Source organism: Halorutilus salinus, assembly GCF_026242195.1.
GTDB classification, from domain to species: Archaea; Halobacteriota; Halobacteria; order Halobacteriales; family Halorutilaceae; genus Halorutilus; species Halorutilus salinus.
Map to the genome: position 1 here is coordinate 1 of NZ_RKLV01000003.1, position 55,916 is coordinate 55,916.

The following is a 55,916-nucleotide window of genomic DNA, read 5'->3' on the forward strand; positions in this document are numbered from 1 at the left end:
TAACGCTGTGTTCGGGTGTTAATCCGGAGCCGACCCGTTATGCGAAGGTCGAGGGGAATTAAATTCGCCTGCGACGGCACGACCCGGTTTGGGACGTGCGGTCAAAACGGTGAAGCCTCGGGGCTTGCCCCCGAGGTACTTCACTCGTTGCTACTCGCGGGCGCACCGCTTGAGTTCATATACGCCCCCGTCTTCCCCGCCGTGCTTCTCTTCTTCGCACTCTCGCTCCTAGTAACGACGATCGCGTACGCCACACGGTCGCCTTCGACCGACTCAGACGAACTCCACCACAGGCTCGTCTCCGTCGTCCGTGGTCTCGAAGATATAGACGATGAGAACCGCGAGAAGCTTGGTGAGCACGTCCGTGCCGTCGCACAGGCGCTTACGGGAGTCGCGGTTCCAAGCCGGGTTACGTTGGACGACGGCTCCGTCCCCGTCGTTCTGCCCGCAACCGAACCCCCTATCTACGAGTCTGACGGTGCCGACGACCTGACCGGGCGTATCAGGGAGACGGGTCTAACCGGCTACGCCGTAGACGGCGGAGACGTGATGCTCGTTAAGAACGGAACGCCGACCGTCTACTACCTCGCCGAGGAGGATCGTTTCGGACACGCCGACGTACTACCCGACGGAAGGTTCGAGAACGCACGTCTGTACGCCGACGCATACGTCTTCGTCGACGCCGTTGAGTCCGTCGTCCCCGAACCCGGTAGCTCGAGCTCGGTAGAAGGCGACGAATGGGCTGAGGACGCCGTCGACGCCGTTGAGGACGTACAGGACGACGTCGACGCGTTGCTCGCCGTCGATGAGAAGAGGGACGAGAAGACTGTTACGTCCTCGGACGGTGCCGAGGAAGACGACGGGTCGGACGAAGAGGACGACACGGACGACCAAACCGGGAGGATAGATGTCGGCGGCGACGAACTCGACCTCGACGAGATGTTCGACAAGGCGGACGAGATGTTCGATTAGAGACCGACGACCCTCTCTGTGAGACGCACGGCGTCCTCACGCGTTTCGAGCGACGTATCCGTCTCCACGACGCGACAGTCGGCTTCCACCTCCTCGCCGTCGACGACGAGCACGTCGAGAAAGTCGGAGTACGCCTCGTAGACACCGCGCGACGACGGTGGGAGACCGACGGATTCCATGAGACGCGCCGCGGGACCGCTCACGACCTCGCCGCCGACGAACGGAGAGACGGCGACGACGTGCGTCCCGCGTAAGGCTTCGCGCACACCGTCGACGCCGAGAACCGGACCGAGACTCGTGACGGGGTTCGAGGGTCCTATAACAACCTCCTCGCCGAGGGCGTCGCGTACCTCGGCGGTCGCCTCGGCGTCGTCCGTGCCGCGGAACTCGACACCGCGTGGTTCGGGTTCGCCGTCGCGCGCCACCCACCAGACCTGAAACGCCATCTCACCCTCGTCGGTCTCGACGTAAGTCGCCACGCGGTCGTCGGTCGCGGGCAGGACGCGTTCATCTTCAGGCACGCCGAGCCTGTCGGCGACCCTTTCTGTCGCTTCGGTCAGTGTCTCACCCTCGTCGAGCGCCGACGATCGGAGTATATGCGTCGCACGGTCGCGGTCGCCTATGAGCATGAACTCGCCGTCGCCTGAGAAGGCGCGCCCTTCGCCGAGTTCGCGCGCCGCCTCGACGCGTTCGGTACGTACGCCTTCGCCCGTAAGCGCCTCGTGTGTCGCGTACGTGTCGTCTTCGACCCCCCACCATCTGTCGCGGTCGATACGGTCGGAGAGGGTGTAGAGAACCGTATCGATGTCAGGACAGACGAGGTTACCGGCTATCTCGACATCGTCCCCCGTGTTGACGACGACGTTAAAGCCGTCGAGTACGTCGCGCGCGCCGTCGATCACCTTCGGCGTGCCTGTCCCGCCCGACAGGAATGTCGTCATGTAAAGCTACCCAGGCCCTGCTGGCGTTGCCCGTTGACGACCTCGCTCCAAGACCACCCGAGAGCTTCGAGTATACGTTCTATGGGGTTACGTACGGTCTTTTCGAGCATCTTGTCGCGGTCGACCTCGAACTCCTCAGGAACCTGTTCGGGGTACTCGAAGCAGACGACATCCGTCGGCGGATAGTCACCCTTGACGCGTTTTATATACAGACGTTTGGGCTTGCTACCGCTCGTAAAGTTGGTGCCTAAGTTCCTGTTTGCGTACTTCGCACCCGTTACCTGCGCCGTATCAGTGTCGTACGAGTCGAGCTTCTGACCGATTCCGCCCGGTATCCCCATATCGTCGTAGCCGTAGTCGCCGTCCTTGAAACGGTCGACGACATCGCGTACGTACCTCGAAACCTCGTCGAAGCCTGCGCCGTCAAGTATCATCTCTATGACCTCCTGCTGAACCTCCTTCGTCACGGGTGCAACGTCGCTTCTCTTGTACTCGAACCCCGTGATGTCGAGGTCGGGCGTACCGAGCGCCTTACCGTCCTTCCAGACGAGCTTTCCCGCGTAACGTTTCTTCCGTCCCGCCTGAAAGAACCTCTCGTACAGCTTTTCGAACTCTATCTCCCACATATGCGTCTCCGCGTTGAAGCTTTCGAGGGCGAACGAGTCGTAGCTCTCGTTGACGACGGATTCGAGCGCCTCGCCCCTCTCCACGAGTTCGTCAGGGCTACCGTCGCCGAGTTCAACGAGCGTAGAGTCGGTGTTGTGGAGTACGATTCCCCCGACAGCGTCTACGAAGTTCTGGTTGTCCGCAACGGATATATCGTAGACGTAGCCGTCGTGTTCGGATTCCTCAACTACGGGTGCCCGACCCTCCCGGTAGTAGTCGCATGTGCGTACCGTGTAGCTCTCCTTCTCCTCTCTGTACTTCAGCGAGTGCTTCTTTCCGCGCTGTGTCAGGAGTACTGAGAGTCCGCCCGCGAGTTCCCTGCTCGTCGTCTCAAAGTCGAAGTTACGTTCGGCGTACCCGCTTGAATACCGTGGGAACTCGCGCGAACCGTCGCCGCGTACGAGCGCGTTGAGGAAGACGTTCTGTTCCTCCCTCGGTAGGTGGTAGACGAACCCCGGGACACGCTTCCTGTGCGACCTCTGACCTGCGAACTCGCGGAAGAAGACCGCCGAGAGTTCGTTCATCATCTGGAGCTTCTTCGTGGTGTCGTTGTAACTGACGCTTGTCTCCCCGTCCTGTGTACCGTAAGCGACGGTGCGCTCGTCGCCCGAGTCGGAAGCCGTTACACTCACAACAGCGTTCTCAAAGAGGCGGTCGTAGTCGCGCTTGAGCCTGTCGAGCTTCTCGCCGTTCCCCGACGCGATGCTCGCACCGAACTTTTCCGCCGACGTTTCCTCGGTGGAGGAACTCCCGTCGGCGACGAACCTCGCGAGTAGCCGGAGCAGTCCCCGAAACTCCTCGGAACCTACCTCGACCTTTCTCTGAACCTTGATAGTAGAGTCCCTGCCGCCGTCTCCTTCGTGACTGAACCAGACGTACTCGCCGTCCGTACGGACGCGCTTCGTCTTCTCTTTCGTCGCCCCACCGCGTCTGTCGACGTAGTCGCGCTCGTACCCGCGGAGCACCTCGTACACGTCTACCTCCTCAACGGTTTCAACCTCAGGGATCGACGGTACCCTGAGGGGTGCGTCCACATTCTCGGGCTCGCTCTCGGTGAGTTCTCCGTCCTTCTCCACAATGTACGAGTGGTCGCGTGTCGTTACCGACTCGCCGAACTTGTGCTGTAGGCGAACGACGTCCTTCTCCGTCGGGTGACGCATAACACCCTTGACACTTTTCCACTCGGCTTCCGCCTCATCGTTCACCGAGAGCGCCTCCCAGCCTTCGAGTGCGCGGTACTCCTTGCCCCCGTCTGCCGTGACTCTCCGTTTCGCAGTCTTCGCCTTCTCGAAAGCCTCCCGAATCGGGAGTACGCGTACGCGACCGTCCGAGTCGCGTAAGACCACAGGACGCTCTCCCGTCACGCTGTCACCGTACACCACCTCGTACCCCTCGTCCTCTACCATGTCGCGCGTATGCTCGATGACGGCGCGTCCTGTCGCGGTGACGGCGCTACCCATCTCGCGGTCGTACAGACGGAAACGCGGATACCCCGCTACGCCGTAGTACGACTGACCTACCCACTGGAAACTGCCGTTGCGCCCCGCGAGAACCGTATGGTTGTCCTCGACTGTGACGCAGTAGACGCGCCCGTCGTTCTCGCTCATCCCGCCGTTGCGGTGCATACGGAACGCGCCCTCGTTGTCGCTGAAACGTACACGCCAGACGCCTGAGTCACGGTTCACGAGCGGCTTGTAGCCGAGATGGACGGCGAGACGTACGACACCGTCCTTGAGGTCGTCGCTCTTAGTGGAGTAACGTATACCTGAATACGTATCACCGTCGCCGCGTATGAGCGCGTCGAAGAGATGCTCGAGCAACGATGCGTCGAGTTCAAAGACGAACCCCGGCAGACGTTTCTCCTCGCTCCCCGCGCCGCAGTTCTCGACGAGCCAGTCGGCGATTACGGCGTTACAGAAGCTTATCTGCCGCGCCTCCTCCAACGGGTTCAGACCCATACGCTCCAGAAGAGAGACGATGCGTTCACGTCCTTCTTCGTCCAACTGACCCAACTGTACCTTCTTCGACCGTCCGCGTTTCGTGTCCTCGTACCCCTTCGGCTCTATCTCGTAGACGCTCCCTTCGGCGACGTACCATCCGACGAGACGGAGCCAGTCACGGATGTCGTACTCCGCGGGGACGGACGAATGTTTCGCACCACGTTGGACGAGTACCTCGTCAGCCTCGTCCGCGACGACCGGGTTTTCGGAGACGTAACCCGGCGAGCATCTGTACGCCTTCCTGTTTGAGTCGTATTCGAGCGCTTCGCCCGCATCACCGACGGCTTTCTTGTAGCCCGCACCGCCCCCGTCGGTGTACAGGTACGCTGTTTCGGCGTCCCCTTCCTCGAGCAGACTGAACGTCTCAGGTTTACGCCCTTCGATAGCTTCGCCGTCGGGTATCTGATAGCCGGTGTAGTCGTTGAGTTTGCCCGCCTCCACGAAACGCGTCTCGCCGTCCGTCTCAACCAACATACGGTGGTTCGGGGTCACGGAGAAGTCGACGTACCGTGTCTCTATGTCGACCATCTCACCGTCGTACGCGTACTCCTGTGTTTCGACCACGCGTTTCGTCTCCACCTCCTGAGTGTCGGGGTCGATGGTGTACAGCGACTCGCCAACCTCCACCTCGTCGATGTCTTTGACGCCGTCCTCGCCAACTACCTCCGTCTCACCGTCGAAGCAGTTCATGACGACCTTTATTGCGTTTTGCTGGTCGTCGTACTTTTCGTACTTCTCGCTCCCCATATCGTGCTCGTCGCGCGCCGCCTTCTTCTTGTCGCGCTCCTCCAACAGCTCGGTCACGATGCTCTTCGTCAGACCCTCAGGCTCCTTACGGAAACGTACCTCGTCGCCGTCCGGCATATCTACCTCGTACGTCTCGCCGTCGTAGTCCTCACCGACCTTTGTTTCGGGACTTGCGTTTACCGAAATCATTGACATCGGGTAGAGCGACTGACCTACCCACTGGAACTTGCCACCCCGTCCCGCGAGAACGACGTGGTTGTCCTCCGCCGTCAGACAGTAGACGCTCCCTTCGTGATCCTCAACCGACGCGTTCACGCTCTTGTTGAACGAACCCCTCTTACCGAACGACACATACCATGTACCGTCGTCCTGTTTCTTCACTGTGGGCTTCTCGCCGCACCGTACCCCCAAGCGGATGATACCGTCCTTGAGAGCGTCGCTCTTTGTCCAGAACTTGTCGACCTTACCTGTGCGTTCTGAAGGTGTACCGTCGCCAGAAGCGGTGCTTCTGGCTGGCTCGTCAGACTTGGTCTGACGAACGTCGCCTTTGACCAGCGTCTCCAGAAGTACCTTCAGATGGCTCGCGTCGAGTCTGAAGACGAACTCAGGCAGACGTTTCTCTCCGCTCCCCGCGCCGCAGTTCTCGACCAACCAGTTGAGGAGGAGACGGTTCGAGAGGTTGATTCCGCGCGCGTCCGTCGAATAGTTAAGATCCATACGTTCCAGAAGGTCACGTATCTCGTCGCGTTCGTCGCCCTGCTGGTGTATGGTGATTTTATGATCGCCCGTCCCACCGTCGTATACGCTACCTTCCGTGACGTACCACCCGACGAGACGGAGCCAGTCGTCCATCCCAAAGCTCGTCGGCGTCGCACGGTGCTGTCTACCGGATTTTAGTACCACGTCGTCCGCCACGTCCTCGACAGCCTCGTGGTGCCGCCTGTACGCCTCGATCGGAACGAGGTACTTGCCCGTCTTCTCCAGCTTCAACGAACCCGACAAGCCGTGTGCTAACTCCATCTCGTCACATACGGCGTCGGGTAGGTCGTGCCTGACAGAACGTAGGTCACGGTCGGCGTAGACGACGGCGTAACCTTGATCTACCTCGCGCCAGAACTCGAACGTTCCTTGACCCTCACCGTCCATCGGTTCGTGGTTGGGAAAAGCGAAACGATCCGTGCCCGGTACGTCACGGTACTCGATAAACTCGAAGTCGTCCGGCGTCTGGCTGTCCCAACGACGTTTGTTCGAGACCAGAAAACGGTGGTTCTCGGTAACCTTGAGATCGTGCGTGTTGCCGCTGACGTGGTGTAGCTCGCCGTACTCGTTTCCGTACTCGTGCGTTTCAGCGACCTCGTCCACCTCAACCTCAAACGTGTCGGGGTTAAGAGTGTATACTTTGTCACCTACCGAAACCGTCTTGATGTTCGTCACACCGTCGGGGGTTACGACCTCCGTGTCGCCGCTGAAACACGCAAGGTCTAGAACCGCGACGTTCTCACGTATACCGGTTATAGGCTCGAAGACCTCGCCGCCCTCGTACTCCTCGCCACCGCCGCCTCCGCGTTTCGACGGAAGCACGAACTTACCGTGCGCCTTACGCAGTACGTAGATATCGACCACGTCGCTCGGCGTCGTCGCGTCTTCGAGCGAGCAACCGACGAAACGCGCGAGTTCGCGGAAGAAGTCTATGACACCGACCTTGTCGTCTATACGGACGCATAGCTCCACATCCATCTTGTTGTATTCGAGGAGGCGGTCGGGGTCTTCCTCCCACAGGTCGCCTATCTTTCCCGTGTAAGTCACCTTCGACTCGCCGAGTTCCTCCTCTGCGATCGCGTCGAGCCTGTACGATTCGAGTTCGGTGAAGTTCATACGCTGGTAGGCGTACAGGAGGTCGAACGTCGCGCGTCCCTTTACGGTCGGTCCGCCCCAGTCGTCGTGCCAGACGTTACCGACACGTGCGAGACGGTCGGCGTCCATACCGAGTTCGTCAAGCCGGTCTATTATGTACGGGAAGTCGAAGTCGTTACAGTTGTGAACCAGACAGTCCTCCGCGAAGAAGTTGCTCGTCGTCGTCTCTATGTCGTACGTCGCCTCCACCCCGGCTTCGTTCACCTCCTCCACCTCCACGAACACGAACCCCTCCCAGCCGTCCGCGGACGTGTCGTGCCGTTTGAGCGATACACCGCGCCTGTGTCTGTCCCGCCCGACGCGTCTCTCGTAACTACCTGTCTCGGCTTCGAAGAGGGCAGACGGCACGTCCTCGGTTCTACCGCTCTTACCGCCTTCAACCCCTTCCAGACGCTCCTTCTTCTCCGTGTGACGCATGTGGGGCAGAACCTTCTCCTTGAGGACATCCAACTCACGCTCCGAGTCGGGGATACGAACCACATCGCCACACTCCTCGGCGTAGACGCCGACGCGCCGGAAGAGACGCGCGTACCAGTCACGCGCCGACTGATTAGCCGCCGAGACTGTTACGTCCGACGTTACACAGCCGTCGCCGTCTATCACCCCGGCGAGGAAGCGCGCAACGTATTCTTCGGGCATCTGAAACACGGCGGAAAGGTCGACATCGGCTTCGTTCTTGTCGCCGAAAGGAACACCAAGTCCGCCGAACGCACGCATCCTCGCGTAGTCAAGCACGCTCTGGGCGTAGCACCCTTTCCCATCGGGACGGAGGCTGTTATCGCCCGGGAACGCGTCGTGTAGCTCCTTCCGTGTGTTGTAGAACCTCACACCGTCTTCCTCCGACATCGTGCCGTCGGTCATCACGAGTCCCGCGAGGTATACCTCGTCCTCGGTGAGTTCCCTGTCGAGTTCTCTGTCGGTTCCCTTGTATCTCCACCCTCCGTCGGGAACCGCTACCCCGTACCGACGTTTTGCCTTTCTCATACGCTCCTTGTCCCATACCGTCGGACACGGATGGTAGAGCGTCTCCTTCGAAACACCGAACTCCCCGGCGAGTTCCGAGACGCCGCCCCGTGGAAGACCTTTCTTAAACGACCTGACGCCGTCCGGCTTCGCCTGCTTCTGCCTGTGGTCGGGGACGAGTTCGGACAGCGTCGGAACGTGGGTCTCTTCAACGTTGAGGCTCCTCGGTTTCAGCACGTAGTCCCCTTCCTCTATCTCCTCGCCTTTCTTCCAGCTGACGCTGTCCTCGTCGCCTACCATGACACGGTGTTCTCCTGAGGCACGTAACGTACCGCTGTCTGCGAGTTCGAACTCGTACACACGTCTCTCGCTTACCCATCTGTTACTGACTTCCGCGACGGTCGTCTCGCCGTCCTCCTCGCCGAACACCGTATCGCCTTCCTCCACGTCGCGTATCTGCTTACGGCTACCGTCCGCCATGCTCACCTCCGTGTCCCCCGGAAGGCAGTTCCAGCCCGTCATAACGTCAGGGTCACGGTCGTTCAGGTAGCCCAGGAAGCCGTCGAGCATGACCTCCTCTTCCTCGTACGCGTGCAGAACGTAGCCGTCGGCGTCCACGTCGTCCTCGTCTACGTTCCAGACGAAGACATGGTACTCGTCGTCGAACGAGTCCCATGCTGTCAGACAGATAACCGGCTCCTCGCCGTCCTCAGGGAAGCCGTTTCTGTCGTCGACCTCTATGTCGATCACACAGGTACGTGCGGGCGTGTCTGCGTCACACGGTACGACGTCGTCCGCGTCTATCTCGACGGTTTCACCGTCCTCATCTAGACGCATACCCGACTTTACGTCCTTGTCGATACGGAACCTGTCGGGGAACAGTATGTCCGCCTCGTAGTCCGTGTACGGTTCGCGTACCTCGCCCACGTCCGGCGGTATACGTGCGTACAGACGCGTCAGATCGTCGCCCTCTATCGACTCGTACCCCGTCTCCGTACCCGTGATACGTTCGTCTTCCTCGTCGTCGACCTCGTCGGTCGGTGCGTAGAAGTAAGGACGGAACCCCGTCACGCGGACGTGCCGCGGTTCGCCTTCGCGCGTCCGTCCGAATACGTGTACGACGGGGTACGGTCCATCGTCGCCGGTTTCGACCGTGTAGTTGACCTTGAGGACGCCTACCTCCTCACCCTCTGCGTCCCCTTCGTCGCCCCCGCCGTCGAACGTCCCAAGATTCGACTGTTCCATGCGCGTCGTACGCCGTTACCTCACTAAAGTTGTCGGGATACGGTCGCTCGCCCCTGCCCCCTGTTTCTGCGCTTCGACGTTCTCCGCCTCCGGCTTCTGTTCCCCGACTCTTACCCCCGGCTTCTACCCTCTGTCTCCTACCCCGACTTCTACCCCTTTCGGCTCCTACTCTCTCCGCCTCCTACCCCTCCGGATTCTGTGGCTTCTGACCCAATGTAATCTTCATGATAGATTGACCGTGACAACTATTCACAAGGTCTATATATCCCCCTCTCTAAGATAGATGATGGAGGCAAAAAGCTATGTCCACAGCCGAACGCGCGGACGAGCCGGAACCGAACCTTGAGTCGTACGATACGGACGACGGGACGGTGATCTATGACTCGGCAAACCCGTTGGCGTGGATAAAGGCTGGGGACAAAGCGACGCGTTCGCTGAAGGAGAACCTCTAACGAACCGAACGCGCTACAGATACGAACCTTACTATCACGGTACTGCTGTGAGGACGCGGTAGCTACTCGTAAACCCAGCCCTCGTCGTTCCGCTCGTACGTCTCTATCTCGTCGGCGTCGAAGTAGATGGATATCTCGCGTTCCGCCGTATCGGGCGCGTCGGCGGCGTGGACGCAGTTACGTCCTATGTCGAGCGCGAGGTCGCCGCGTACGGTACCGGGTTCCGCCTCCGCGGGGTCTGTCGCGCCTATCATGTCGCGGACGAGGCTGATGGCGTTCTCGCCCTCTACGACCATCGGCACCGCGGGACCGCTCGTTATGAACCCAACGAGATCGTCGTAGAAAGGCTCGTCCTCGTGTTCAGCGTAATGCTCCTCGCCCTGCTCGCGCGACGGTGTCAGAAGCTTCATACCCACGAGCTTCAGACCACGTTCCTCGATACGCGAGACGATCTCGCCGACCAAGCCGCGCTGGAACGCGTCGGGCTTGACCATGACGAACGTGCGCTCGCGGCTCATCCGTCTTCCTCGGACTCCGGCTCTACCTCCGTCCACTCGACATCGCGTGCCGGACGTCCGAGATCGGCGTTCTTCTGACACTTCGACGAGCAGAAGCGGACGCGCTCGCCGTCGTTGCGTACGAGGAGTACGCCGCTACCCGGCTCTATCTCGCTCCCGCAGTATGTGCAGTCGTGGGTCTCCATCTTACCGTAGGCTCTCGACCTTCTCTACGATGTCCTCAACCTGCTCGTCGGCGTTGCCCGCGTCCGTCACCACTGCGGCGGCGCTTCCAACGTCGAGACCGACGGCGTGGCCGATACCGTCCTGCTCGCCCACGTAGACGAACGGCACGTCCTTCTCGTCACATAGCGACGGCAGATGGAGAACGATCTCCTCGGGCTGTACGTCCTCGGCGATTACGACAAGCTCCGCCTCGCCGCGCTCTATAGACTTCGTTACCTCGTTCGTTCCCTTCTTGACACGCCCCGTGTCGCGTGCAATTTCAACAGCTTCGAGAACGCTCTCTTCCAACTCATCCGGTACGTCGAACTTTACGTATACTGGCATTCTTGTTCACCTCGTTCCGCGCTCCCGCGCGTCATTACGCAGTGAGCGTAACCGGGGTAGCCGTCTGCGTCGGTTATATCTTCTGGAACTACCCGAAGTCGCGAGGTACGTTCCGTCTTCGTTTTCGACCAAACCATCCAAGTATGCTAAACTATGTTAATTTATTTCGTTAACGACTAAATTAATGATGCGTCTCCACAAGCCGAGAACCGATGGACAGCTTTGAGGAGTTTGTCGAGCGTCTAAGCGAAATCAAACGAAAAGGGTACGTGGAGACCCACCGCGCCGGAAACACAGGTATCGGAAAGACGCTCGAAGACCTGCTCGGAATAGAGGAGAACAACGTCCCCGGACCCGACGCTGTCGGCGTCGAACTTAAGTCCACACGTCGAAGCTCGAACAACCTAACCACGCTGTTCACCAAGGAACCACCGCGCGACGAACGTCGCCTGTGGAACCAAGAACTGGTGCGCGAACTCGGATACGTCGACGGTAAGGACAGGGGGACACTCAAAGTAACCGTCGAACCCGATTCACTAAATACTGTATGCCGACCGGATCGTAGTAGTTGTTTCGCACTATTTAGATTTAATTAATTAACAAAATAAAGCAACGGTATTGATGTAGCTACGCGAGTATCCTCGTCCGTGTCTGATATCCGGCTGAACGACGCCGACGAAGCCATACTGAAAGAACTGGAGCATGGGCGCGTGACAGCCGTATACCTTGACCGACGGATAGACTGGTCACGCGAGTACATTACGCAGAGACTCCGACGTATGGAGGAACACGGTATCGTCGAAAATCTGGAGAGTACGGGGCTGTACGAACTGAACCGGTCTCCGAGTATATAGGAAAGCTAACCACGGTGCCATTCTTGATTCCTTGCTCGCCGGCTACGCCTTCCTTGTCCTCACCGTCGTCGCTCTCTACCGCCTTTTTTCGTCGCCGTCCGCGTACGCAGACGCCGGCGCGGGATTCTACGACCCTACGCGAAGCCGGTGTCTATGACGAGATGAAGCCCGAGGATGTCTAGGACGTGGTGGTTTTGGCGAGTTTGCGGCGCTCCTAAGCGAGAAACGTCGAGAAACCGAGAGATAATCTCCACCCGAAACAAAGGGGTGTCAGACGTAAGTCTGACGCTCTAACGAGCCGCGGCGGCGACGCGCTCGACCTCTTCCTTCTTACGTATGGCGCTACACTCAACGTCGTAGCTTGCGGCGCTGATGAGTTCGTCGGCGACAACGTCGGATATGTCGCGCGGTGTCTTGTACGAACCCGACTCGACGGCGCCGGCGAGGAACTTGACCGACTGGTCGACGCGCCTCTGTGGCGCTACGTCGACAGCCTTGGGCACGCTGATACCGCCGTACTTGAGCGTCACCGTCTCCTCGCGCGGTCCTGCGTTCTCGACGGCGTTTACGAGAACCTGAACGGGGTTGTCGCCCGTACGTTCGTGTATCTCCTCGAACCCGTCGCGGACGATACCGAGCGTCTTCTCCTTCTTCCCCGTGTTCTCACCCGTCTGCATAAGACGGTTGACGAGGCGCTCGACGATGCTTATCTCGCTCTTCTCGAACTGCTTGTCGGCGTGCCGCCCCATCGTATGCGCGACGGGCGACAGGGTGATGTAACGTTTGGTCGAACGGTCGTCGAACTCGATCTCCTCAACGTCCCATCTGCTGAACAACTGGGCGCTCGCGCTCATCGTACGGGCTTCTCCTTGTTACCGCGCACCATCTCCTTCAGTGCCACGCCGTTGACCTTGACGACCTTGTAGTTGACACCCGGAAGGTCACCCATCGAACCACCGCGCGCACCGCCGATGCCCGAAATCGTAACCTCGTCGTGTTCGTCTATGAACGAGATAGCGCCGTCGCCGGGGCAGAACGCCGAAACCTGATTGCCGTTCTTGATCAGCTGGACACGTACGCATTTCCGTATCGCGGAGTTGGGCTGTTTCGCCTCTATACCGACCTTTTCGAGAACGATACCCTTTGCCTGAGGCGCGCCGCCGAGCGGATCGGTCTTCTCCTGAAGACCGCGCGCACGTCTCGCGTAGTTCCTGTCCTTCCATCTGTCCTCCTGCCTGTCCTTCTTGAGCTTTCTCGCCGCGTACTTGCCGTTACCCATTCTTGCGAGGTTTAGCCCGTCGTCCGATATAAACGGAACGGTTCGCGGTCGTCAGTCTCCGACGGCGTCCGAGAAGTCGTAGCTGAACGGGTTGTCCTCCTCGTCCTCGATGCTCGTGAACTCATCGGGAGTCTCCTCCAGTAGATATCTCTCACCCTCCTCGGTAGTGACGACGTCACCTCGGATGGCGAATATTTCGAGGTTTCCTGACTCGGCTATCTCGCCGTCCTCAACGGACAGTGTCAAGCTGTCGCCCTCGGATATGTTCTCCATCACTATCGCACCGGAGAAACTGTGGTCACCGTCGACAGCGGCGTGGTCGGAGTTCATAGGGTCGTCGACGGTTATTTCGATAGCTCCAGCTCCGGCGTCACGTACTACCGTGAACTGCCCTTGTGGCTCGTTATCCACCTGTTGTTCGTCATCTCCTCCGCCCCCGAGACACCCGGTTAGCGCTACGGTCGCTCCTGCAGTCGTTCTAAGGAAGACGCGCCTGTTCATGCTAACTAACTTCGGTTTCGGAGATATAACTCTTTGTGACATATCGTACTTCGACTCAGGTTCGGTAGCGTTCAGATAAGCTGTTTTCGCAGGACATGGATGGAATGGTTCTGACACAGATTAGCCACTCAAACATCCGGACACGGAACACGGTTTCGAAGAAGAACATCTCACAACGTCTCAATATCGCCTTCGATTCTTATCTGAACACCGCCTCAGGTTCGCCCACAAGACTTATATTTTTGGTCTTGGATAGTTAGCAACGATGAGCCGTATGAATAGGGACGCGAGGTATATCGCGATAGTCATCCTGGTGGCTGTCGCTCTGTCTCTTACAGGATGTCTCGACATTGTAAACTGGGGCGACCCTGCGGAAGCACAGCCGGGTGGCGAGGACAGCACGGCGGGCGAGGTTATAGTGAAGGACGCCGAGAACGTGACGCGCACACTGTCGCATAACGTCTCCTCCTCCGCGATCCGGACGCGGTACGACCCCCGACTTGAACGTGTCGAGGTCGCTCTGACTCAGTCTATCGATGCCGACTACATGCGCGTCGACTTCGCGGGCGATACGACCGCACGCGCACGTCTCAACGAGGAGGGCGACCGCGCCGTTCTGGGTTCGTCCGACCTCTGGCTGGGCGGCGAAGCCGAGGACTTGACGCGTGAACTCTACCGCCAGGGTGCATTCGAGGGCGGACCCGGCGGCTTCGCGGGTGCCTCGTACGGCGACACCGTTAACATCACCGTCAGCGCCGTCGACGGCGGCGTCGGCGAGGTCGTCTTCCAGGAGACGGAGACGATCGGACACGGCGAGGTCAACGCGCAGGTCGACTACCTGTTCGACTCGTCTCAGAATCAGGTTCGTGTCGTCTACGCGAGCAACGTCAACGCCGACTACGTCGATGTGACCTTTAGGCTCGGCGGTGACAATATCTCCAAGGTACGTCTCCACAACCCCGGCGACGAGGCGCGTATCTCTTCCGACTACGGTAAGACGGATACCCTCGGAACCGCGGAGAACCGGATGTACGAGGAGATCAAGGACGCCGTACAGCAGTACGACAGATACAGGAACGAGGACACCAACTTCTCCGAAATCGCCGACGACGCCGGGGGTGCTCTCAGCGGTATAGGCGGATACGACGGTATAATCGACGAGCTGGACGGTCTGAGGGCGGGGTCGATGTCGAAGGAGGAGCAGAAACGTTTCGACGCCCTCCTAGATGCACGCCGTGACCTTCGTGTTACGGAGTCCGGGGATCTTTCGTTGGAGGAGATAACGCGGACGTACCTCGAATACACGGGTCAGGTTCAGGAGACCGACGATATCGACGACTTCGACAGCGTGCTTGACGACAGCGTCTTCGACGACGACCTGCTCAGTAACGCGGGCACCTTCCTAACCGACGGCAACGGTGGGGATGACGATGATGACAACGGCAACAACGACATACCTGAGATAAGCCAGATGTACGACAGACCCGAGAGAGGCGAACTCCTCAGCATACAGGCTGTCGCCAAGGTCGCGGCGAGGACCTCGCCTTCGGGATACCGCCAGCGCGGCGGTAGCTCGACCGAGGTTCTCGACGTCAGCGGCGAAATAAGCGACGACGGCTATACGGAGATAGGCGGCGTAGCAGGCGGTGACCCTATAACACTGCCTTCCGAGTCGACCGGCTTCGTGGGTGAAAACGGGGTTAGCTCAGCCGTCGGGTCGCTTGATACGGAGACGGTCGCAAGACGTGTTGCGACGGCGGCTAACCGTCTGCGTGAAGACGAGTCGGGGTACACGCCACAGCTTGAATCCACGCATGGGATAGAGAAGGCGGCACAGGAACACGCCGACAGGATGGAGAACAACATCAACGAGCAGGAGGAACTCAACTCCATAAGGTCGGGCGGCGTACCTGCACAGACGGACAGACGTAACCGGATACAGAGGTACGTACGTAACGCCGCGACCGTATGCTACTCAGGCACAGAGACCCACTCACTCTACACGCCCGGCTCGTACGTCACGCTCACCAACAACGCCGAGGGTGTCGTCGAACGCGCGGGCGTATCGACGACGACAGTGAACGCCGAAGGTATGGCTCCCGTTACCGTCCCCAACTACGCACTACCCCTGTACGAGGCTTACATATACAACGAATGGAGCCACGGCGGCGAGAACACCGCGGCGTACGTCTACTCCGACCTCGTCAACGGTACTGCGTCGACATCGGAGGTCGCTGACGCCGTCGTGGAACGTATGACGGACAAGAACTCGTTCGTCAACGAGATGACAGACTCGTCGTACCGTCATCAGGGCGTCGGTGTCTCCGTTGCGGAGGACACGGGCGTCATATACGTCACGCAGTCGTTCTGCTGAGGTCTACCCTTCCTCTCCGTCGCTAACCTTTTGTCCCACCGCCCTCTACGCCCCCTATGCCGCTTGACCCCGTCCATGTAGACGGGATAGACTCGCTCGCGCGACGTATACGCGACGACTACGACGACCCAGACGAGTCGGGCGACGTAGACCAACTCTGGTCTTTCCTCGACCCTCTACGTGACGACGGACGCGCCGTCCTCGAACCCGTCGGCGACCTGCGCAGACGCGCCGTTTCGCTCCAAGACATCGCGCTCATCGACGACGAGTTCCCGTCCCAACACGGCGTCGACGCGGGGACGCTCAACCCGCGGTCGTTTACCAACGGTCTGACGGTCGACGTTGCACACGCCGCCGCGGCGTCTGTTCCGAGCGATCTTGACCTCCACCGTAGGCGCACCATCGTCACGGCGGCGCAGTCTCCCAACCACCGTGTCGAACTCCCCGACGACTGGCTCTCTTTCGACGACGACGCCACCGACGGACGCGTCGTACAAGCGCCGCGCGACACCGACAACCCACGCGAGGCTGTCCATGTCTTCGCGCTCTACCTCTCCGAGTCGACGCATCTCGGAAAGACCCTCGACGCCGCCGAGGACCTCGTCTACATCGACGGACCCCTCTACCCCCTCGCCCTCCTCCGGTGGCTCGGCGTCGACCCCGCCTTCGGACGCACGGATCTGACGGGCGAAATACTGTCGAACTACTTCGGAACGTACGACGACGCCCTCGAAGACTCGACGCCCGTCGTCGGCTTCGTCAAGAACCCTTCGTCGTCGCGCGTCGTAAGCCGTCTCCGCGAAACCGACGCACCGCCCGTCCCTTGGTCGGACGACGCGGGCTTCTTCCGTTACTTCCTATCGACCGACGCGAACGACCTGACGTTCACAAACTGGTTCGTCTCGCGTCTCTACACCGACCAGCTTTTCGATGTCGCGCCCCCCGAAGCGCCCGACGACGACTACCTCCCCGCTGTCATGTACGTCCACGATCCGCGCCACGGAACCGTCCACCGCGCCGAGGCACCGTACGGCTTCGTCCGCGACGACGCGACACGCGAGGCTCTCACGAGACAGACGCTAAAGGAGGTCGCCGTCTCACGCGTGCCCCGTGCGGTCGCACGCGCCGACTCCCTCGCACGCGTCACCCCCGACCAGCGCGAGGGTATCGTCAGACGTTTCGAGGAGGCTTTCGATGCCGTCGAGGAGACCAACTACAACCGCGACCGGTGGGGCTACGTCAGGTCGTCGACGGGGTTGACGCTGTAGCTTATCGACAGAACGCCGTCGGTCGAACGCAGTGATCCCACGAAGTCACGTACGTCGTCGAGCGACCCTTCGATAACGAAAAGCTCCATACAGTACTCGTCGCCACCGATACACGAATGGACGTTGCTCCTCACAGTATCCTCATTCTCGTGGCGCATCCGTATCATCTCGCCCTCAACGTCGCTGTTCTCGAACTCGAAGATGACAGTAACCGTCGCCACGAGATGCCGCCCTTCGAGCTTCGAGTCCTCAAACTCACCCATCAACGACCGCGCCGACTCACGCAGTAGCTCACTCCTGCCCGAGTACCCGTGTTCGTCGGCGAAGTCGTCCATCTGTTCGAGAAGCTCCTCCGGAACCGATATGCTGACAACAGCCATGTTATTAATCCTCGTCTCCTACGATAAAAACAGTTGTTAACTCCGCTTCGGTCAACCGACTGCGGTCTTGTCCCCCACGGTAACTCTTACCGTAGGTTAGGGGAGGTTTTATATGTTTGGGATACGTAAGTATAAGCGTGATGGTTAAGGAGAATACCAAGACAAAGGAATCGGTCAAGGAGTACGAGCAGGAGGTGGAAGAAGAGGAGGAGACGGAGGAGGATCAGGAACTCGTATGCCCCGAATGCGGCTCCGAGGATCTCGTAGAGGACGCCGAGCGCGCCGAGGTCGTCTGTAACGACTGCGGTCTCGTCGTCGAGGAGGATCAGGTCGACCGTGGACCCGAATGGCGCGCGTTCGACTCCGACGAGCGTGACGACAAGTCGCGTGTGGGCGCGCCGATGACCAAGAGGATGCACGACAAGGGGCTGACGACCAACATCGACTGGCGCGACAAGGACGCCTTCGGGCAGTCGCTCTCGGCGGATCGTCGCGCACAGATGAAACGGCTGAGGAAGTGGCAGAACCGTATACGTACATCGGGTTCGAAGGAACGTAACCTCCAGTTCGCGCTCGGTGAGATCGACCGTATGGCTTCGTCGCTCAACATCCCCGAGTCGACGCGCGAAATCGCATCGATGATCTACCGTCGCGCGCTCGACGAGAACCTGCTCCCGGGGCGTTCCATCGAGGCGGTTTCGGCTTCGGCGCTCTACGCGGCGTGCAGGCAGGAGAACATACCCCGTTCACTCGACGAGATCTCGGACGTTTCGCGCGTCGAGAAGCAGGAGGTCGCGCGCACATACCGTTACATCGCGCGTCAGCTTGAGCTTGAGATCGGTCCGACCGACCCCGCCGAGTTCGTGCCGCGGTTCGCGTCCGAACTCGGTCTTAGCGAGGAGGTTCAGCAGAAGGCGATAGAGATAATCGAGGACACCGCAGAGGAGGGTCTGCTTTCGGGTAAGTCGCCGACGGGTTACGCCGCGGCGGCTATCTACCTCGCCTCGATACTCTGTAACGATAAGAGGACTCAGAAGGAGGTCGCGGAGGCGGCGAACGTCACCGAGGTCACGATACGTAACCGGTACCACGAGCAGGCTGAGGCTATCGGCGCGGGTGTGTGATGGCTGAAAACCCTGTTTTAGCCTAACGAAGCCTTTTGTGGCGCGGGTCCGAAGGTGTGTTTATGCGTAGAAGGGAGTTCGTCGCGTCGTCGGCGCTCGCCTCTTCCCTGCCTGTGTCGGGTTGCATAGGCGCGTTCGGAGACGCCGGGAACGAGGGTACGACCGACGGCGGAGGCGAGGACGACACCGCCTCCTACGCTCTCTCCGTCTCCGTCGAACACCCTCGGTACGTCGTCACCGTGTCCTCGACGTTCTCGAACGAGATGAACACCGCGGAGACGGTCGAAGCCTTCGATGAACCCGCGCGTGGTTACGTGCGCGAGGCGGTTGAGGAGGGACGCGTCTCCGTCGAAGAAGCCGACGACGCTCTCTTGGAAGCCCTCCGCGGTGTCGAGCACGTACGTGACGGCGACGACGTTTACGCGGTTGGGTACAGCCTTCCCGAATACGTCGTTTCGGGTACGGTCGCCGACGTTTCCGAGGATGAGGTTGACGACGACCGTGTGGTGCATGCCACCGACGACGTACTCCGCGCGCTCGGACCCGACAACCGCCAGATACTGATGATGCGAACCTCGGTTATCGGGGGCGGACGCGGCGAACTCGAAACGTGTGAGTACCGCACGACTTCGCTCACCGAGGAACTCGAAAGCTTCCTCGAAGAGACCGACTACATCGGCGTTTCGACGAGCAAGAACCCGACCGTTACGGACGAGTACGTCGAACTCGAACTTTCGCGCCGAGACCCCGAAGAGTACTACGTCGAAGCCGAAAGGCTGACCCACGAGGAACTCTTCGGCGTCGAAGAGGTGCGCGAACCCGGCTCGCTACCCGACGATGTCGCCGACGTTGTCCGCTCTGCCGTCGATGACGGCTACCGCGGCGACAGAATCCCCGACGGCTTCGAGGACGCGACGGGTGACGCCTACTTCCTTATATACGACGAGGCGTACCGTCCCGAACTACGTGAACCCGAGTACCAGGACGCGCCCGTCAAGGTACGCGCAGAGGTCACCGACGCGGGGTACGAAGAGGTGAACGAAATCCCCGACGAGGAGGAGCTTGAGGGGTACCGTGAGGAGTACGAGAATTCGACGCGTAACGGCGACGAAGAAACAGCCGAGGAGATAAGGGACAGGCTCCGCGACGGGTACAGCCCCGACGACGCCGGCGTGTTCACTCTGTCGTTGACCAACACGTCCGACGCGCCCGTTGAACTGTTCAGCGGCGCGCCCGCACCGTTCGGCGTCCTGACGGCTGAGAAGGTCGATGACGAAGACGACGAAACGCGCGGGCGTATCGTCTGGTCGGAGGCGTACGCCGAGAGCCAACACGTCAGCTTCGGACCGCGTGGTGTAGCTGTAAACGCAATCGGTCTCACCACACGGCTCGACGCGGACGGCACCGAAACTGAGACGTACGAAGTCGGCTTCCCGCCGGGCAAGTACCGCGTCGAGGAGGAGCTTGACGTCTCGCGTTCAGTCGGTGAGGGCTACGGCGACGGCGAGACGTACCCTTACACGGTCGTTATCGATGTGAACGACACCGAAGCCTAAGACCTAAGACGCGTCCGCGCGTAGCCGCGGGTATGCCTGACGAAGAGTACGACTCTCTTTCGCTCTCCGAAATCTACTCAGAACTCGACCTTGAGATAGACGAGGACGAGTTCCGCGAACGCGTCGACGACAAGGTCGAACAGATGGGGGGTCTGTGCGACGAACCCACGGCGGCGAAGCTCGTTGCGCATGAACTCGAAGAGGATCGCGTCTACGATATCGCCGATGTCACAGCCGAGAAGGACGAGGTGCGTTTCGTCGGTAAGGTCACGTCCGTCGGCGAACCCAAGGAGTTCGAACGTGACGAGGGCGAAGACGGTATGGTGGCGAACGTACGTGTACGTGACGAAACGGGTGAGATACGTGTCGCTCTCTGGGACGAGTACGCCGCGAGCGTCGGTGAACTCGAAAAAGGAGACGTTCTCAAGGTCAAGGGCGCGCCCAAGGATGGCTGGAACGGCGGCGTCGAGATAAACGCGCGCGAGATCGAGGTCGATGACGACGACGAGTTCGATGTTGACGTCGACACGTCCGAAGGTGCTGTCGGTGCGGGCGACGTTTCCGCGGGCGCGTCGGACGTGACGGTCGTAGGACGCGTACTCGAAACCTCCGAACCGCGTACCTTCGACCGCGACGACGGCGAGGGGAAGGTCGCAAACATCGCCGTCGGCGATGAGACGGGCTGGGTACGTGTCGCTCTCTGGGACGACCGCGCCGACGACGTTTCTTCGCTCGGTTCGGGCGATGTTGTCCGTGTACGTGACGGCTACGCGCGTGAACGTGACGGCGGCGTGGAGGTAAACGTCGGTTCGCGCGGAAGCGTCGAACGCGTCGCCGAGGACGAACTCGAAGACGAAGTCGAGTTCCATCCGGATCCCACACCAGTCGTAGAACTCGAAATCGACGAGACGTACGACGTCGCGGGCGTCGTGACCGACACGGGTGAGACACGCACCTTCGACCGCGACGACGGCTCTCAGGGCAAGGTTCGTAACGTACGTCTCCGCGACGACACGGGCGAGGTACGTGTCGCTCTCTGGGGCGACAAGGCGGATCTGTCGTTCGCACCCGGCGACGAGGTCGCTATACTCAACATGGAGGCACAGGAGGGATGGAACGACGGTGTCGAAGGAAGCGTAAACTGGGCTTCGACCGTCTACGTCCGTAGCAGGGGTTCGCTCGAAGGAGAGGAGGACGGCGAACGCTCCGAGGCGGGTCTCGACTCGTTTACGTGACTACGCGACCACCCGACTACGCCGAACGTATCTTCTCGGCGACGAGTTCGGCGAACGTGCTCGTCGACACCTTCTCTCCGCCCTCTATCTGTCTGTGTATGTCGTAAGTGACGGTGCGATCCTGTATCGTCGCCTCGACGGCGTCCTTGACGTGCTCCGCGGCGTCGAACCAGCCGAACTCCTCGAACATGATACGTCCCGTGAGTATCATCGCCGTCGGGTTGACCTTGTCCTGTCCGGCGTACTTGGGCGCGCTTCCGTGCACGGGTTCGAAGACGCCGCGTACGTCGCCTATGTTCGAACCCGGCGCGATTCCTAAGCCGCCGACCTGACCCGCGGCGGCGTCGCTCAGGTAGTCGCCGTTGAGGTTAGGCATCGCAAGAACGCCGTACTCATCCGTCCGTGTCAGCAACTGCTGGAGCATGTTGTCGGCGATACGATCCTTGATAACGACCTTTCCTTCGGGACGTTCGCCGTCGTACTCCTCCCAGAGTTCGTCCTCGGAGATCGTCCTTTCGGGGAACTCCTCCTCTGCGAGTTCGTAGCCCCAGTCGCGGAACGCACCCTCGGTGTACTTCATGATGTTGCCCTTGTGGACGAGCGTCACCGTCTCGCGCCCGCGGTCGATCGCGTACCGTATCGCCTTACGTACGAGACGTTTGGTCTTGCGCTCGCTGATAGGCTTGACTCCTATACCCGCGTCGTCGGGTACGTCCTCGCCCATCTCCTCGTTGAGGAAGCCGCGTATCTTCTCGGCGTCGTCGCTCTCAGCCTCGTACTCGATACCTGAGTAGACGTCCTCGGTCGCCTCGCGGAAGACGATCATGTCCATGTCCTCGGGCGAGTTGACGGGCGAAGGGACGCCCTGTAGGTAGTAGACGGGACGTATGTTGGCGTAAAGATCGAGGTTCTTCCTTATGGCGACGTTGAGCGAACGGAACCCCGCGCCGACGGGTGTCGTCAGAGGACCCTTGAGCGCGACGTTGAACTGACGTATCGCTTCCAACGTCTCGTCGGGCAGGAGTTCGTCGTACTCTTCCTCCGCGCGGTCGCCCGCGTAGACCTCAGTCCAGTGTATCTCGCGCCCCGTCTCATCCGCCGCGGCGTCGAGAACCCTCTGCGCCGCCGGCGTAACGTCCTGACCTATGCCGTCACCCGTGATATACGGTACTATCGGTTCTTCGGGGACGACGAGTTCGCCGTCCTCGGCTTCTACGCGTTCGCCCTCTTCCGGAATCTCTACCCTATCAAACTCCATGTCCTCACCTACCACCGAGCATAAGTTTACTCTTGTGTTTCATTCGTCATCTTTTTTGACGAACGAACGCCTCAAGATGTCGAGATGAGGTAGACGGATACGAGGGCGAGCGTGATACCGACGACCTTCCGTGTCGTCACCGTCTCCTCGAAGAAGACGACGCCCAAGACGGACGACGCCGCGAGGAAGAGACCGAAGATAGGTACCACGACGCTCACGGGTCCTTCGGCAAGCGCACGGTAGTACGCGAGTATACCGACGGCGAGACAGACACCCGCGGCGTAGATGTAGACGGCGCTCCGACCCGTTAGATACGACGTGTCCCACTCGCCCGTGTACGCAACCACGCCTGCGGCGACGACGACGAGGACGGTGTTCGACATAAGCGCCGCGGTCGAACTCGGTATCTCGCGCGTGGCGAGGTCGACGAGCGGAGGTACGAGGCTATAAGCCAGTAGTGCGATAACTGCGTAGACGACGTAGTTCATACGCGACCTTCTCGCTCGACGCGTTTATACGGTACGAGTCCGCGTCTCCGGTATGAACGCTCAGTCCGACGCCGGAGACGAAGAAGGTGACGTTGTCGCCGACTGCCCCGCGTGTTCGTCGCGGGTACCTCACGAGGTTCTCAAGACGAACGGCAACGCGACGGTACGGTGCCTCGCGTGCGACCACGTACATAAGGAACATATACACGAACCCAGTACGGTCGAACTCCGTGTCGTCGTCTCTCAGGGCGACGAGTCTTTTTCGACCCATACGACGATCCGCGGCGACGAGACGGTGCGTGTCGGCGACGAGTTCGTTCTTGAGGCGGACGAAGGCGCCTTCGGCGTCGAGGTCACGAGCATCGAGGTTCCCGAGGACGGCGACAACCGACGTGTCGACGAAGCGACAGCCGATGACACTGCGACGGTCTGGACGCGCGTCGTGGACAACGTTTCCGTACCCGTCACCCTACACACCGACGACGAAACCGTCTCGCGGCGTATCGACGTACCCGGCGACTACAGCTTTGTTGTAGGCGAACGCGAGGAGGTCGACGGCGACGCCTTCGTGGTCACCGCCTTCGTCGACAGACGCACCGACGATAGTCTGAGCGTCGAGGGTGACGACGTGGATGCGAAGAACGCCAAACGCGTCTACGGTGAAGCCGTATGACCGACGGCGGGTACGCCGAGGAGCGCGACGCCCTTGTCGACTCGCTTGTCGAACGCGGGTACGTAGAGACCGATGCAGTCGAACGCGCTATGCGTGCCGTGCCGCGCGAGGTGTTTCTTCCCGAGGACGCACGCGGGCGCGTCTACAAGGACTCGCCTCTTCCCATCGGCGAGGGACAGACGGTAAGCGCGCCCCATATGGTGGCGATGATTACGGAGCGCCTCGACCTGAGCGAGGGCGACAGGACGCTCGAAGTCGGGACGGGACGCGGCTACCACGCCGCCGTCGTCGCGCGTACCGTCGGCGCTGAGAACCTGTACACGGTCGAACGTCAGGAGAAGCTCGCCGTCGAGGCGCGCCAGAACCTACCCGAAGAGGTCACAGTCGTCGTCGGTGACGGCTCCAAAGGGCTTGCCGAGGAAGCACCGTTCGACCGTATCTACCTCACATGCGCCGCGCCCGACGTACCCGGCTTCATCGACGACCAGCTACGCGAAGGCGGACGCTGTGTCCTACCCGCCGAAACCGGCGGTGCACAGAGGCTCGTTACCGTCGAGAAACGTGACGGCGAAACCGTCGTTAACGAGGGTGAACCCGTCCGTTTCGTACGTATGTACGGCGAGGAAGGGTTCTGACGGTGGACAGGAGAGCCTTCATCTCGGCTTCCGCGGTGGCTCTCTCAGGCTGTCTGATCGACGACACCGGTGGTTCGGACGGTGCGCCGAACGTCTCCGACGGGTGGAGCGCGCGCGACCTGAACCGTACCGGGGAGACGCCGTACGAGTCCGAAGACGAGGACGGGAACATACTGTCCCGGACAGGACGCGACTTGGCTATCGAAGGCGGTGCGGAGAGCCACGAGCTACGCGTCGAAGTACGTGACGACGGGGAGACGTTCTACTCGGTCGAGGGCGTCGTCGCCGCGGGCGCGATGTTCTCGGAGCAGAACGTAGTACGGAAACGCGGCGTCCACGAGGTGCGCGTCTACATAGACGGCGACCTCGTCGAGACGTTCGGCTGGCGCGTGGACGACGGACATTCGACGGCTCTCGTGAGGTTAGAGAACGGCGTCACGACGCGTGTAGGGGAGGTTTCGGGAGCTCTAAACCTCGTGCAGGCGGACGGATACGAGGGCGCATCCTCGCTAAACGAAACCGATCTTCTCGAACACGACGCGATCGCAGAAGCGTTCGACAGGGCGGAGGACTGCGCCGACGATCCCGGACGAGAAGGCTGTAACAGCTTCGCCGACGAGGATACGATCGGCGTAGAGGTGACGGGCGTCAAAGGCGAAGAACTCGACGCAGTCTACAGGAGGTTAGGCTCTGTCGGCGAACGCGACACGGGCGCTTACGTCGAAAAGGACGGCGTCGTGTACGAGCTATCCGTCTCGACGCCTCTCTGACTAACTGCTTTCGCCGCGTTTCCTCTCGACACGGTACTCGGTGATAAGCTCGTCAACCGTCTCCTCGGCGCGGCGCAGACGGCGCTCCTCGGCGCGTTCGTCCCACCGTTCGACTGCGTCGCGTACGTCCTCCTCGCGCATTATACCGAACTCGTCGATACGCCGCATATCGATACCGTCCGCCTCTGCGACGGGTACGCCGGCGTCGAAAAGCACCCGATCCGCTTCGGTCGACATACCCCCGTTCTTGAGAACGAGACGCGGCGACGTACCGGCGAGACGTTCGGCGGTCGCGCGCCCCGCGCCGCTCGCGTCTTCGAGAAGGACGATATCGCCCTCTGCGAGACCGAAGGAGTTCTCGGCGTCTTCGAGAGCCGTCTTTGTGAACTCCTCGACCGCCTTGACCACGGCGTAGTCGTCGCCGAGTTCGTCCGCAAAGTCGGGGTGTTCGACACGCCAGAGCTTCTTGAGTCTGTCGAGCTTCCCGCGCGTTTTCTTACGCGCCTTCCTCTCCTTCTTGAGCTTTCTACGTAGCTCGTCGTTCTTGCGTTCGAGACGTTTTACCTCACGTCTCTCACGCACGTCGCGCGCCTTGTCGCTCCTCGCCATCGTTAGCTCGTCCTCAAGTTCGTCTATCTCGTCGTTCTTACGGTCGACGCGATCCTCCAACTCCTCGACGTGCTCCTTGAGACGCCCGACCTGCTTTTCGAGACGACGTATCTGTTTCTCCTCCTCAGTGGGTTCGCGCTGGTCGTCGCTCCCGCCGTCCCCTTCGTCGTCACCGTCGTCGCGAACCGCCTCGATGGCTGACTCGACGGGGAGTTCGTCGACGAGTACGCGCGCTATAACGTCGTCCTTGTCGACACCGCGCGGTGTCTTGCGCCTGACCTTGTCGAATACGTCGGCGTGGTCGCGGTACGCGAACGTCGCCGCCGCCGCGGCGTCGCGCTCGTGGTCGTTTTCGAGCCTGTACTCGTCCTCGTTCGTAGCGCGTTTCTTGTCGACCACGGCGAGGTCGTCGTCGGGCGTCCATCCCGAGGCGTCGAAAGACCGGCGTATCTTCTCGACGTTGCTCGGCATCGAACGGACGTCGGCGGCGACGACGACGGGGCGTCCGCGTTCTATTATCCATTCGATCACCTCCGCGGTGTCGGCGCTCCTCGAACTCGTTACGTTGAGTAGCTCGCCGTTGAGATCCAAGACAGCAACCGCGGTCGTCGTTCCGGGGTCGACACCCACGACGACCGTCTCGCGCCTCTGTGCGAGGCTTTCGAACTCGATACCGTCGCGGCGTACGGCGTCGACCTCGATACGCGTGTCCCCCGAACGTTCGTCGGAGAAAGGTATGACGTCGCGGGGTGCTTTTACGACGAACTCGGCGTTTGCGAGACCGCCGTACTTCTCCGTCACCTCCTTGTCGTACTCGAATCCCGCCTCGTCGAGTCTGTCCTCGACCTCGCGCGCCCTCCGTCTCACAGCGCCGTGTATCTTACGCGTGTACCTGTCCTCGCTCCATCCTCCGCTTCCCGTCGAACGACCGCGTGAGACACGTACGGTCGTCTTGTCGTCGAACGCGCGTACGGCGTAGCCGACGTTCATACCCGCGAGACGCGCCGACGCCTCCGCCTCCTTCGATGGCTTCTTTGCGTACGGCACGTCGTGGCGCGATGCGACACGTGAAAGCGGCTCAGGCTCCTCGTCGCCCGTCACCTGTACGAGACACGTCTCCGCGGGTAGACGGCGCAGAAGACGTACCAAGCCGTCCTTGTCCTCCGCGATCTCGTAGACGTTGTCGGTGGCGACGATGCTCGGCTTCTCGTCGGCGACGAGACGGAGTAGCTTCCTGCGCGAAACCACGTCGTGTTCGACACCGTCCCCGGAGAGACGGACGAGCGCGTACGAAGGAGAGTCACCACGTACGTCGCCGCTGTGTACGTCGACGCCGTATACGGTCACGTCGAGCGCGTCTGTGCGGCTCTTCACGGTTCCGTTACGTACCGCGAGAGCTTAAAACGTCGGTCTACCCCGTCGTTTCTACACGGAGACGGACACTTACGGCGCTCGCAACCTCGTCCGGGAGCGAAACCTCGTCGCCGCCCTCGGTCACCACCGTCACCATGCCGAAAGGCGCGACCTCCTCGACCTCCAAAGCCACCTCCGGACGGATCCCGTGCTCGTCGAGGTAACGCAGTACATCGGCGTCCTCGTCCACGACGCTCTCGACGACAGCCTCGTCGCCCTCGTCGCAGTCGCCGAGGGTCTCACCGTCTTCGTCGGGCGGTTCGAGGTCTGCACCCGGTATTGGCGCGCCGTGGGGATCGCTCTCAGGCTCACCGAGGGCGTCTGCGACACGCGCCTCGAACTCCTCGCTGATATGGTGTTCGAGACGATCCGCCTCGTCGTGTACCTCGCTCCAGTCGTAGTCGAGCGCCTCCGCAAGGTACGCCTCTATGAGCCTGTGGTGACGGACGACCTCGACGGCGACCGTACGTCCCTCCTCTGTCAGGTTCGTCCCGCCGTACTTCTCGCGCTCCACAAGACCCCGGTCGGCGAGCTTGTCAAGCGTGTTGGTGACCGTCGGCTGTGAAACGTCGAGTTCATCGGCGAGTTCGGAGGTACGTACATCGCCGCCGAGGCTGTAGATAGCCTTGAGGTAGTCCTCCATAACAGGGCTGAGCATGGGTGGGTTAGCCTCGGCTAAGGCTTAAGTTTACTGACGCGAACCCACGATATCGTCGCGCAGACGCCGCGCCTCGTCGCGTGTCTCATACTCGGCGAGCGTATCCGCCACCTCCTCTATCGCCTCCAACGAACGCACCGACGTGTCGAGAAAGTCGAGTACGTCGCCCTCGTAGGCGTAAAGACCGTACTCCGCCTCCAGCGCCTCAACGATACGTGAAGGCGACATACCTTCGCGCCGGAGTTCGATCAGGTGCCGAACGAACTTTCTCTCCGGACATCCGCAGTAGGGCGCGTTGTCGTGGTCACAGTCCATAAAATCCGTCACGAACTCAAGCAGAGCGTCGCGTGTACCGGCGTCGAGCTTCTCTATCTCGTCGGTACTGTACAGTATGTCGAGCGCCGCGCCCGAAAAGACGTTCCGTGGCATGTTCCGATCCATACGGCTCGAAAGACGGCGCGCGTTCTTGACGTAGACACGGTCGGTTATCGCCACGTTCGCCGTACTCACTGCCCGCACAAACCGCTTTCGACACGTTTTTAGCCGCGACCGAAGTACGAAGACACGTGGCCGGGGTAGGGTAGTGGTTATCCTTTGGCCTTGTGGAGGCCAAGACCCGGGTTCGATTCTCGGTCCCGGCCCTATGTACTGAACGCAGAGTTAAGATCGTCGGCGTCTATTTCAAACTCAGTTTCCCAGTTCTCGTAGTCTTCGGTAACCGGTTTCTGATCTCCCGGTTCGGAACCCCGTGCCTCGTTCATCTCTTCGACAGTCTCGAAGACAGCTTTGGGCGTGACCGGTGTAGACACGTACCCATCGAAGACCGGATCGGTATCATGTCCGAGTGAGACAGCCTTACATCTGATGCCACGTTCCTTCACCGCCCTAACGACTTCTTTCCCCGGGATATCAGCCGTCTTCTCGCTCACCGCGACCAGATCCACCTCGTTGTCGACTATATCGAGCGCCTGCTTTCCGCTCGTCGCCGACCAAACGTTGTAGATGGGGCGGAGCGTTGTTTCGAACTCCGAAACGACCCGTCTGTCACTCGCCACGACGAGTACGTTTCCTTCTACGGGGGTCAATGCCCCACCCCCTTCTCGCCCGCGGCTACCGTGTATGCTGAGGATCTCTGTATCACGTCTAACCGTAACTTAGGCTTTTCACTGTATAAGCAACACCCCGATATTATCAGAAGTGAAATTTTAGGGGCGTACCGCGTTACCGCGTAAGATCAACGAGCCGTCACGCCAGCTTCTATCCGTCGATGTCTACAGGTGGTACCTCATCCGGCTTACCGTTTCCTGATTCGCTTTTTGCCTCCGGGAGTTTAGACTCTTTTCCCCTCTCCTGATCACCGGTCTCGAGACGTTCAACGGACTCCTCTATCTCGTCCGCCATCTGTGCTTGCTCCTCCGCTACCGCCGCCACACTGTCTATCTCCTCGGCGACCTCCTTCGACTGCTCGTAAGCGTCGTCGACCGTCGCGGCTATCTCCTCCGTGCTCGCCGCCTGTTCGTCGGTTGCCTCCGAGACTTCCTTTATTCCGCTGACAGTCTCATCGACCGACTCGACGATATCTCTGAGCATCTCCATCGTCTCTTCCACCTCCTTGACCCCCTTGGCGATACGCTGTTGTGTCTCTTCGAGGCTGTCGACGGTGTTCTCGGTCGTCTCCTCGACACCTTTGAGCATCCCCTCTATCTCGTCCGTCTGTTCCTGTGACTCGTCGGCGAGTGACTTCACCTCATCCGCTACGACCTTGAAACCGCTTGCATCGTCCCCTGCCCGTGCCGCCTCTATGTTGGCGTTGAGCGCGAGGATATGCGTCTGGTCGGATATGTCGTTTATAACCTGTATCACCTTATCTATCTCGTCGACGGTGTTCTTCAGCTCCTCCACGTCCTTCCGAACCTCCTCGCTCGCAGCCTCAACCTCATCCATCACGTCGATGACCTTTTCGCCGCGCTTCATCCCTTTGGAGGCTAACTCCCTAGCTTCTTCGCTGTTTTTAGAAACGTCGTTTGCCGTCGCGGCTATCTCTTCTACCCTAGCGCTCATCTCCGACACCTCCTCGGAGATCGTCTCGTTCTGGCTGACCTGGTCGTCGGCTATGCCGCTTATCTCCCCTGCGCTTTCCGCCGCCTTCTCGGTTGCCGAACTCAGGTCGGTGGCGGCTCCTCTAACCTGTGTCGCGACGCGTTGCTGGCGTTCGAGACTGTCCTCTATCTCCTGAACGTAAGCCGAATTCATGTAGGTCTCAACCGTCACCTGGGTGTCGAGGTTTATTATCTTGAGTATCGAATGTAGCTCTCTGAGACCCTTCTCGATCTCTTTGCATACCTCTTCTTTGGTGGCATCGTTGACCTCGCCGTTCAGCTCATCGGACACGGTTTTGTTTATCCTTTCGGTGATGAGAGGTACCAGAAGGTTGTAATAGACGCCGTACTGACCGATGTACTGCTTCATCGGCATTTCGAGTATATCATGGAGCTTGCCGATACGTGCCCTGTCGGTAAAGTAATCCTTTCCGTACTCACCGTCAGCGAGCGTTACGAGGTACGCCTTCTGTGTCTTCTTCAGCTGATCCAAGCCCTTGGGGGAGCGTGACATAACCTCAACCGTCTGACTATGCTCCTGTATGTTCTCGTAGAACATATCGGCGATCTCGTCGGCGTTCTCCTCAAAGACGTCCCGGTACCTCGTCAGCCTTTCTACATCATCTTCACCGAAGTCCACGAACTCCTTACGCCACTCTATCTCGTCCTCGTTGAGCCCTATCTCTGAAACCAACTCCTCCTCGTCCACCATACGGTTCAGTTTTCCCTTTCCGAGGTATTCCCTGTAGTCCATAATATGATACCTAACCCAGATGATCCACCGCATGTATATAATATGATGGTCGAGATTATTACGTCTGATACTCGCGGCTTAAGGGTTATACGTGGTCTTCCTAACCTTCTAATATGGAAGCAAAAACGCAGGTCGTTGAGTTTGAACTCGCGGGTAAGGTCTTTGCCACTCAGATACACAACGTGCGCGAGATAGTCGAAAAGCCCGATGTCACCGAGTTACCTAACACGCCTGACTGCGTCGAAGGCGTCATTAACCTGCGCGGCGAGACAGCTACACTCCTCAACCCGAAGCCTATACTCAACGTGGGCAACAGCGTCAAAGGCAACCGCCTCCTCGTCACCGAAAGCGATGGCGATACTACGGGTATCCTCGTCGACTCCGTCAACGAGGTCTACCAGATATCCGATGAAGATCTGCAGGATATAGACGACTTTGACGAAGAAGAAACATCACAGGGGGTCTTCAGAACCGAGAACAGCAACAAGGACGACTTCGTGGTTCTGATAGACATAGGTAGGATGGAAGCGGACGTTTCCAAGGAGGTTCAGCAACGGACGTAGATACTGTTCCCCCTGTCGATGAGTTCAAGCTCGTCCCGGAGAGTTCTAGGCACCGACTCGGACTTACCGATGATCAGGTATCCGCCTTCCTTCAGTGAACTCTTGAGCGTCTCGTAAACGCTCTCGCTGTACTTCGGATCTATGTAGATGAACAGGTTTCTGCACATCACTATGTCCTTACGCGGCATCGGTCCGTCGGCTATGAGATCGTGTTCACGGAACGTGATGTTTTTTATCAGATCGTTCACCTCGTACCTGCCGTTCTCTTCTGAGATATACCCCAGCATCTCGGGGTCAAACCCCGATATCTGATCGTTGATGTCGCTCGTCTGTAATGAGTTGTAGACACCCTTGTACGCCGTCTCAAGGCTCTTTTCATCTATATCGGACGCCAGTATCTCGTGTTCGATACCGTCTCTCTCAAGCAACATGCTCAAAGAGTAGGGTTCGCGTCCGTCGCTACACGCGGCTGACCACGCCTCAACCGGCTTCCCGATGTCCTCGACTATCTCCGAAACCGCTGACCAGACCGAAGGGTCTCGAAAAAAGCCCGTCACGTTCACCGAGAGGCTCTCGATCAGCGCCTCGCGTTCCTCGACGCTCTGTTCAAGCAAGTTTAGATACTCACTGTACTCCGATGCCTCCGTCCTGTGCATCCTCGCGGATACCCTCCTCTCTAGATGCCTTCTGTCGTAGTACTCGATCTCAAACCCCGACGCGCGATCCACGACACCGAGTACCTCGTCAAGGTAGCTGTCCCCGTCTTCCTTCTCAACCTTCTCGGACATCATTAATCGAAGGGCTTCTTTTCGTCCTCGGCTTCCTCCTCTATGTCTAGTTCGGGTATCGTGTTCACCAGCTCCGCAAACTCGTCGATGTTAGGGAGCAAAAAAGCCCTACATCTAACGTCGTGATCAACCGCGTTTATTACGGTGTTTAGCACAACAAAGGTCGCAGGACCTGACTCCGTCTGTTTCTTCAGATGGTCGGCGACCGCCTCCGCGTCTCCGTCGAACACCGTCGGGGTGGTTATCTCTATCTTTTTTCCAAGCATGTCGGCTATACCGTCGACGAAGCCGCTTGTCATCACGTTTCCTATCTCCTGTACGACCATTCCGTGATCCTCCCCGTACTCGTCGGGAAGACTTCCCATCATAAACTGTGAGACTTCCGCCGCTTCCTCGGGCGAGAACGTCACCGCGAAGACGCCGTTAGGAGGATCCTGTAGACCACAGTAGACACAGACAACCTCGCCCTCACCGTCGTCGGATATCTCCTCCGACACGCCTTCCTTGAGGAACCTTAGCTTCTTTACCTCAACCTCCATCGGCTCCGAGGTCATCGCCGAAAGGTTCTCGGCGACGGTTTCTGAGCTGTTCTCCATCACTTCGTTGAACCGCGCAAGATTTGTTACGTTTATCTCTGGTTTCATAGTTCATTTACCTCCACCACCGGGACTATCTCCCCTCTCCCAAGTATAGCTGTTCCGCTGAACTCCTCCACGTGCGCAAGGAAGCCTTCGAAGGGCTGTACAACTATCTCCTGTTGTCCGTAGACCTCGTCACATCTTATGCTTGCTTCCCTCACCGAGTCCCTGATATGGAGGATCATGTCCTTGTCTTCTGTTCCGTTGCCACCGTCCGCCGAGAACTTCTTGGGCAGGCTGAGGATAGGTCGTGGCTCGTCGTCGACCACACAGACGGTTCTCCCGCGCACAGTTTTGAGTTTAGCGCCCTTCGCTGACTCTATCGCGTCAACGGTATTCGTCGGAACCGCATACCTCTTGTCCCCCACGCCGACGAGGAGGGCTTGAACCACAGCCACATCTACAGGAAGCGTGAGCGTAGTGACGGTTCCCTCTCCCGGTGACGACGAGACGGAGACGTTCCCGTCGTTCGAGAGAACTTCTTCCTTCAGAGCGCTCATTCCTACACCCCTACCGCTCGTGCCCGTGACATCCTCCTTCGTGGAGAGTCCGCTCTCAAACACAAGGTCATACGCCTCCTCGTCGGACATACCCTCAGCCTCGTCTTCGGTTAATACCCCCTCTTCGACCCCCTTCCTTCTCAGCTCATCCGGGTTCATACCCGCGCCGTCGTCGCGTATCCGTATCTCGACCCTGTCACTAAACCTTTCTGCCTCGATTACCACCGTTCCCCTACGGGGCTTCCCGGCATCGACCCTCTCTTCCGGCATCTCGATACCGTGATCCACCGAGTTCTTGAGGAGGTGAACGATGGGATCCTTGAGGTCTTCGAGTATGCTTCTGTCCAGCTCTATCTCCTCACCCTTGACCTCGAAGTCGACCTCCTTACCCGTCTCACGTGCAACGTCCCTAACGACACGCGGATACCTCCCCGTTATTTTCTTAAGCGGGACGAGGCGAGCCTGCATCACATCGTCGCGTAACCTCTCGGACAGCTTATCGAGCTTGTCCGCCGCCTTACGCACCCCCTCTAGATCGCCCTCCTCTGCGGCGTGTTGTATCTGTATCTTGTTGATAACAAGCTCGCTGACGTTGTTCATCATCCCGTCTAACCGGTCGACCCCGACACGGACGTTCTGTATCGCTACATCCTCCTCGGAACCTCCTTCTTCTCCACTATCCTCGGTGTCTTGACTGTCTTCGTCCTCCTCCATGACCGGGTTATCCTCTGTCTCCTCTACGCCACGGTCACCCTCTTCGGATCCACCATCCTCGTCCTCGGTGCTTACTTCGCTCTCATCACCGGTTTTCTCTTCCTTCTCTTCTGTCTCGTCCTTTTCGACGACCGATACCGACTCCGTCTTTCTGATCTCGGACGCATCCGGTGTAAAACCGGAAGGTACCTTGACCTCGACATCAAAGCCGCTGTCGTAGTCACCTTCCTCAACGCGGTCGCGTCCGGGTTCGGTTCCGACGACTGTTACCTCGTCGAAGTCGTCGATATCGTCGAGAGCAGCGGTTGCGGCAACCCCGGGGAACTCATCCTTTCTCATCCCGACGCGGAGGAGTCTCGTCACCTCCTTTGAGCCGTCTTTCTGTGAGGCACCGGCGGTCACGTTCAGTATACCTACCTCGTCCTCAACCACGGTCGCTGAAACGATCCCTTCCGTGGCGATGTCTGCCTCGTAGTCGGGGGGAGCGAAGCCGACGGCATTCAGGCTACCGTTTCCTTCTTCTTTCTCCACTATCTCTACCCCTTCGTCCCTGAGGGAGTCGAGAATACTGCTTTTCTCCGTGTCTTTACTGCGAAAGATAACCAGCTTCCTTTCCCTGCTATCCCCCTCGTCTTCCTGAACGTCCAACTCAGCCAACGCCTCTTCCCTGCTGTCAAAGACAGTTGTCGACTCAGCCTTGGGTAGAGGTAGGGAACTGACCCCTTGTTCCGACGGAAACTCGACCGCCACCGCGGATACCTCTCCCTCATCGGTGCCTAGACTGTTGCGGTCAGGAACCGTCCGAAACAGTTCGGCATCGTCTATATCCTCTATCTCACCGAGGGTTTCACGCCTCTGACCCGTCTCTTCGGAGAACTCCGCTACTACCACCTTTCTTTTCCCACCCTTTTCCACGTCCCCTCCCTCCGCCATCTCCGTTGCTTCCTCTGACCCGTCCCCATCAGCCCGCCGTCTGAGACCCCGCACAACCTCGTCGTATGACCCCGCTTCACCCTCAGCGCGTACGTCATCGAGACATTCCTCAAGAGCGTCTACCCCTTCGAACAGGTCGTCAACGACATCGGCGGTGGGTTCGACTTCGCCTGAACGTATCGCGTCCAGAACATCCTCCATCGCGTGGGCAACTTCGCTTGCGTTTCCGAACCCCATAGCCGCGAAGCTACCTTTTACGGTATGTGCCGTCCTGAATACCTCCTCTACAACCTCGTCATCCCCCTCACGTTCGAGATCCAGGAGCGAGTTGCTGAGGCTGACTATATCTTCCTCCGTCTCCGCCACGAAGGCTTCCATCCTGTCACTCATGCTTCTCCCCCTATCTGTCTGAGGATCTCATTAGGAATCTTCTCCGGCGGCAGTATCTCGTCTGCATTACCGTCCTCAACCACCGACCCGGGTATCCCGTATACAGCACACGTCTCCTCGTTCTGGGCTATGACCGTTCCTCCTTTTCTCTTCAGCCTGTCGGCACCGCGAGCGCCGTCTGAACCCATACCTGTCAGGACGACTGCGTAGGCGTCTTCCTCTACGTACCGTGCCGCACTTCTTAACGTAACGTCTATTGCGGGCATAACGTTGTTAACCTCGGTCTTGTTGTCGACCGCCATCGGTGTCGAACCCTTGTAGTGATTCTTAAATAGGAGATGTCCGTCCCCCGGTGCCACGGCACACTCGCCGGGTTCAAGCACGTCTCCGTCAGAAGCCTCGTAAACGTTGAGATCCGTCCTTTCATCGAGCCTCTCCGCCAGCCTTCTGGTGAAGACCTCCGGCATATGTTGTACGACAGCTACACGGATACCCGTGGTAGATGGCAGTCCTTTGAGTACCGACTCGACAACGCCGGGACCCCCTGTGCTTGCGCCTACGACAACCACCGCCTCGGATGCGTCGACCCCCTCGTCCTCGACTGACGGCTGTATATCCTTGACGGTCTGTGGGCTCGCTCTTGCACCTTCCCGAACCTTCCGTGTAATCTCGTCCTCGACGGCGGTTATTCCCGGACCGTCGCCTCTCGGCTTCGAAACGAAGTCGACAGCGCCTTTTTCAAGGGCTTCGAGGGTGCGTTCGCTTCCTTCCACCGTGTGAGAACTGAACATCACAACAGGGGTAGGCTCCTCATCCATTATATCGTCGACAGCCTCTATACCGTTCCTTTCGGGCATCTCCACATCCATAGTCACCACGTCCGGTCTGTGCTCGATAACCTTCTCGACGGCTTCCTCACCGTTTCTCGCTTGGGCGATCACCTCTATGCCGTCTTTGCTCAGTATGTCCGATACGACGCTACGTATGAAACCCGAGTCATCGGCTACTACAGCCTCCATGGTTCATCCCACTACGTCCTTTATTTCGCTTACGACGCTCGGCTTCTCGAAAGGCTTCGTAATGTAGCCGTCCGCGCCTGCTTTTACAGCTTCCTTCATCTTTTCCTCCTGACCAACCGACGTACACATGATAACATTCGGACTTTCCGCTGTGTTCTTCACCTCTTGGGTTGCCTCGATTCCGTCCTTTATAGGCATCACTATATCCATCATTACTATATCCGCGTCGTGCTCCTCGTACTTCTCGACGGCTTCCACGCCGTTTTCGGCTTCGTCCACGACCTTGAACCCGTCCGTCTCCTCTAGTATTTCCTTCAGGAGCGTCCGCATGAACTCGGAATCATCTACCACAATTATTCTGTAACTCATTAAGAAACGTTCCGTCCTAAACGGTTTAAACTCACTCCCGATCGTATCACGTCTGATAACGAGGGTGTATCAGTTTACTCGTTCATCGCTTCGCTCGCCATGTTTCTACCTCTCGTTGTGAGGTCAACCTCCCGCCTGACACGTACCTCCTCAAGAACGCCTGCCTCTATGAGGCGCTCGTATATCTCCTCTATATCCCCGACCTCCTTGTCAAGAAAGTCAGGTATATCGAACGGCGAGACCCCGGAGTACAGTGCTACGAGGACACGCCTCTGGGTCTCGTCGAGTTCGACCGCGGTCTCGGTCTCCTCTAAGCCACGGCTAACGTAGCTACCCACGAACTCAGCAATACGTTTCTGTGATGAGATATGAGTTTCTACCGTAGAACCCTCTTCCGACGTGTGCTCCACCTCCAAGACGCCGCTTTTTTCGCCTTTCACGGATCGTGTCGTAGCTTCGAATGCGCTTACGTCGTCAAGCTCCACCGAGACTAGCTTTCCCGTCTCTAAGGCGAGTGCCAGCTCACCTTCGTCTGTCTTTAGCTTGCTACGCTCCCATTCCGTGTCTTGGACGACACCTCCCTCAACTGCAGGGCTTTTGACCAACACGTATCTGTGGTCAAGTACCGCGCCGAACACCGACCTTTCGAGATTTTCCGTGTCTTCCGAAGATGTCAGGAGTATTATATCGTTTCCGCCGTTGAGCGTGAGGCTAACGTAGTCGGAGACACCCGCTATCTTCTGGTTTACGTCGTACCTCCCGCCAACGTCTTCTATCTTTTCTAACGGAAGCTTCCTTTCTCCCTTGTTGCTAGCCAGTATGATTCTTTTGTTAGAAACAATAATACGTCCGTCTATCCAGCCGGAGTTGTTCATCTCTCTACCTTTTTTTACAGGCTGGACGAACTTTCCTATCTCATCGGCTATCTTGCGTTCTGAGCTACTCATTCCGGTCGTGTTCCATAATGTGCTCGACACGGCATATAGGTTACTCCTCGTTTATCAGATATGAGTTTCAGGGTCGTCGAGCTTCGAAAGAGCAGAAAAAGCCTTCTCCCGCACCGTATCGCTCTCGGTTCCGTCCACGAGATTCGACAGTACCTTTCCGGCTTTCTCCCCTCCGAGTTCGCCGAGTGCGAAAACAGCCATCTCCCTCGTGTCCTCTACTTCCGTTGCTTCGATCACCGCCTTCTCAGCCTTTGATCCACCTGTCTCGGCGAGTGAGTTTGCGGCGAACCGAGCCGTTGTCTCATCTTCGTCTCCCAGAGCCTCGATGAGACTGTTGACGATCCCCCCGGTTGGCTGAGAGACACGTCCTAAGAGCCATGCCGCGTTACGCCTCGCCGCCCTCTCATCGGCTCCAAGAACATCCGCGAGTGCCTCCGCTGTCCTTTCTCCCACAGCGCACTTTTCGGTGGCTTTAGCCGCCGACTTGCGTATCTCGTGACTCCTCTCCGTCGGCGCGTTCGACAGTGACTCCACGATGGAGAACGCCGCGGACAGACGAACGGGTTCATATCCGTCGCCAAGCATCTCTGCCTCCCTCCTGACGGCTCTTTCGGTTCCGAAGCTACCGAGCGAACTAGCCGCGGCTCTTCTGACGCTTCCGTTTTTATCCTCCGAAAGCTCCAGTACGACCTCTTCGGAGTCACCGAATTCGGCGTGTTCGGCGACGGCGTCCGCGACCGTTTCACGCACCTTTGGCGAAGGATCGTCGGACATGCTTATCAGTGCTTCAACGGCTGCAGGGTGGTCTGTCTCTTTGATCGTTCGCGCCGCCACCTCACGCACCTGCTTGTCGGGATCGTCGGCGGCGTCAACGAGAGCCTCGACCGCTCTTTTACCGTCAGCCGCCCCGAGGAGAAGGATCGACGCCGCTCGGACCGCCCTCTCATCCGAACGTTTACCTTCGACAGCGAGTGGCACAACGTCGTCGGCTCCGTCGTCCGAAACCACGTTCGCCAGTCCGTTCTTTTCGTCGAGCTTTTTTAATGAACCGACTGCGGCGATCCGAACCGATCTTGAGGAGTCGTTTGTAGCCGCCTCAACGAGTCCTTTGACTATCTCTCGTCCCGCGCTCTCGGGTATACGTCCAAGTATCTCTGCCGCTCTTTTCCGCACCGCCTCTTTGTCACTATCTCTTAGTACTTCGGCGATACCTTCTGTGTCCTTCTCGCGTTCAAGTTCGTACAGCGACATCTCTATCCCACCGTTATGAGCCCGTCTACCGCCCGTGCTGTTCCGATGCCTATGCCACAGCCAAGCCACGTGAGTGCCACGAAGTGGAGAGATGCGTTTGCCTTGTGTCCCCCGTCTATCGATCTTATCATAAGCGACGAAAAGATGGCGTTCAGCAGGACGACGACGAGTATGAGCATCCCTATCTGCTGTAAGTTGTATATACCCGGATAGAGTAGCTGTCCGAAACCCATTTCGGAGAGTTCGAAGTCGCTGGATACCTCGGTCAGGATCCTCACGATCTCCACGCCTAAGAAAAGCGCGAACGACATCGCCGCTGTCATTCCGTACAGGACTCCTATTATCGTTACGGTCATCCGTTTTCTGTTTTCCCGGAGATTGAGGGCGACGCTGAAGTTCTCGCTTATGAGTTCGCCCAGATGCCGCGGGTCGCCCCCCATCTCGCGCCCCACGAGGTACATGCTACTAAACTTCTGTATAAGATACGAGCCACACTCGTAGGTGAACCGTTTCCACGCACCGCTCGGCTCTATACGCATGTTGAGGCGTTTGTACAGGTTGTTTATTTCCGGAGTAAGGTTACCAAAATCTTTCTTGCGCAGATCCTTGAGGACATCGGTTGTCGTCGTCTGTTTCGCGCTCTCGACCGAGCCGAGTCCACGTACGAACTCCGGGAAAACTTCGTCCCGCTTGGTTACACCTTTCTCCAGCCTTCTTATCAGAATCCCGGGTATTAGGAAAGGCGAAACCGCCACCGCGAGGTACATCGGCATCGGATACTGACCGAATGCGAAAGGAGCCACCCCGAAGTAGACCCCGACGACGCCCGCGGCAAGACCGAAAGACACCACTACCGCTACGGCGACAGTCCGCCGGATAGTCTTCGACGCATCGGTCTTCGTCTCATCGGGTATGTACCAGACGGGGTCGTGTGGCACCGTCACTGAGATCGCGTACAGGAAACCCATCTGTATAAATCCAAATATGACGACGACGACGGCTACGACGATAGTCGGATCCGTGTCGGTGAGTATCGGAAGTATCACCGCAAATACCATACCAAAGGATGTTGAGAGTACCATCGACAGGTACAGATCCTTGAGCACGTCAAGGTTGTCCAGCTCCCCGTTGTACATCGTGACGTACTCGTCCAGCATGTTCTCCTGTTCCCTCACCAGAAACGAGTTGAGTTCACGTCCCGCCCGCATCGTATACGCCAGCCTGTCCAGAAAGTCCGACATCATGTCGCTAGGAACCTTTTTTGACCGCCTTTTGCAGGCGTCGTCCAGGCTCTGGTTCCATGTCTCAACTATCTCTATGATACGTCGGGTCTCTTTCGCTATCTCACCGTACTCCTCCTCCTTCGAAAGCTCACGGAAGACCTCGACCCTGTCTATGTTGGTGGTCGATAGCACCGTCATATGGGTGAGATAGATGTGGAACTTTTCGTTTATCTCTGTCTTCCTACTCTCTAACGAAACCTTCGGATACACGACCGCGACGATGATCGCGAATATCCCAAGCAGAGAGAGTAGCGCTGAGATTATCGCCGCGGGCTGGATGAATATGACGGCACCGACGATCAGCAGGAAGAAGAAGAACAGCGGCAGAACCACGAAACCCAGGTACCGTCTAGCCCCCATCTCCATCTCACGGTACGCGGAGACGATCTCTTCCACGGATCCTGAAATCCCCGTACCTTTCTCGTTCTCTGCGGACATCTTTCACACCTCAAAAGGTAGCCCATCGGTTCCGTCCCTTTGGTAACCCTCTATCGCCTCGTTGACCTCATGGTATCCGAGTATGTTCTCTTCTATCGCCCTCTCGATAATACGTGCGCGGTGTTGGAGGTCATCGTATATCTTACGCGTGTCCTCGTACCCGAGTAGCTTGGCTATACGCTCCTCAAGGACGTATGAGTTGTTGACACCCTGAAAGACTATCTCGTCTTGGGCGGGATCCCAGTAGAACGACTGCCGTGTCACGACGCCGTCCATCTCCTCCGAGTATCCCTCTATCTCTTGGACGCTCGTCACTCGGCGGAGTATCTCGTCCTCGCGTTTAACTCGGTTCTGGAACAGGGCGACATCACAGTTATCCATGAAAGTCTCGGGGACGTTTATCGGATCCCCTGTAAACCTCTGTATCATAGAGACGATGTCCGATGCGTGGAAGGTCAGCATCACCGGGTGCCCTGTCTGTGCCGCCTGAAACGCCATACGACCTTCCTCTCCCCGAACCTCACCGACGACGATGTAGTCGGGTCGTGAACGGAGCGCGGCGGCGACGAGATCAAACATATCGACGTCTGAGCTACCCTCTCCTGAACCCTCACGTGTCAGAAGCTGTTGCCAGTTGTCGTGTGGGGGCATGACCTCGGCGGTGTCTTCCGCCGTGTATATCTTGTGGTCACGAGGAACAAACGAAAGCATAGAGTTTAGCGTCGTCGTCTTACCCGAAGCCGTCTCCCCGACGACGAAAACCGTCTGTTCGTTTTCGAGACAGAGCCAGAGGTACGCGGCAAGTTCGGGCGATAACGTCCCCCACTTGGTAATCTGGAGTATCGAAAGCGGTACGCCTTCGTCCTGACGTATCGTGAGCGACGGACCATCAAGGCTCACGTCGTCGGAGTAGATTATATTGATACGCGAACCGTCCGGAAGGGTTGAGTCGACTATGGGATCGGAGTCACTCACGGGGTCACCGATACGCTCGCCCATGTTACGTAGCCATGTGTCGTACTTCTCCGGGCTGTCGAACTTCACGTTCGTATTGAGCATCCCGAAGACCTCATTATCGACGTAACATCTCTCAGGACCTATGACGTGTATATCCTCGTTTGTATCGTCCCGCATCACCGGTTCGAGCGGACCCAACCCCACTATATCGCGGTTGAGTCTGTAACGTATCGCCTCGTACGTGTGTCCGTCGACGGGTTCCCCGGATACCGAGTTCACGATGGGTTCGAGCCAGGGTGCGTACTCCGTCATCTTCGCGCCTATCCCCCCATCGCCGCGCCGGAGTATCTCATCAAGGAGTTCCTCTATTCTGTCGTCGTACTCTGTCTCCTCGTCCGGGGCGGGCTGACTGACGCTTATATCGAGGAGCTTACGTCGGACGCGCTCGAACAGACTCCTCTGGTCGTTTCCTATCTCAGGTTCGACGGCGTAGTACTTGGTATCGCGTCCGAAGTCCCCGTAGACGTGACAGAACACGGGTCCACCGACAGGGTAGATGACGTTAGGGTTACTGACCTCGTGCTGTGGGGTGAGTTCGTCTATCATCATAGGGAACTCCCCGGCTATCTGTTTGAACTTCTTGAGGTGGTCGCGGAGGTGTGGATGCTTCGCCGCCCTCCTCCTGAGGTCATCCGATATCTTTTTACTTCCGTGCTCTGTCATGCTGGATTACGCGACCTCTCTGCTCTCTATCACGATGCCTATACCTGACCTGACCGAGTAGCCTATGTGGTCGCCCACCTGACCCCCCATACCTGCGAAACGTTTTACCGCCATATGCCTCCGAACGTCACTTCCCACCTCGACCATCTCTAACTCGAAGTACCCGTCGGCTATCGCCCTGAACGGGCCGATTGCGTCGCCGTCAACGGTCGATGGGTCGACAGTAAGGACGATGGTCTTGCCCTGTGAAGCGATGTCTCGGAAGAAAGAGACGATCTCCAGAGCCGCCTGTCTTTCCTCGTTGTTACGGACAAGTGCGTCGAACTTGGGGTCGTTCCGAAGTATGGCGTCGAACGTGTCTATGATGACCACGTCAGCGTTCCAGACCGCCTCCGCCTCCATCAGTCTCTTTAGTAGCTCCTTTCTATCACCTTCATCACCGCCCGATAGCTTCCCTTCCGTGTCTATATCGGCGTGGAGGTAAAGAAGATCCTCGTTTAGGAGATGGCTCTCGGTGTCGTACGAGAGCGAATGCATCTGATCGATAAACCCTCCCACGTCTAACTCCGTTGAGATAAGCGTCACAGAGTATCCTTCCTCGCACAGCCCATACGTGAACCTCTGGGATAGCGCACTTTTACCCGCCCCGTAGTTACCTTCCATCAGTACTATGCTTCCTTGGGGTAGTCCGCCACCCAGTTCGTTGTTCAGCCTGTCGTGATCCTCCATTCCAAGCGGGTATAGCTTTGATCCTTTCTGGCTCATGTTCTGAACTTGAAGACCTCCTTGTTTCCGTTCACCGTGACAACCGCCCTGTGGTCGCCGCTGTCAAGTGAAGTTCCTTCCGCAGTCAGCCTGATGACTTCGCCTTCTGCCCAGACGTCAAGGCTAGTGCTCACGACATTCACGGTTATGTTGCCGGCATACTTCCCATCCACGACCACGTTGATGTTCTCTTCGCTCGCACGTAAGTCGCCGGAACCCGTGTTCTTTACAAGCAGTGTTACGTTACCGTCCTCGTACACAATGCCGCGCCCGGGGTCACTTATAACAGAGATATCGGTTCTTACAGTCTCGGATAGCCCTTGACCTTGGCTGGTGACCGCACTGCTGACGTCGTTGACCGTCGTCACTAATGCCCCTGCTACCCCGACCGCTACCCCTATCGAGGCTATGAATATTACCATGTGGGAGACGCTGACCCCTGCCATCAGCCGTCCACCTCCTTCACCCTCGAAACCCCGTTTCCGGTCACGACCTCGACAGACTCTACCATCCCGGTTGAGTTGCCGGTGAAGCTGATCTTCTCACCAGGTAGCCAGAGCGAACTTTTCCTTGCTCCGACGACCTGTACCCCCCTATCCGGCTTGAGATTCCCGTCCACAAGGAGGTTGAGCTTGTCGATTGAAAGGGTTGTACTGCCCATGTTGGTTGCGTTTACGGTGACCTTAGACAGTGTCTTGTTGTACTTAGCGTCGGTCACGTTGATATACGTGTTTTTCTGACCTAGCATATCAGACGTCCTTTGGTTCCAAGAGTTACTCAGCTCCGAACCCGTTGTCTGAGCGGCAGACAGTACTATCCCGACACTTATGACTATGCCGAGGAATATAACCGCCGTTGAACCGCTTACGCTGAATCCCATGTTATACCGCGCTTTCCACCACTTCTCTGCCGTCGGCTCCTCCTTCGAGACGCGAGACGTACCTCAGGCTTTCGAGATGTGAGTCCATCCCTACCGAAGAGGGAGCGCTACTACTTATCGAGACGTCTTCTTCCTCTACCTCCGGGTGTCCCAACATGAAGCTCTTGAGTTCCTCCCCCGCCTCGTCTCCTATCCAGTCGATCTCCACGTAGTAGTTTATCGACCTGACACAGTCTTCTACGCCGGCTTCTTCTATCAAAAACGTAACCCACTCCATTACCAGTGCGTCCGACGCGTACCCTCGGGGAAGGCTCTCTAGCTTCACCCTTTCGTCTGTGTATATTCTTTCTATTTCCTCCTCGACTTCATCGTTGTCCTCCTGTGTCGGCTTTGTCGCCTGTTCTGTCTCCGCCTCCTGCTCTGTCTCTGACTTCTCTTCCGTGTCATCTTCAGTTTCGGCGTCCGGCTCGCCCGGCTCTGTCCCCTCTTCATACTCCTCTTTGAGCTCATCAAAAGATACGTCTTCTTCGTCTTCTTCGGAAGAGTCCTCTTCCTTTTCCTCGTACTCCTCCTTGAGTTCGTCGAAGCTCGCGCCTTCTTCATTCTGTGTATCCATGTCTTCCTCCGTCTCCTGTTCAAACTCGTCGTCCTCGAAGAAGCTCTCGGCGTCGGCATCGGTTACTTCGTCGCTTCCGGGTGCCGTCTCAGACTTATCCTTTGTGTCGAAGAGGTCGAACCCGTCTCCTGCTGATACGGAGTCCCCGTCTGCGAACGGGTTTACTCCCCGCGTCACCATCTCGTATATCTCTAGGAGGCTCCTGACGTTTTCCTCTATATCGTCGATCTGTTCGCCTATCTCCTCGTTCTCACTTTTCACCGTCGAGACGGTTGAGGACATCTCCATAACCTCGTCCTCTATCTCGTCGACGCGTTCCTCTATCTCAAGAACCGAATCGTCCCCGCCGCCGAAGTCATCGTCCCATTCGTCGTCTCCTCCTCCACCGGAGAACCCTTCGTCTTCACCGGAGAGCTCTTCCTCGGAACCCCCTCCGAAGAAGTTTTCCTCTTCATCCTCGTCCTCCGGCGACCTCTGACTGTCGTCGGTGAGGCTGTCTAGGACACTCATTATTCCCATCTTTCACCTCCGTTACCTGTGTCTCCGTCGTTTTCGGTCATAGCTCTCTGTGTATAGATGCCCTATTTGATATAAAAAGTTTTCCCAGGTAGTATCATCCCTGATAACGGTCAGAGGTTATCAGTATAATATGTTCACGCGTGTCCGCGAGCGCCTGAGGGGTGAAAGATGGTACATACAGCTGAAACACGTCCGCGAGTATTACCCCGTATACTCCGTCTTACCCGCCGTTTATCGGCGCTGATAATTTTGCCCCCGGGTTTATGAGTTAGAACAGTATTTCCAAATATGATGTGTCCGTCACAAGCGGACACCGGGAGAAAACGAATGAGAAACAAGAAAACCATAGAAGATAGCAAAGGTCAGGTTGGAATCGGAACCCTGATCGTGTTCATCGCGATGGTACTTGTCGCGGCTATCGCGGCGGCGGTTCTCGTGAACACGGCAGGGTTTCTCCAATCGCAGGCGGAACAGACAGGTCAGGAGGCGACGGCGCAGGTCTCCGACAGGGTACAGTCGGTAAGTGCCAACGGTACGGTCACAGGGTCAAGTACGATAGATGATCTGAAGGTCGTCGTATCGAAGTCACCTGGTGCCGGGAACGTCAACTTAGCGAACGCGACGATACTGTTTGACGGACCCACCGAAACACAGACACTCACCGTCAGCTCCGCTGACGTCGGAACCATAACCGACGCAGGCGGTACGTCGCCGGTACTTTCCGATGACTCCGACAGGTTCGTCTTGACGGTTAACGAGCCGGAGGTGCTGGAGCCCGGTGAAGAGGCACAGCTGACACTAATCTCTGAGTCAGGTGCCGAGTCTACCGTCTATCTCACGGCACCTGAGACACTCGCGGAGTTCAGCGCCGACGACAGCGTCAGCCTATCGAGGTAATAAAAGATGAGAAACAAGAAAACCATAGAAGATAGCAAAGGTCAGGTTGGAATCGGAACCCTGATCGTGTTCATCGCGATGGTACTTGTCGCGGCTATCGCGGCGGCGGTTCTCGTGAACACGGCAGGGTTTCTCCAGTCGCAGGCGGAACAGACAGGTCAGGAGGCGACGGCGCAGGTCTCCGACAGGATGCAGGTCGTCAACGTCGTTGCCCCTAACAATGGTAGCGCCGCTCCGGGCTCCGGTAACAGCTACAACATAACCGTCTCGAAGGCATCGGGATCCGGGCAGATAAACATAAGCGCCTCGACGCTTAGGTTCAGCGGCGGCGGAACCGTGACCACCGTCGATATTGGAGACGCGAGCAGTAGCATAACCGAGCTAACCGGGTCAAGCGGTAACGACGTGATTGAGGACAGGGAGGACAGGTACACCATCTCCCTGCCAGCCTCTGAGGTGTCTTCGGTATCGGCAGGAGAGTCGGCGGATATCACGCTGGTGACACAGTCCGGCGCGGAGACGACCGCCTTCCTCTCGGCGCCCGAGAACCTGGAGAGTGGCGACGACGTGGTTCTGTCCAGGTAAAACCCCCTTACTCTTATTTTCCTGCGGAAGTTAGGATGGTTATGGAGCCGGATCCCGATGAGGACACGGAAGCGCTTCCGAACTCGGACAAGGGCGTACTCTCGCCACAGGATCTCGAACCCGACAAGAACTACTCCGTCGAGATAGACGACGGAAGGTACGTTGTCTCCTCGACCGGGAAGCCCGATGTCGGATCCGCCGATGAGAGCGAACTCGAAGACCACGACTCGGGTCGCTCCACACCGAACCGCTCTGCATCGGAGGAACCGACGGCTGAGGATCCCTTACCCAACTCGGAGTACAGCTACAGTATAACGCTTTCAGTAGAGGGAAACAGGCTTGAAACTACTGTGGCGCATGATGACGTATCCGACTCGTTTGCCCAGTACGTCGCGGCGTACGTTGATCTCCTCTCCGAGGATACTCCAAAGGATGAGGCTATAGGGCTTCTTTTACACGCCTCCTCTGTCGATGTGAAGATCCCTTCCGCGGCACTTGAAGAAGCCGTTAGATCCCTCGAGGTGTCTAAGGATGACTCAGTCGAGAACCTGATAGAAGCGGCGCGTGACTCCGGCGGCTTCCCCCTCAGATCCGAATGACCCCCGACGAATATGACTCCGTCCGGGTCGGGGATGAGGTGATAGCCGACGACGTTGAGGTAGCCGACGGCTTCGTTTCGCGCGCAGTCGGTCTTATGTTCTGTTCCCCCGTAGACGACGGCTACGCGCTCGTCTTCGAGTTCGGGAGCGAACGCCGCGTCGGTCTCCATACTGTCTTCGTACGTTTTCCTATAGACGCCGTCTTCCTCGACGCCGACGACCGCGTCGTCTCCGTCCGGCGTCTCCGTCCGTGGTTAGGATACGCCGCCGAACCCGCATCGACCGTCGTCGAACTCCCTGCGGGTGGCGCGGACGGCGTCGAGGAGGGCGACGTTCTCGTCTTCGACCAAGTATAACCGAGTAATATAACAAGATTGTAGTGGCTTGTAGACGAAACACCGACATGGAGTTTAGCGACCAACTTCTCGAAGAAGGCTCGGAGATATGGGAGGCGCAGAAACAGCATCCGTTCGTGGTCGAACTCGCACGCGGCGAACTCGACGAGGACGCCTTCCTTCACTGGGTCAGACAGGACTACAGGTACCTGCTCGACTACGCGCGCGTCTTTGCGGTCGCGGGGGGTCGGGCACGCGACGAGGAGACTATGACGCGTCTCGTCGGGACAGCGCACACGATACTCGACTACGAGATGGAGCTACACCGTGGCTTCGCTGACGACTACGGTCTGTCGCGCGACGAACTTGAGTCGACGACCAAGGCACCGACGTGTGTAGCGTACACCAACTACCTCCTGCGTGTCGCACACGAGGGTTCTCTCGCCGAGATCTCCGCGGCGGTATACCCGTGCGGGCAGGGATACCTCGACGTTGCGCGCCGTATGGACGAACTCGCCGACGGCGAAAACCGTTACACGCCTTTCATAGACAAGTACACGAGCGACGAGTTCGTCGAAGCCGTCGGCTGGATGCGAGAATTCGTCGACGACTGTGCCGAACGTTACCCCGGCGAGCGCGAGGCGATGCGCGACGCCTTCGTCCGTTCTGCGCGCCTCGAACACGCCTTCTGGGGGATGTGTTACACGCAGGAGGGCTGGGACGTATGACGTTCACCGAACGTCTGCGTAACGGGTCGGCGTGGAAGGACGCGACACGTCACCGTTTCGTCGAGGGGTACCGCGACGGAAGCCTTGACGACGGTGTCTTCCGCAACTATCTCGTCGACGACTACGCCTTCCTCGAAACCGGTGCGCGCGTAACCGCGCTCGCCGTCGCCGACGCCCCCACGATGACGGAGATGTCGCGTCTCACCCAACAGTTAGGCGTCCTGACGGGCGGTGAGAACGACTACTTCGTACGCGCATTCGACGAACTCGGCGTCTCCGACGACGTGTACGAGAACCCCGACCTCCACCCGACGACGGAGGCTTTCGTCGACTTCATGCACCGCGTCGCGCGCGAGGACGGCTACGAGGAGACGCTCGCGTCTATACTCGCCGCCGAATGGGTCTACCTCGACTGGTGCGCGTACGCCGCCGAAGCCGACCACGACCGGTGGTACCTCGACGAATGGGTTGAGATACATACCGTCGAAGCCTTTGCGGGGTACGTCGACTGGCTCCGCTCCGAACTCGACGAACGCGGACGCCGTCTTTCCGACGACCGCGGTGACCGTGTCGGTGAGGTGTTCGCGCGTACAGTAGAGCTTGAGGCGCGTTTCTTCGACGCCGCGTACCGGTAGCGGTGAGCGTACCGTACCGTACTCATGCGCGAACGCGCACAACCCGCGCGTGATCCATCAGTTTCATACAGTCGCGGAACGTATCGCGCGTATGGTCAACAGAGACCCGTCAAAGGTGGACGAGGAAACCGTCCCTGAGACAGGCGAACCCGTTGACAGGGAGTCGTACGACAACCTCCTCGCGGGCGTCTATACGACGGACGAGGACGGCGTCTGGAAGCTTGAGGTACGCGACTGGGCGAACCGTGTCGTCGAGGCGACTGTGTACGACAAGGGAGCCGACGGTACCGAGGAACGCGGCGGCGTCACGTTCACGCGTCTCAACACGCCGGAGGAGATGGAGGACGAGCCGTATCTGAAGGAACTCCTGAGCCAGCGCGTCAACGAGCTAAAAGAGGAACCGGCTGTCGAAGCCAAATAACAGCACATATAACGGATACGACCAACATTATCTTCAAGCACAGATGAGCCAAGACAGACGCGTCGATTCCTATGACAGGGGGCGTATCGAGGACGTCGGCAGGTGGAAGGACTGGGCTAAGCACAAGCCCGGTATGTGGGCGTTCTACCTACACCGTTTTACGGGTCTCGTGCTTTCGTTCTACCTCGTCATGCATCTCACGGTGCTCGGAACCGGCTTCTGGCTGGGACATACGGAGTACACCGAGATCATACACGGTCTGGAGTCGCTGTTCATCGTCAAGCTGTTGGAGGTCGGTCTTTTCGCCGCCTTCGTCTTCCACGCCCTCAACGGGGTACGTATAGTGATGTTTGACATGACGATCGGGCTGGACGTTCAGGAACAGCTGTTCTACCTGAGCATAGCGCTGAGCTTCGCGGTCGTAATGGTCGGCGTACCGTTCTTCCTACTATAACAATGAGCACACAGAAACCATCAAAGACGGCAGGCTGGAACTGGTTCCTCCAACGCGTAACAGGCGTGGGTCTCGTCGTACTCCTCGGCTTCCATTTCGCGGTCGAGCACTTCATAGTCGGCGCGGCGAACGTTACGGCGGGAAACACGGTGGAGCGTATCACGAACGGGCTTATACAGGGCGACCACGTACTCGGACAGATAACGATCAACATGCCCGCCTTCCTCTACCAAGCCACAGCTATCTCGCTACTCGGCTTCTCCGTCTTCCACGGCATGTACGGCGTCTACAACGTACTTATGGAGCAGGATACGCTCAGGGCGTACGAGAAGCCCATCAAGTACTTCTTCATAGTATTCAGCGCCGCACTGTTCGTACAGGGTATACTGATCTTCCTCGCCTTCTTCGAGCCTTTCTGGCAGGTCTACGACCCAAGGTGATAAAACATGGCAACGACACAAGAGACACAGAGATCCGAACCCGCGACAGCGGAGGGCAAGGCAGAGCTTGACGTCTTCAGGTACATACCTGAGGAGGACGACGAACCCCATACTGAGACGTACGAGATAGAGACGTTCGAGGGCATGACGGTACTCGACGCCCTCATAAAGATACGTGACGAACAGGACTCGTCGCTGACGGTACGCCACTCGTGCCGTATGGCACGTTGCGGTAGCGACGCCGTCTATATAAACGGTACACAGAGGCTCGCGTGCAACACGCAGGTTAGCGAGCTTAGCCAGCCGATAGACGTCGAACCCCTACCACGTTTCGATGTTATACGTGACCTCGTCGTCGAGATGAACGAGTTCTACGACCGTATGGAGAGCGTAGAGCCGTGGTTCCAGCCAGACCACGAACCCGAGACGGGCGAGGAGTACCTACAGTCGCCTGAGAACCGTAAGAACATAGACACGGTGCTCGACTGCATCTGGTGCGGCGCGTGCACGTCGTCGTGTTCGCCCGCGGCGACCGACTCCGACTTCCCCGGACCCGCGGCGCTCGCGAAGGCGTACAGGTTCTACAAGGACGAGCGCGAGGGCGAGGAGACGCGTAAACGACGCCTCGAAATGCTCGAAAGCTCGCATGGTATCTACAGATGCCACACGCAGTTCAACTGCACCGAGGTCTGTCCCAAGGGTATCTCGCCGACTGAGGCGATCATGGAGATGTCGCGCGACGCCGTCAAGGAAAAGCTAAGATTCTGGAGATAGTAGAAAACACCACGAAAAAACATGAAAAAGCACGATGTTCTCATAGTCGGTGCCGGCGGTGCTGGTCTACGCGCCGCCGTCGCCGCACACGAAGCGGGCGCTGACGTTGCGATGGTCACCAAGCTCCATCCGGTGCGCTCACATACGGGCGCGGCGGAGGGCGGTATCAACGCCGCTCTGAAGGAGGAGGACGACTGGAAGGATCACGCGTACGACACCGTCAAGGGTAGCGACTACATCGGCGACCAGGACGCCATAGAGACGATGACCGAGGAGGCTCCCAAGGAGGTCATCAACCTCGAAAACATGGGTATGGCTTTCTCGCGCGACGAGAACGGGCGCGTCTCACAGCGCGCGTTCGGCGGTCTGTCGTTCCCGCGTACGACGTACGCGAGCGACAAGACGGGGCATATGCTCCTCCACACGATGTACGAGCAGGTGATGAAACGCGGCGTAACCGTCTACGACGAGTGGCACGTTACCAACGTCGTCCGTGACAACGGTAAGTGTCACGGCGTCGTCGCGTACGACATACAGTCCGGCGAGATGGAGGGCTTCACAGCGGGAGCGACCGTCTTCGCCACGGGCGGCATGGGTCAGGTCTTCGAGCATACGACGAACGCCGTCTCGTGCACCGGCGACGGTATGAGCATGGCGTACCGCGCGGGTGTGCCGATGGAAGACATGGAGTTCGTTCAGTTCCATCCCACGACGTTACCATCGACGGGTATACTGATCACCGAGGGCTGTCGTGGCGAGGGCGGTATACTGTACAACAACAAGGGTGAGCGGTTCATGTACGAGTACGGCTACGCGCCCAACGACGGCGAACTCGCCTCGCGCGACGTCGTCTCGCGCGCCGAGCTTACGGAGGTTCAGGAGGGGCGTGGCTTCGCCGACGACACTGTACACCTCGACCTGACGCATTTCGGCGAGGAGAAGATAGAGGAGCGCCTCTCACAGATTCTCGAACTCGCGCGCGACTTCGAGGATGTCGATCCCGTGACCGAACCCATTCCGGTCAAGCCCGGACAGCATTACTCGATGGGCGGTATCGCGTGCAACGCCGACGGCGAGACGGAGCTTCCGGGTATGTACGCCGTCGGAGAGGCGGCTTGTGTCTCCGTCCACGGCGCGAACCGTCTCGGAGGTAACGCCCTGCTCGAACTCGTCGTATTCGGTAGACTCGCGGGCGAGCACGCCGCAAACAACCATCTCACGAACGTCTCGACCAAGTCTGTCGAGGAAGCCGTTAAGGATGAGCGCGCGCGTATCGACTCGCTCATGGACGGAACGGGCGAGCACCAGTCGGAGATACGTCAGGATGTGCAGGATATAATGACCGAGAAGGTCAACGTCTTCCGCGACGAGGAGGGTCTGATGGATGCGCTCGAAACGATACACGAGGCGCGCGAACGTTACCAGAACGTCAACGTCAAGGATACCTCGCATACGTTTAACACGGATCTGACACAGACCATCGAGCTACGTTCGATACTCGACGTCGCCGAGGCGGTTACCCTCGGTGCTCTCGAACGTACGGAGTCGCGGGGCGCACACTGGCGTTACGAGAATCAGGAGCGTAACGACGACGACTGGCTGAAGCACACGATGGTCTACCACACCGACGATGGTCCCACCGTCGAATACGAGGACGTTGAGATCAAGGAGTACAAGCCCAAGGCGCGGTCGTACTAACCCTCCTTCTCAAAGAGTACGTCCGCGGTGAGAGACATAACGACCTCTCCGTCGCGTTCTCGTGCCGTCTCCTGCTCGTAACGTACCATACCTATCGCGTCGTTCCATGACTCCTTCTCGATCGTCTCGATCGTGACGCGTAACACGTCGCCCGGACGTACGGGTTCGTGCCACCGTACTGTGTCGACGCCCGTCGCGCCGACGACGGCGTACCTTTCGAGGAAGCTATCCACGAGAAGACGCATCGACACCGCGGCGGTGTGCCATCCGCTCGCAACGAGACCGCCGAAGAAGGTTTGGCGCGCCTCGTCCTCGTCGGTGTGCATGCGCTGAGGGTCGTACTCGCGCGCGAAGCCGACTATCTCGTCCTTCGTGACCTCGTGCGTCCCCGTCGTCCATCCGTCGCCCACCTCTATGTCGTCGTAGAACTTCGTCATGCGTCAAGGTTTTCCGCGCCGACGGCTAAGTCTTACTATGGCAAAGAAGGTCACGTGTGACATCTGCGGCGACGACGTATTCCTTGAACCCGAGGAGACGGAGTCCCACCGCGGAGGGAGCGTCGGCAAGATAGGCGTGACGGAGTACGAGGACGGCAGACCCAAGCATTTCTGCCGCGAACATCTGACGTTCTGAACCGCGCGTAGGACGTACGACGGCTCCGATGGCTTAGAGACGTGAGATAGTCGGCGCGCCTGCCGTCGTGTCAGAGACGTACGACGGTTCCGACGAGTTCGTCGCCACGTACGCCCCACTCGATCTGTCTGTCCTTCCCGTCGTCGACCTCAAGAACATCGGCGACCTCCTCGGGGAACGAGAAGCATATCATCTCTGTTCCCTTTCCGATGTTCTCTATCTCTACGGTACGGTCAGTCGGCGCATCGAAGATACGTGGCGTCGCCACGACAGCAAAGTCGTCGCCGTCGGGTTCGAGGTAGACCGCCATCTCGTCGCCTTCCTCGATGTTGAGCGTCCGTGTGTGGCTACCTGCGAGATGCGCGCGCACCTTCTCGTTTACGTTGTCCTCGACGAGACTCGTACGCACCGTGTCCTCTACTTCGTCGTCCATACGTCCGTCCTCCATCACGCCCACGACCTTTCCGTCCTCCATCCGCCAGTCAACGTCACGGTGTTCGACGCCGAGACCGACGGCGACCTCGCGCGGTATATGTATGTTGCCGTCGGGCTGTATCACACTGTGACGTACGTCCTCGCCGCCCGCCGACGGGTCGAGTTCGAGCCTCAACGACTCGTGGTCGGCTCCGTACGTGACACCGAAGTACTTCTTGTCGTCGAGGTTGAGCGCGTTCCCGAACCTCTCGGAGGTTTCGAGCACGAAGCCGTCCTCCTCGACCTCCTGCACACCGTCCATCTTGTCGCGTAAGGCGTCCGCCGCCCCGTCGTCCTCTCCACCCGTGTCACCGAAACCGTCCAGACGGCTCACGAAACGTTTCTGCTTGGGAACCATGAAGACGTCGTCCATCACCATATGCTCCGAAAAGCCGTTGGCGTCGGCGGCGGCGCGTTGAGAGAGCGTGACGGCGCGTCTCTCGGCGTTAGACATCTCCAGACGGTCGGCGAGGCTCAGGATTATGTTCTTCGCTCCCCCGACCACCAAGACCTCGTCGTCCTCGTGGACGGCGTAAAGGAACGACGGCGACTCGTCGTCCTTCACGCTCGTTCCGTCCTCTCCGCGTACAGCCTTCTTGTCGATAACCGGGAAAGCCATAGCGCCGACCTCCTGAAAACGTTTCACACCGTCCTCAACTTCGTCGCGCGACAGATCGACCTCCTTTGCGGTCTTCTTCACCACCGCGGGGTCCGCGGGCATCACAACTTCGGTCTCGCGTTCTTCCGAACCGCCTCCCGTCAGCTTATCCTTTACTCTGTCGAGTACCATCTTGTCGTCCTTCTTGTTAAGCGCCCCACCGACATAAATCCCTGTGCGCAACCCAGAGGTTTTGGCTCCAAGACACGTACATCCGGCATGAGCGTGACCGGCGTCTGCTACATCTGTTCGTCCCCTGCCAACCACACCTGCGGATCATGCGGTGGTACCGTATGCGACGAACATTACGACACCTCATCGGGGTTCTGTGTCCGGTGCGTCGGAGGACGGAGCTACGGATGAGGCTCGGCTCGCGGACGGCGACCGCGATCGTTGTCGGTCTATTTACCGTCGCCGTCAGCGTCGCAGTCGCCGTCTACTTCGACGTCCTGTTCCTCTTCCTACTCGTGCCTTTCGTCCCCCTTCCTGTTCGGCGACGACGAAAGCGCCGTCCGTGAGTGCCCCGTCTGCGGCTTCCGTACGCGCGACGAGGGCTACGAATACTGCCCGCGCGACGGTGAGGAGCTACGCCAGCTCTATCAGGAATGATAAGAGCGGGGCTGTGTTTATATGTAACTCCGCCTAAACTGTGAATGTAAGACGCGCGGGACAGTCCCCGCCTGCGCGTCTACGCCGCTCCCACCCGGCGGCGTTGAGGTCACCTCTGCGAAGACGTTTCAGACGCGTACTCTTTTTTTACCGGTTAAAACCGAGGAAAAGGTACCTTACAGAAGCATCGTGGCGGGTTCGCTCAGATACCGTCCGATCTCGTTGGTAAGCCTTACTGCCTTCGCCGTGTCGGCGACACGTCCGTCGAAGGTTAGATGTAACGGCGCTGTGTACCGCGCCACAACCTCGTCATCTACGACCGACGGGCGTCTCCGTATCTCTCCGACAGAGAGTGCTGTGGCGCCCGGCATGTCGACGACGGGCGAGACACCGTCGCCGCCTACTGCGCCGACGTTGACAACCGTGAACCCGGCGTCCGTGTCGCCGGTCTCGCCCCTCTCACCCGAACTCTCCCCCTCGACCGCCTCGGCGATCCTGTTGGATATCCCGACGACGCCTCTACGGTCGGCGTTCTCCACGACGGGTACGGCGACACCGTCTTCCGTCTCGACGGCTACGCCTACGTCCACGCCTTCGGCGTCCTCCTCGCCGAAGACACCGTGGTCGACGAGGGCTACGGAGCACGCCTTGACGAGAAGAGGCGTGTACGTCAGATGCATGTCGACGGAGCCGTTCATGGCTTCGCGCGCCTCGACCAGCCTCTCGGCGTCGGCAACGTCGTGGTGTGTCATCAGCGATCTACCCTCCCCGCTCCGATCCGTCTTCGC

At 58.7% G+C, this 55,916-nt stretch carries 57 protein-coding genes, 1 tRNA gene and 1 pseudogene (1 of these 59 running past the window's edge); 27 read left to right on the forward strand and 32 right to left on the reverse strand.

Annotated features, from left to right (window positions below):
• The first annotated feature begins 39 nt into the window (after window positions 1-39).
• Window positions 40-972 carry a hypothetical protein gene (locus EGH25_RS03345; protein ID WP_266086203.1) on the forward strand — a complete coding sequence of 311 codons (933 nt, stop codon included), beginning with the start codon at window positions 40-42 and terminating at the stop codon, window positions 970-972.
• Here the strand turns inward: EGH25_RS03345 and cofD are convergent.
• A complete protein-coding gene (gene cofD / locus EGH25_RS03350) occupies window positions 969-1,913 on the reverse strand; it encodes a 2-phospho-L-lactate transferase (protein ID WP_266086205.1) in 945 nt (314 codons plus the stop codon). The genes EGH25_RS03345 and cofD overlap by 4 nt on opposite strands.
• Window positions 1,910-9,094, reverse strand: a pseudogene (locus EGH25_RS12085) (DNA polymerase domain-containing protein); the annotation flags it as partial. The gene cofD and the pseudogene EGH25_RS12085, both read right to left, overlap by 4 nt.
• Window positions 9,095-9,750: 656 nt before the next feature.
• On the opposite strand from EGH25_RS12085, the gene EGH25_RS03360 reads away from it, so the two are divergent.
• Window positions 9,751-9,900: a DUF7331 family protein gene (locus tag EGH25_RS03360; RefSeq protein ID WP_266086208.1), complete on the forward strand. Its 150-nt coding sequence runs from the start codon at window positions 9,751-9,753 to the stop codon at window positions 9,898-9,900.
• 62 nt (window positions 9,901-9,962) lie between these two features.
• Here the strand turns inward: EGH25_RS03360 and ndk are convergent, their stop codons facing one another.
• From ndk to rpl7ae, 3 genes are read right to left on the reverse strand one after another with little or no spacing between them, the layout of a single operon-like run.
• The gene (gene ndk, locus EGH25_RS03365) at window positions 9,963-10,418 is read right to left on the reverse strand and encodes a nucleoside-diphosphate kinase (RefSeq protein ID WP_266086209.1); all 456 of its coding nucleotides are present in this window, start codon (window positions 10,416-10,418) and stop codon (window positions 9,963-9,965) included.
• A complete protein-coding gene (locus EGH25_RS03370; protein WP_266086210.1) occupies window positions 10,415-10,603 on the reverse strand; it encodes a 50S ribosomal protein L24e in 189 nt (62 codons plus the stop codon). The genes ndk and EGH25_RS03370 overlap by 4 nt, the downstream gene beginning before the upstream one ends.
• A 1-nt stretch (window position 10,604) precedes the next feature.
• Window positions 10,605-10,967 (reverse strand): 50S ribosomal protein L7Ae, encoded by a 363-nt coding sequence (gene rpl7ae / locus EGH25_RS03375; protein WP_266086212.1) that lies wholly within the window; start codon window positions 10,965-10,967, stop codon window positions 10,605-10,607.
• A gap of 212 nt (window positions 10,968-11,179) precedes the next feature.
• Between rpl7ae and EGH25_RS03380 the strand changes: the two genes are divergently transcribed.
• Window positions 11,180-11,563, forward strand: a complete 384-nt coding sequence (locus EGH25_RS03380; RefSeq protein ID WP_266086213.1) for an MvaI/BcnI family restriction endonuclease — start codon at window positions 11,180-11,182, stop codon at window positions 11,561-11,563.
• Window positions 11,564-11,614: 51 nt separating this feature from the next.
• Entirely contained in the window at window positions 11,615-11,821 is a 207-nt protein-coding gene (locus tag EGH25_RS03385) for a hypothetical protein (RefSeq protein ID WP_266086214.1), read from the forward strand.
• Window positions 11,822-12,111: 290 nt separating this feature from the next.
• Here EGH25_RS03385 and EGH25_RS03390 read toward each other — a convergent pair whose 3' ends face one another.
• Genes EGH25_RS03390 through EGH25_RS03400 form a run of 3 tightly spaced genes read right to left on the reverse strand, consistent with a single transcriptional unit; the run spans window position 12,112 to window position 13,601 of the window.
• Complete coding sequence (locus EGH25_RS03390; RefSeq protein WP_266086216.1) at window positions 12,112-12,675, reverse strand: 30S ribosomal protein S7; 564 nt, start codon at window positions 12,673-12,675, stop codon at window positions 12,112-12,114.
• On the reverse strand, window positions 12,672-13,100 hold the full coding sequence (locus EGH25_RS03395; RefSeq protein ID WP_266086217.1) for a 30S ribosomal protein S12: 429 nt from the start codon (window positions 13,098-13,100) through the stop codon (window positions 12,672-12,674). Before EGH25_RS03395 ends, EGH25_RS03390 begins: the two co-directional genes overlap by 4 nt.
• 51 nt (window positions 13,101-13,151) lie before the next feature.
• Window positions 13,152-13,601, reverse strand: coding sequence for a hypothetical protein (locus EGH25_RS03400; RefSeq protein WP_266086218.1), 450 nt, complete (start codon window positions 13,599-13,601; stop codon window positions 13,152-13,154).
• A gap of 265 nt (window positions 13,602-13,866) precedes the next feature.
• Here EGH25_RS03400 and EGH25_RS03405 point away from each other — a divergent pair, with 265 nt between their 5' ends.
• Both EGH25_RS03405 and EGH25_RS03410 read left to right on the forward strand, forming a co-directional pair.
• Complete coding sequence (locus EGH25_RS03405) at window positions 13,867-15,975, forward strand: hypothetical protein (protein ID WP_266086220.1); 2,109 nt, start codon at window positions 13,867-13,869, stop codon at window positions 15,973-15,975.
• Window positions 15,976-16,031: 56 nt separating this feature from the next.
• On the forward strand, window positions 16,032-17,243 hold the full coding sequence (locus EGH25_RS03410) for a DNA double-strand break repair nuclease NurA (protein ID WP_266086221.1): 1,212 nt from the start codon (window positions 16,032-16,034) through the stop codon (window positions 17,241-17,243).
• Here EGH25_RS03410 and EGH25_RS03415 read toward each other — a convergent pair.
• Window positions 17,210-17,623, reverse strand: coding sequence for a CopG family ribbon-helix-helix protein (locus EGH25_RS03415; RefSeq protein ID WP_266086222.1), 414 nt, complete (start codon window positions 17,621-17,623; stop codon window positions 17,210-17,212). The genes EGH25_RS03410 and EGH25_RS03415 overlap by 34 nt on opposite strands.
• 140 nt (window positions 17,624-17,763) lie before the next feature.
• Between EGH25_RS03415 and EGH25_RS03420 the strand changes: the two genes are divergently transcribed.
• The 3 genes from EGH25_RS03420 (at window position 17,764) to EGH25_RS03430 (ending at window position 21,538) form a co-directional block, all read left to right on the forward strand.
• Window positions 17,764-18,747: a transcription initiation factor IIB gene (locus EGH25_RS03420; RefSeq protein ID WP_266086224.1), complete on the forward strand. Its 984-nt coding sequence runs from the start codon at window positions 17,764-17,766 to the stop codon at window positions 18,745-18,747.
• Between the two features lie 62 nt (window positions 18,748-18,809).
• A complete protein-coding gene (locus tag EGH25_RS03425) occupies window positions 18,810-20,303 on the forward strand; it encodes a DUF8130 domain-containing protein (protein ID WP_266086226.1) in 1,494 nt (497 codons plus the stop codon).
• Window positions 20,304-20,335: 32 nt separating this feature from the next.
• A complete protein-coding gene (locus EGH25_RS03430) occupies window positions 20,336-21,538 on the forward strand; it encodes an OB-fold nucleic acid binding domain-containing protein (protein WP_266086228.1) in 1,203 nt (400 codons plus the stop codon).
• Window positions 21,539-21,554: 16 nt separating this feature from the next.
• On the opposite strand, the gene icd is transcribed toward EGH25_RS03430, so the two are convergent.
• A complete protein-coding gene (icd, locus tag EGH25_RS03435; protein ID WP_266086230.1) occupies window positions 21,555-22,796 on the reverse strand; it encodes an isocitrate dehydrogenase (NADP(+)) in 1,242 nt (413 codons plus the stop codon).
• A gap of 71 nt (window positions 22,797-22,867) precedes the next feature.
• On the reverse strand, window positions 22,868-23,284 hold the full coding sequence (locus EGH25_RS03440; RefSeq protein WP_266086232.1) for an EamA family transporter: 417 nt from the start codon (window positions 23,282-23,284) through the stop codon (window positions 22,868-22,870).
• 52 nt (window positions 23,285-23,336) lie between these two features.
• On the opposite strand from EGH25_RS03440, the gene EGH25_RS03445 reads away from it, so the two are divergent.
• The 3 genes from EGH25_RS03445 to EGH25_RS03455 are packed head-to-tail and all read left to right on the forward strand — an operon-like array spanning window position 23,337 to window position 25,362.
• Complete coding sequence (locus tag EGH25_RS03445; RefSeq protein ID WP_266086234.1) at window positions 23,337-23,957, forward strand: HVO_0476 family zinc finger protein; 621 nt, start codon at window positions 23,337-23,339, stop codon at window positions 23,955-23,957.
• On the forward strand, window positions 23,954-24,592 hold the full coding sequence (gene pcm, locus EGH25_RS03450; RefSeq protein WP_266086235.1) for a protein-L-isoaspartate O-methyltransferase: 639 nt from the start codon (window positions 23,954-23,956) through the stop codon (window positions 24,590-24,592). The genes EGH25_RS03445 and pcm overlap by 4 nt, the downstream gene beginning before the upstream one ends.
• A gap of 2 nt (window positions 24,593-24,594) precedes the next feature.
• The gene (locus EGH25_RS03455) at window positions 24,595-25,362 is read left to right on the forward strand and encodes an Ig-like domain-containing protein (protein ID WP_266086237.1); all 768 of its coding nucleotides are present in this window, start codon (window positions 24,595-24,597) and stop codon (window positions 25,360-25,362) included.
• On the opposite strand, the gene EGH25_RS03460 is transcribed toward EGH25_RS03455, so the two are convergent.
• Genes EGH25_RS03460 through EGH25_RS03470 form a run of 3 tightly spaced genes read right to left on the reverse strand, consistent with a single transcriptional unit; the run spans window position 25,363 to window position 28,537 of the window.
• Window positions 25,363-27,345 (reverse strand): DUF460 domain-containing protein, encoded by a 1,983-nt coding sequence (locus EGH25_RS03460; RefSeq protein ID WP_266086239.1) that lies wholly within the window; start codon window positions 27,343-27,345, stop codon window positions 25,363-25,365.
• A gap of 37 nt (window positions 27,346-27,382) precedes the next feature.
• Window positions 27,383-28,042, reverse strand: coding sequence for a metal-dependent transcriptional regulator (locus EGH25_RS03465; protein WP_266086241.1), 660 nt, complete (start codon window positions 28,040-28,042; stop codon window positions 27,383-27,385).
• Between the two features lie 30 nt (window positions 28,043-28,072).
• Complete coding sequence (locus tag EGH25_RS03470) at window positions 28,073-28,537, reverse strand: DUF5814 domain-containing protein (RefSeq protein WP_266086242.1); 465 nt, start codon at window positions 28,535-28,537, stop codon at window positions 28,073-28,075.
• A gap of 74 nt (window positions 28,538-28,611) precedes the next feature.
• On the opposite strand from EGH25_RS03470, the gene EGH25_RS03475 reads away from it, so the two are divergent.
• A tRNA-His gene (locus tag EGH25_RS03475) sits at window positions 28,612-28,683 on the forward strand.
• Here EGH25_RS03475 and EGH25_RS03480 read toward each other — a convergent pair.
• Both EGH25_RS03480 and EGH25_RS03485 read right to left on the reverse strand, forming a co-directional pair.
• Window positions 28,684-29,127, reverse strand: coding sequence for a DNA-binding transcriptional response regulator (locus EGH25_RS03480; RefSeq protein WP_266086243.1), 444 nt, complete (start codon window positions 29,125-29,127; stop codon window positions 28,684-28,686).
• Between the two features lie 172 nt (window positions 29,128-29,299).
• Window positions 29,300-30,895, reverse strand: coding sequence for a globin-coupled sensor protein (locus EGH25_RS03485; RefSeq protein ID WP_266086245.1), 1,596 nt, complete (start codon window positions 30,893-30,895; stop codon window positions 29,300-29,302).
• A gap of 113 nt (window positions 30,896-31,008) precedes the next feature.
• On the opposite strand from EGH25_RS03485, the gene EGH25_RS03490 reads away from it, so the two are divergent.
• Window positions 31,009-31,458: a chemotaxis protein CheW gene (locus EGH25_RS03490; protein WP_266086247.1), complete on the forward strand. Its 450-nt coding sequence runs from the start codon at window positions 31,009-31,011 to the stop codon at window positions 31,456-31,458.
• Here the strand turns inward: EGH25_RS03490 and EGH25_RS03495 are convergent.
• From EGH25_RS03495 to EGH25_RS03555, 13 genes are all read right to left on the reverse strand, one after another.
• On the reverse strand, window positions 31,443-32,246 hold the full coding sequence (locus EGH25_RS03495; protein WP_266086248.1) for a CheR family methyltransferase: 804 nt from the start codon (window positions 32,244-32,246) through the stop codon (window positions 31,443-31,445). The genes EGH25_RS03490 and EGH25_RS03495 overlap by 16 nt on opposite strands.
• Before the next feature lie 2 nt (window positions 32,247-32,248).
• Window positions 32,249-32,842 (reverse strand): chemotaxis protein CheC, encoded by a 594-nt coding sequence (locus EGH25_RS03500; protein WP_266086249.1) that lies wholly within the window; start codon window positions 32,840-32,842, stop codon window positions 32,249-32,251.
• 44 nt (window positions 32,843-32,886) lie between these two features.
• Window positions 32,887-35,421, reverse strand: coding sequence for a chemotaxis protein CheA (locus tag EGH25_RS03505; RefSeq protein WP_266086251.1), 2,535 nt, complete (start codon window positions 35,419-35,421; stop codon window positions 32,887-32,889).
• Window positions 35,418-36,440 carry a chemotaxis-specific protein-glutamate methyltransferase CheB gene (gene cheB, locus EGH25_RS03510; protein WP_266086253.1) on the reverse strand — a complete coding sequence of 341 codons (1,023 nt, stop codon included), beginning with the start codon at window positions 36,438-36,440 and terminating at the stop codon, window positions 35,418-35,420. The genes EGH25_RS03505 and cheB overlap by 4 nt, the downstream gene beginning before the upstream one ends.
• A gap of 3 nt (window positions 36,441-36,443) precedes the next feature.
• The gene (locus EGH25_RS03515) at window positions 36,444-36,809 is read right to left on the reverse strand and encodes a response regulator (RefSeq protein ID WP_266086255.1); all 366 of its coding nucleotides are present in this window, start codon (window positions 36,807-36,809) and stop codon (window positions 36,444-36,446) included.
• Between the two features lie 74 nt (window positions 36,810-36,883).
• On the reverse strand, window positions 36,884-37,756 hold the full coding sequence (locus EGH25_RS03520) for a CheF family chemotaxis protein (protein ID WP_266086256.1): 873 nt from the start codon (window positions 37,754-37,756) through the stop codon (window positions 36,884-36,886).
• A gap of 54 nt (window positions 37,757-37,810) precedes the next feature.
• On the reverse strand, window positions 37,811-39,007 hold the full coding sequence (locus tag EGH25_RS03525; RefSeq protein WP_266086257.1) for a HEAT repeat domain-containing protein: 1,197 nt from the start codon (window positions 39,005-39,007) through the stop codon (window positions 37,811-37,813).
• 2 nt (window positions 39,008-39,009) lie between these two features.
• The gene (flaJ, locus tag EGH25_RS03530; RefSeq protein WP_266086258.1) at window positions 39,010-40,728 is read right to left on the reverse strand and encodes an archaellar assembly protein FlaJ; all 1,719 of its coding nucleotides are present in this window, start codon (window positions 40,726-40,728) and stop codon (window positions 39,010-39,012) included.
• Between the two features lie 3 nt (window positions 40,729-40,731).
• The gene (locus tag EGH25_RS03535; RefSeq protein WP_266086260.1) at window positions 40,732-42,408 is read right to left on the reverse strand and encodes a type II/IV secretion system ATPase subunit; all 1,677 of its coding nucleotides are present in this window, start codon (window positions 42,406-42,408) and stop codon (window positions 40,732-40,734) included.
• A gap of 6 nt (window positions 42,409-42,414) precedes the next feature.
• Complete coding sequence (gene arlH, locus EGH25_RS03540) at window positions 42,415-43,173, reverse strand: archaellum protein ArlH (RefSeq protein WP_266086261.1); 759 nt, start codon at window positions 43,171-43,173, stop codon at window positions 42,415-42,417.
• A complete protein-coding gene (gene arlG / locus EGH25_RS03545) occupies window positions 43,170-43,619 on the reverse strand; it encodes an archaellum stator protein ArlG (protein WP_266086263.1) in 450 nt (149 codons plus the stop codon). The genes arlH and arlG overlap by 4 nt, the downstream gene beginning before the upstream one ends.
• Window positions 43,619-44,053 carry an archaellum stator protein ArlF gene (arlF, locus tag EGH25_RS03550; RefSeq protein ID WP_266086264.1) on the reverse strand — a complete coding sequence of 145 codons (435 nt, stop codon included), beginning with the start codon at window positions 44,051-44,053 and terminating at the stop codon, window positions 43,619-43,621. Before arlF ends, arlG begins: the two co-directional genes overlap by 1 nt.
• Window position 44,054: 1 nt before the next feature.
• The gene (locus EGH25_RS03555; RefSeq protein WP_266086266.1) at window positions 44,055-45,188 is read right to left on the reverse strand and encodes a FlaD/FlaE family flagellar protein; all 1,134 of its coding nucleotides are present in this window, start codon (window positions 45,186-45,188) and stop codon (window positions 44,055-44,057) included.
• A 327-nt stretch (window positions 45,189-45,515) separates the two neighbouring features.
• Between EGH25_RS03555 and EGH25_RS03560 the strand changes: the two genes are divergently transcribed.
• From EGH25_RS03560 to EGH25_RS03610, 11 genes are all read left to right on the forward strand, one after another.
• The gene (locus tag EGH25_RS03560; RefSeq protein WP_266086268.1) at window positions 45,516-46,085 is read left to right on the forward strand and encodes an archaellin/type IV pilin N-terminal domain-containing protein; all 570 of its coding nucleotides are present in this window, start codon (window positions 45,516-45,518) and stop codon (window positions 46,083-46,085) included.
• Window positions 46,086-46,091: 6 nt separating this feature from the next.
• Window positions 46,092-46,670, forward strand: coding sequence for an archaellin/type IV pilin N-terminal domain-containing protein (locus tag EGH25_RS03565; protein WP_266086270.1), 579 nt, complete (start codon window positions 46,092-46,094; stop codon window positions 46,668-46,670).
• Between the two features lie 41 nt (window positions 46,671-46,711).
• Window positions 46,712-47,269: a DUF7500 family protein gene (locus tag EGH25_RS03570; protein ID WP_266086272.1), complete on the forward strand. Its 558-nt coding sequence runs from the start codon at window positions 46,712-46,714 to the stop codon at window positions 47,267-47,269.
• Window positions 47,266-47,625: a DUF192 domain-containing protein gene (locus EGH25_RS03575; RefSeq protein WP_266086274.1), complete on the forward strand. Its 360-nt coding sequence runs from the start codon at window positions 47,266-47,268 to the stop codon at window positions 47,623-47,625. The genes EGH25_RS03570 and EGH25_RS03575 overlap by 4 nt, the downstream gene beginning before the upstream one ends.
• 47 nt (window positions 47,626-47,672) lie before the next feature.
• A complete protein-coding gene (gene tenA, locus EGH25_RS03580; RefSeq protein WP_266086276.1) occupies window positions 47,673-48,332 on the forward strand; it encodes a thiaminase II in 660 nt (219 codons plus the stop codon).
• Window positions 48,329-48,967, forward strand: coding sequence for a TenA family protein (locus EGH25_RS03585; protein ID WP_266086278.1), 639 nt, complete (start codon window positions 48,329-48,331; stop codon window positions 48,965-48,967). The genes tenA and EGH25_RS03585 overlap by 4 nt, the downstream gene beginning before the upstream one ends.
• A 91-nt stretch (window positions 48,968-49,058) precedes the next feature.
• Window positions 49,059-49,388 carry a hypothetical protein gene (locus EGH25_RS03590; RefSeq protein WP_266086279.1) on the forward strand — a complete coding sequence of 110 codons (330 nt, stop codon included), beginning with the start codon at window positions 49,059-49,061 and terminating at the stop codon, window positions 49,386-49,388.
• Window positions 49,389-49,431: 43 nt separating this feature from the next.
• Window positions 49,432-49,842 carry a succinate dehydrogenase, cytochrome b556 subunit gene (sdhC, locus tag EGH25_RS03595; protein ID WP_266086280.1) on the forward strand — a complete coding sequence of 137 codons (411 nt, stop codon included), beginning with the start codon at window positions 49,432-49,434 and terminating at the stop codon, window positions 49,840-49,842.
• A 2-nt stretch (window positions 49,843-49,844) separates the two neighbouring features.
• On the forward strand, window positions 49,845-50,282 hold the full coding sequence (locus EGH25_RS03600) for a succinate dehydrogenase/fumarate reductase transmembrane subunit (protein WP_266086281.1): 438 nt from the start codon (window positions 49,845-49,847) through the stop codon (window positions 50,280-50,282).
• Between the two features lie 6 nt (window positions 50,283-50,288).
• On the forward strand, window positions 50,289-51,056 hold the full coding sequence (locus EGH25_RS03605) for a succinate dehydrogenase/fumarate reductase iron-sulfur subunit (RefSeq protein ID WP_266086282.1): 768 nt from the start codon (window positions 50,289-50,291) through the stop codon (window positions 51,054-51,056).
• A gap of 21 nt (window positions 51,057-51,077) precedes the next feature.
• Complete coding sequence (locus tag EGH25_RS03610) at window positions 51,078-52,754, forward strand: FAD-binding protein (RefSeq protein ID WP_266086283.1); 1,677 nt, start codon at window positions 51,078-51,080, stop codon at window positions 52,752-52,754.
• Here EGH25_RS03610 and EGH25_RS03615 read toward each other — a convergent pair.
• A complete protein-coding gene (locus EGH25_RS03615; RefSeq protein ID WP_266086284.1) occupies window positions 52,751-53,191 on the reverse strand; it encodes a MaoC family dehydratase in 441 nt (146 codons plus the stop codon). The genes EGH25_RS03610 and EGH25_RS03615 overlap by 4 nt on opposite strands.
• Before the next feature lie 37 nt (window positions 53,192-53,228).
• Here EGH25_RS03615 and EGH25_RS03620 point away from each other — a divergent pair, with 37 nt between their 5' ends.
• Window positions 53,229-53,387 carry a hypothetical protein gene (locus EGH25_RS03620; protein WP_266086285.1) on the forward strand — a complete coding sequence of 53 codons (159 nt, stop codon included), beginning with the start codon at window positions 53,229-53,231 and terminating at the stop codon, window positions 53,385-53,387.
• Window positions 53,388-53,457: 70 nt separating this feature from the next.
• On the opposite strand, the gene EGH25_RS03625 is transcribed toward EGH25_RS03620, so the two are convergent.
• Window positions 53,458-54,651: a hypothetical protein gene (locus EGH25_RS03625; protein WP_266086286.1), complete on the reverse strand. Its 1,194-nt coding sequence runs from the start codon at window positions 54,649-54,651 to the stop codon at window positions 53,458-53,460.
• A 227-nt stretch (window positions 54,652-54,878) separates the two neighbouring features.
• Between EGH25_RS03625 and EGH25_RS03630 the strand changes: the two genes are divergently transcribed.
• A complete protein-coding gene (locus EGH25_RS03630) occupies window positions 54,879-55,037 on the forward strand; it encodes a hypothetical protein (protein ID WP_266086287.1) in 159 nt (52 codons plus the stop codon).
• Window positions 55,038-55,304: 267 nt separating this feature from the next.
• Here the strand turns inward: EGH25_RS03630 and EGH25_RS03635 are convergent, their stop codons facing one another.
• Window positions 55,305-55,916, reverse strand: partial view of a 2-oxo acid dehydrogenase subunit E2 gene (locus tag EGH25_RS03635; RefSeq protein ID WP_266086288.1) — the 3' portion only. It continues 1,170 nt past the right edge of the window; the window shows 612 of its 1,782 coding nt (coding positions 1,171-1,782); its start codon lies beyond the right edge, outside the window; its stop codon occupies window positions 55,305-55,307.

Bases quoted from the DNA above. Each gene is read 5' to 3' on its own strand.
- EGH25_RS03345 (WP_266086203.1), top strand. From the start codon at position 40: ATGCGAAGGTCGAGGGGAATTAAATTCGCCTGCGACGGCACGACCCGG.
- cofD (WP_266086205.1), bottom strand. From the start codon at position 1,913: ATGACGACATTCCTGTCGGGCGGGACAGGCACGCCGAAGGTGATCGAC.
- EGH25_RS03360 (WP_266086208.1), top strand. From the start codon at position 9,751: ATGTCCACAGCCGAACGCGCGGACGAGCCGGAACCGAACCTTGAGTCG.
- ndk (WP_266086209.1), bottom strand. From the start codon at position 10,418: ATGAGCCGCGAGCGCACGTTCGTCATGGTCAAGCCCGACGCGTTCCAG.
- EGH25_RS03370 (WP_266086210.1), bottom strand. From the start codon at position 10,603: ATGGAGACCCACGACTGCACATACTGCGGGAGCGAGATAGAGCCGGGT.
- rpl7ae (WP_266086212.1), bottom strand. From the start codon at position 10,967: ATGCCAGTATACGTAAAGTTCGACGTACCGGATGAGTTGGAAGAGAGC.
- EGH25_RS03380 (WP_266086213.1), top strand. From the start codon at position 11,180: ATGGACAGCTTTGAGGAGTTTGTCGAGCGTCTAAGCGAAATCAAACGA.
- EGH25_RS03390 (WP_266086216.1), bottom strand. From the start codon at position 12,675: ATGAGCGCGAGCGCCCAGTTGTTCAGCAGATGGGACGTTGAGGAGATC.
- EGH25_RS03395 (WP_266086217.1), bottom strand. From the start codon at position 13,100: ATGGGTAACGGCAAGTACGCGGCGAGAAAGCTCAAGAAGGACAGGCAG.
- EGH25_RS03400 (WP_266086218.1), bottom strand. From the start codon at position 13,601: ATGAACAGGCGCGTCTTCCTTAGAACGACTGCAGGAGCGACCGTAGCG.
- EGH25_RS03405 (WP_266086220.1), top strand. From the start codon at position 13,867: ATGAGCCGTATGAATAGGGACGCGAGGTATATCGCGATAGTCATCCTG.
- EGH25_RS03410 (WP_266086221.1), top strand. From the start codon at position 16,032: ATGCCGCTTGACCCCGTCCATGTAGACGGGATAGACTCGCTCGCGCGA.
- EGH25_RS03415 (WP_266086222.1), bottom strand. From the start codon at position 17,623: ATGGCTGTTGTCAGCATATCGGTTCCGGAGGAGCTTCTCGAACAGATG.
- EGH25_RS03420 (WP_266086224.1), top strand. From the start codon at position 17,764: ATGGTTAAGGAGAATACCAAGACAAAGGAATCGGTCAAGGAGTACGAG.
- EGH25_RS03425 (WP_266086226.1), top strand. From the start codon at position 18,810: ATGCGTAGAAGGGAGTTCGTCGCGTCGTCGGCGCTCGCCTCTTCCCTG.
- EGH25_RS03430 (WP_266086228.1), top strand. From the start codon at position 20,336: ATGCCTGACGAAGAGTACGACTCTCTTTCGCTCTCCGAAATCTACTCA.
- icd (WP_266086230.1), bottom strand. From the start codon at position 22,796: ATGGAGTTTGATAGGGTAGAGATTCCGGAAGAGGGCGAACGCGTAGAA.
- EGH25_RS03440 (WP_266086232.1), bottom strand. From the start codon at position 23,284: ATGAACTACGTCGTCTACGCAGTTATCGCACTACTGGCTTATAGCCTC.
- EGH25_RS03445 (WP_266086234.1), top strand. From the start codon at position 23,337: ATGAACGCTCAGTCCGACGCCGGAGACGAAGAAGGTGACGTTGTCGCC.
- pcm (WP_266086235.1), top strand. From the start codon at position 23,954: ATGACCGACGGCGGGTACGCCGAGGAGCGCGACGCCCTTGTCGACTCG.
- EGH25_RS03465 (WP_266086241.1), bottom strand. From the start codon at position 28,042: ATGCTCAGCCCTGTTATGGAGGACTACCTCAAGGCTATCTACAGCCTC.
- EGH25_RS03485 (WP_266086245.1), bottom strand. From the start codon at position 30,895: ATGGACTACAGGGAATACCTCGGAAAGGGAAAACTGAACCGTATGGTG.
- EGH25_RS03490 (WP_266086247.1), top strand. From the start codon at position 31,009: ATGGAAGCAAAAACGCAGGTCGTTGAGTTTGAACTCGCGGGTAAGGTC.
- EGH25_RS03495 (WP_266086248.1), bottom strand. From the start codon at position 32,246: ATGTCCGAGAAGGTTGAGAAGGAAGACGGGGACAGCTACCTTGACGAG.
- EGH25_RS03500 (WP_266086249.1), bottom strand. From the start codon at position 32,842: ATGGAGAACAGCTCAGAAACCGTCGCCGAGAACCTTTCGGCGATGACC.
- EGH25_RS03505 (WP_266086251.1), bottom strand. From the start codon at position 35,421: ATGAGTGACAGGATGGAAGCCTTCGTGGCGGAGACGGAGGAAGATATA.
- cheB (WP_266086253.1), bottom strand. From the start codon at position 36,440: ATGGAGGCTGTAGTAGCCGATGACTCGGGTTTCATACGTAGCGTCGTA.
- EGH25_RS03515 (WP_266086255.1), bottom strand. From the start codon at position 36,809: ATGAGTTACAGAATAATTGTGGTAGATGATTCCGAGTTCATGCGGACG.
- EGH25_RS03520 (WP_266086256.1), bottom strand. From the start codon at position 37,756: ATGAGTAGCTCAGAACGCAAGATAGCCGATGAGATAGGAAAGTTCGTC.
- EGH25_RS03525 (WP_266086257.1), bottom strand. From the start codon at position 39,007: ATGTCGCTGTACGAACTTGAACGCGAGAAGGACACAGAAGGTATCGCC.
- flaJ (WP_266086258.1), bottom strand. From the start codon at position 40,728: ATGTCCGCAGAGAACGAGAAAGGTACGGGGATTTCAGGATCCGTGGAA.
- EGH25_RS03535 (WP_266086260.1), bottom strand. From the start codon at position 42,408: ATGACAGAGCACGGAAGTAAAAAGATATCGGATGACCTCAGGAGGAGG.
- arlH (WP_266086261.1), bottom strand. From the start codon at position 43,173: ATGAGCCAGAAAGGATCAAAGCTATACCCGCTTGGAATGGAGGATCAC.
- arlG (WP_266086263.1), bottom strand. From the start codon at position 43,619: ATGGCAGGGGTCAGCGTCTCCCACATGGTAATATTCATAGCCTCGATA.
- arlF (WP_266086264.1), bottom strand. From the start codon at position 44,053: ATGGGATTCAGCGTAAGCGGTTCAACGGCGGTTATATTCCTCGGCATA.
- EGH25_RS03555 (WP_266086266.1), bottom strand. From the start codon at position 45,188: ATGGGAATAATGAGTGTCCTAGACAGCCTCACCGACGACAGTCAGAGG.
- EGH25_RS03560 (WP_266086268.1), top strand. From the start codon at position 45,516: ATGAGAAACAAGAAAACCATAGAAGATAGCAAAGGTCAGGTTGGAATC.
- EGH25_RS03565 (WP_266086270.1), top strand. From the start codon at position 46,092: ATGAGAAACAAGAAAACCATAGAAGATAGCAAAGGTCAGGTTGGAATC.
- EGH25_RS03570 (WP_266086272.1), top strand. From the start codon at position 46,712: ATGGAGCCGGATCCCGATGAGGACACGGAAGCGCTTCCGAACTCGGAC.
- EGH25_RS03575 (WP_266086274.1), top strand. From the start codon at position 47,266: ATGACCCCCGACGAATATGACTCCGTCCGGGTCGGGGATGAGGTGATA.
- tenA (WP_266086276.1), top strand. From the start codon at position 47,673: ATGGAGTTTAGCGACCAACTTCTCGAAGAAGGCTCGGAGATATGGGAG.
- EGH25_RS03585 (WP_266086278.1), top strand. From the start codon at position 48,329: ATGACGTTCACCGAACGTCTGCGTAACGGGTCGGCGTGGAAGGACGCG.
- EGH25_RS03590 (WP_266086279.1), top strand. From the start codon at position 49,059: ATGGTCAACAGAGACCCGTCAAAGGTGGACGAGGAAACCGTCCCTGAG.
- sdhC (WP_266086280.1), top strand. From the start codon at position 49,432: ATGAGCCAAGACAGACGCGTCGATTCCTATGACAGGGGGCGTATCGAG.
- EGH25_RS03600 (WP_266086281.1), top strand. From the start codon at position 49,845: ATGAGCACACAGAAACCATCAAAGACGGCAGGCTGGAACTGGTTCCTC.
- EGH25_RS03605 (WP_266086282.1), top strand. From the start codon at position 50,289: ATGGCAACGACACAAGAGACACAGAGATCCGAACCCGCGACAGCGGAG.
- EGH25_RS03610 (WP_266086283.1), top strand. From the start codon at position 51,078: ATGAAAAAGCACGATGTTCTCATAGTCGGTGCCGGCGGTGCTGGTCTA.
- EGH25_RS03615 (WP_266086284.1), bottom strand. From the start codon at position 53,191: ATGACGAAGTTCTACGACGACATAGAGGTGGGCGACGGATGGACGACG.
- EGH25_RS03620 (WP_266086285.1), top strand. From the start codon at position 53,229: ATGGCAAAGAAGGTCACGTGTGACATCTGCGGCGACGACGTATTCCTT.
- EGH25_RS03625 (WP_266086286.1), bottom strand. From the start codon at position 54,651: ATGGTACTCGACAGAGTAAAGGATAAGCTGACGGGAGGCGGTTCGGAA.
- EGH25_RS03630 (WP_266086287.1), top strand. From the start codon at position 54,879: ATGAGGCTCGGCTCGCGGACGGCGACCGCGATCGTTGTCGGTCTATTT.